The following is a 57671-nucleotide window of genomic DNA, read 5'->3' on the forward strand; positions in this document are numbered from 1 at the left end:
GATTTGCCTAGGGCTGCATTTACTCCAGATGAAATAGTTGATCTAACCATAAATTTCTATAAGAGAAATTATATAGAAGGACTATTTCTAAGCTCTGCTGTATTTAAGTCTCCTGATTATACTATGGAGATGATTTTTGAAGTAGTAAGAAAACTTAGGGAAGAAGAAAAGTTTAATGGATATATTCATACCAAGGCAATACCTGGTGCAGATAAAAGAATTGTTGAAAAAGTAGGGAAATATGTGGATAGAATGAGTGTAAATATAGAATTACCCACAGAAGAAGGTCTAAAACTTTTAGCACCTAGTAAGAATAAGGAAAGTATTTTAAAACCTATGGGGTTAATTAAAGCTGGAATTACTCAATCAACTGAAGAAATGAAGAAATTTAGATATAGCCCAAAGTTTGTACCTGCAGGACAAACTACACAGCTAATAGTAGGGGCTACAGCAGATAGTGATTTAAAGGTTCTTAGATTATCAGAGGGATTATATAATTCCTATGGGCTTAAAAGAGTATATTATTCAGCTTTTATTCCTGTATCTACTAATCCTAAGCTACCAGTAATTAAATCGCCGCCTCTCATAAGGGAAAATAGACTTTATCAAGCGGATTGGTTACTTAGGTTCTATGGATTTGAATCAAGAGAACTATTAGATGAGAATAAACCTGATTTCGATTTGACCTTAGACCCTAAATGTGATTGGGCACTTAGAAATATTAATTTATTTCCAGTTGAGATTAATAAGGCAGATTATAATATGCTTTTGAGAGTTCCGGGTATTGGAGTAAAATCTGCAATGAAAATAATCCAAGCAAGGAGATTTTCATCTATAGATTTTTATGATTTAAAGAAGCTGGGAATAGTCCTTAAAAGAGCTCAATACTTTATTACCTGTAAAGGAAAACATTATGGGGTGAAATCCATGGATGATGAAATAATCAGAAACCATTTAGTTGAAAAACCTTCAACTTTAGGTAACTATCAGCAGTTATCCTTATTTGATCAAGTATCTATTGAAGATAAATGTATTGAAATAGGGGGGCAATTTTAATGATTCATTATATTTATGACGGCAGCTTTGATGGATTATTTACAGCAGTTTATGAGGCTTATTATAGAGCAGATAATGTTGAGGATATAGTACCTGAAGACAGTATGGAAGAGAATTTCTTAGTACAAAATATATTTATTCCAACAGAAGGGGAAAAGGCTAGTAAAGTATACAAATCTATAGAAAATAAGATTTCTAGGGAAGCTTTAAGGAGAATCTTCTATGTTTATTTATCTGAATTACCTAGACATGGTATAATAATACTTAAATATATACAATTAGGATTCAAGCTTGGGGCACAAGTAGATCTAAATCTATCTAATGATATTGTTCTTATGGTGAATAATATATATGCTAAAGTATCTAGGGAACAGCACAGAATGTTAGGGCTTCTTAGGTTTCAGGAATTGGAAAATGGGATATTCTATGGTGTCATAGAACCAGATTACAATATTACAGGACTTATTGCTCCACATTTTGCATCTAGGATAAGGAATGAAAATTGGATAATCCATGATGTAAAGAGAGGTATAGGAGTATTTTACAATAAAAAAGAATGGGTTATTAGAAATATAAAATCTACAGACTCTTTAATAATCAAAGAGGAAGAAGAGGAATACCAAGAATTATGGAAGGAGTATTTTAAGTCAATTGCCATAAAAAATAAAATTAATCCAAAACTACAGAAAAGAAATATGCCTATGAAATACTGGAAGTATTTAGTGGAAAAGTTTTAGAAAGCTATTTATATTAATTGGAAATCTTCCATTAATCTATATTGGTACTATGAAAGCTGGAGGACCATGTTATATATGCACTTAGATATGGTGAAGAATATGGCAGAAGTTATGTATGATGGGATACTTAAACAATTTTCTTATAAGTTTTGTAAATAAAAATTGCTAGGATAATCTAGCAATTTCAGGTTGTCGACATTCATATGCCCACAGCCTTTCTGTATGAATCGTGTTATAATGTAGATAGCATTTGTCGGATAATATGCAAACTGGTTAAACTAATATCATATTTAAACTGTAGAAAAAAATGTTTGGTATGATATGCTAATTTTACGATGTAACGAACAAATTTTATATTATCTTGTGATGGATATTAAAGGGGAGGGTCTATGCAAATGAAAACTATGCTGAAAATTATGCGAATGCGTAAAAACGAAATTCCTGATGATATATTGCCTTTGTTTGAGCACATTGTTCAAACATATAAGGAAGGCGAATGCGATGAAAAATTTATAAAAGCGATGGAACAACAGCTCACCAAGGAGCAACGCTTCCGACTATACGAGCAAAATGGAAGTTGTAGAGGTACTGGGTACGATAAAGAACGCAAAGCCTTCGCACTTGAACACGCTGACAAGACCCTTGCCGAAAGGCTGGAACTATTTACAAATACCTTTGGTAGAACAGCTGTTTTGAATGATGATAATACAATCACAGTCACTTTTGCCTGTAACCATGGATACTACAAGCATGCGCCAAAAGGAATGTTTCGATTTCCTGCATCAATTGAAACATATTTTGAGAGATGCGCAGGTGGGCGTTTGTATGAATACCAAAAAGCATTGGGAATAAAACTGAAGATTAAGTCAGTTGATGTGTCTCCCCTTAACGAAAATATTGTAAACCCCGTTGTATTTACGTTTGAGATAGTGGATTAATAACACACTTACCGAATAAGCATAATACCGTTTAGAGCCACTAAAGGCTTTGCTTCTTGGTTATGTAGTTTTTCTACGTTTGCGTGTTATACCATAAATATTCAGCACATACATAAGAAAAAGGTATGTGCTGTTTTTATTGGAAACCGCCTGAAATTGCTAGGATAACCTAGCAATTTATTTTTTCCTTAATCCAATCTGCCAACATTAATTCCATATCAGCCTCTCCTTTTATTGGGTATTTATCAGCTAATTTGTATATTTTCTTATAATATTCCATTGCCTTATGTTTATCTTCATTGTAGAAAGCCTCATATGCCATAAGAATTCTTGTTTTGTTAATCATAAATTTTGCTATCTTTATATATTTTCTAAGATTTTTATTATATAAATTATCAATAAAATCTTTATCACAATCTCCCACAAGTTCTAAAAAGATTCTTTCACAATTTATTTCATTTCTATATACAGGAATGATTTTATCAAGATATGGTAAAAGAGTATCTAAAGATTTCTTTCCATTTTCAAAATCCATATTGTCTAAATACCAGTTAAACTCCATTAGTCTAAGAGCTGTATTTAAAGGATTGGAAAGATCAGAGCCATCCTTTACTTCAAAAGTATCTAAAGGCATATCCTTAATCCTTATACCTTGACTTTGCAGTCCATTTACCCTTAATTGAACATAAAAACCTTGTCTAGTATCTTTATCCTTCAACATAGATAATATATTATAAGCATCATTTGCAATTCCTCCAATTTTCATTGGAATACCATTAGTTAAGACACCAAATATACCACTTATACTAAAAATGAACCATATAAAATTAAATGGGAAACTTACATTTCTTGCTACTAGTATCCCAAGTATAGATGCTACTAGATTCATTATAACTCCACCAAGATTATAAAGGATAAAAGGAAATGTTTCATCCTTTAATTCTGGTGGCATCATAAGGCATTGACCTCCCGTACCTGGTATATTGAATTTCTTACGTTTAAGCTTTCCATTATCATTTATTAAAGTAAAAGAACCAACTCTAAAGGATACAAAGGAATAGCCTGATATAAGACCAAATATAAGATGACCCCCTTCATGTATAATTATCTGTATTAAATATCCTACAACAAACAATAAAAAGAAGGAAGGTAATGTAAGTAAGTTAGTTTTTTCCATATATGTATTTATGGCATCATCAAAATAGACATCTGAAATAAATCCTAGAAAAAATCCAATACACAGACAAACTATAAGAAATATTATGGCTTTAAAAAATTTCTTTTTCTTTTTCAATCTATCACCCCTAATCAATACTATTCTATAAATTCCCATTCATTATATACTAAAATTAAATAAATTGCACTTCTCTTTTTACCTAAAAAAATATATACTAAGTATTAAGCTAGTTTTATAGTAGCTTAATACTTTTATATGGAGGAGAATATGGAGTTACCTAAACTAAAAATAGGCAATCTAGTCGCAAAGATACCCATTATACAGGGTGGTATGGGAGTTGGAATTTCTTTATCAAACCTAGCAGGCAATGTGGCTTTAAATGGAGGAATTGGGGTATTATCTGGTGTAGAAATCGGATTTAATGAACCAGACTATTATAAGAACAAGAAAGAAGCAAATTTGAGAGCCTTAAAATACCATATTAAAAGGGCGAAGGAAATATCAAAAGGTGGTATTATAGGTATTAATATAATGACGGTCCTAAATAATTTTGAAGAAATAGTTGTAGAATCAGTCAGGGAAAAAATAGATATAATCTTTTCAGGAGCAGGTCTTCCGTTAACACTACCTAGCTTTACTAAAGGAACAGATACAAAGGTTGTACCTATTGTTTCATCTGACCGAGCAGCTACTTTAATATGTAAAACTTGGGATAAAAGATATAATGTTATTCCAGATGCCATTGTACTAGAAGGTCCAAAGGCAGGGGGACATCTTGGGTTTTCCCGTGAGGAATTAGAAGATTCATCTAAAGAATTAGATAGTTTACTATTGGAAGTCTTAGAAGCAGTGAAGCCATTTGAAGAAAAATATTGCAAAAAGATTCCAATTATAGCCGGAGGTGGAGTAACTACTGGGAAAGATATAGCTGAATTAATAAACCAAGGTGCATCAGGAGTACAAATAGGAAGTAGATTTGCAGCAACTATTGAATGTGATGCTTGTGACTCCTTTAAAGAGACCTATGTAAATGCGAGGGAAGAAGATATAGTCCTAATTAATAGTCCAGTAGGCTTAATAGGAAGGGCTATAAATAATAAATTTATAGAAGATGCTAAAGATGGTCTAAGGAGACCTATTAAATGTATTACAAATTGTTTAAAACCATGTAAACCTACAGAAGTAGATTATTGTATAGCCAATGCCTTAATCAATGGACAAAAAGGAAATCTTAGTTCTGGGTTTGTCTTTGCAGGTGCTAATTCCTATAAAATAAAAAATATAATATCGGTTAAAGACTTAATTAGAGAACTAGTTGATGAAGCAAAATTATATATTAATTAGAAATAAGGCTAAGTCTTTTTGACTTGGCCTTATTTCTATAGTGAATGTAAATTTACAATGTTTAGTGGAAGCTTTTTCTATTTTGGGGTAGAATAATTATATAATAATTTATTAAGGAGCAGATTAGATGAAGAAAATATTTAATAATGATTGGCAAGAGTTATTAGGTAGTGAAATGGAAAAGGAATATTATCAAAAACTTAGAGGGTTTTTAATTGAGGAATATAATACAAGAACTATATATCCTCATATGAATGATATATTCAGCGCATTACATTTGACCTCATATAAGGATACTAAAGTGGTAATTTTAGGTCAAGACCCATATCATGGACCAAATCAAGCCTATGGTTTAGCATTTTCTGTAAAAGCTGGAGTGAGAATACCACCATCTTTAGTAAATATGTATAAGGAGTTAAAAGATGATTTAGGTTGCTATATACCTAATAATGGTGTTTTAACGAAATGGGCAAAAGAGGGGGTCCTGTTATTAAATACATCTTTAACTGTTAGGGCAGGAGAGGCTAATTCTCATAGTAAAATTGGATGGCAGATTTTTACGGACCATATAATAAAGCTATTAAATGAAAGAGATGACCCTATAGTTTTCATACTTTGGGGAAATAACGCCATAAAGAAAAAAATGTTAATTACGAATCCAAAACATTATATAATAACATCAGTTCACCCAAGTCCATTATCTGCCAGCAGAGGTTTCTTTGGTTCTAAGCCATTTTCAAAGACAAATAAATTTTTAGAGTCCATAGGAAAGGAACCTATAGATTGGCAAATAGAAAATATATAAGGCTTCCGTTAAATATGATAAAAGTTTAACTTGAAATTAATTTAAAACATGGTATCATATATGAGATTATATTATTTTTAAGGAGGCCTTTATGGACAAAGTTCACACGGAAAATGTAAAAATTATTAATGCAGATCCATCAGCAATAGGTTTATTTGGACTAGCTATGGTAACATTAGTCGCATCATCACAGAAATTGGGCATTACAACAGGAGTATCATTTGTAATACCTTGGGCAATATTTTTAGGAGCCTTTGCTCAATTATTTGCTTCTATTAATGACTCACAGAGAAACAATACCTTTGGTACAACTGCCTTTGGAGCATATGCTTTCTTCTGGATGGGTGTGGCAGTATCTTGGATGATACAAATGGGAGTATTTGGTGAAAAGTTAGCAGCAAATGTAGATCCAAAACAATTAGGATTTGCATTTTTAGGTTATCTAATTTTTACAATATTTATGACCATAGGTGCTATGGAGACTCATAAGGTATTATTTTTAATTTTCTTCTTTATTGATTTACTATTTCTTGGATTAACACTTGATTCCTTTGGTATTATGGGAGAATTTCCACACAAACTGGCTGCATATTCTGAACTAATAATTTCTTTATTATCATTTTATGGTTCAGGTGCATCAGTATTAAATGAACACTTTGGAAAAGTATTCTTACCAGTGGGAAAACCATTTGGAATATTTAAATAAAATTTAAAAATAACAGGGTGCATGGTAGCATCCTGTTATTTTTAATATTCATTATATATTTATAATTTGATGAAATAAGGTAAATTTTCTTTAAACTTACATTATATTAATGTTATAAAATCTTTTACATTTATGTAGTATTACGTTCTTCAATTCATCTTGTTCTAGAATATTGCAAAAGGATATGGATTTATCTAGTGATTCGATATAGGATTTATGTCCTAATGTATATTCAGCTACTCCTTTATTATAATATAAAAGATTTAAGCCGTTAAAACTTCTTTTGTTTTTACAGTATTCAATACCCAAGTCAGCATATTTCAATGAATTTTCATAATCATCCAATAAGCTATATGCACTAGATAAATTATGACAAATCTTTGGATATAATTTGCTCGTTTGATCGACTATATCAATTAAGAATTCCATCATTTCTAAAGATACTAAATCTATTATATTCATTTTCTAATGTAGAATATTCATCTCTATCAAATTTTGATTCTGTACTATCTACTATTTCATTAGAAGCCTTAAAATCATCAATCCTATAATTTAAAATGGTTTGATTCAGATCAACTTTTAAAATATTAGATAAATCTTCAAGGATTTCATAGCTTGGGAGATACTTGCCAGTTTCAATTTTTCTAATAGAGGATACTATTTTACCAAAGTTATCTAAATTATAATACAAAGAAATCACATCCTTTATGATTACATATACCGATGAAATAAGCATTATATCAGTAAGGTATGGAGTCGTTAATAGTATTATAATGAAATTGCTTTCTCAATATTTCTTTATTATGATTATAATATATATTTGAATAAGTACGAGGGATGATATTGTGATTAAAAAGTTTATTTATGTTTTAACTATATTATAATTAAAACTTCGCAGATAAAAACCTGCCGTTGAATCTTGAAAATTCAATAGTTTTTGACAATAAAAATGCATAAAAATCTTCATTTATGGTATAACTGAATTAGCTTTTATAATAATAAAAACGGATAAACAGTTCGACAAAATTACATTCATTGTCGAAAAATGCAGGATTAAATGTGTTGATTCTACTATTACAATGTGATTAGATAGAGAAAGACTTGAACTTAGCAGATGAAAATCTACTATAAAACTATCTTTAATATTGCAAATTATTGAATTTCCAAGATATATTTAGATAAATTATATGCGAAGTTTAAGTTAATAAGTTTAAATCTTATATCAAATATTAAAATTGAGACCAAATACGTAGTCCAAGAAGATAAAACCATAGAATGGACTGTCTATAAATTAAATGAAGAAGTGTAGTAGATTAATAAGTAATTGTTAAAATATCAATGACTTTTTAACATAGTAGAACCCAAAATAAAATGTTCATATAGAATCTTTTGATAGATTATTGGAAGACAGGCGTTTATCAAGGTACGAATTTGAAAATTATGTTGAAGCTTACTAAAGAAGTCTCTTAATACATGAAACCATATAATAAAATTAGAATCTATAGTTCCCTATTTGAAGAAAAATATGGCATAGGCATAGAAGAATTCAAACAAATTTATTCGGAATTTTTAGATAGAACTGTTTTAACTAAGTATGTAAATCCACTTATACTTCTTAGTAATTTAAATGAAAGAGAGTAAAACAATGAACAGTGAAAGAATAAAAAAATTAAATAATTTTGCTTTCCCTTTACTGGTACAATCTATAATGGGTTATTTTATTGGTTTTACAGACCAAGCAATAGTTGCAAGAATTTCCACCCCAGCTTTGGCTGCTGTTGGAGTAGTATCTTCCTTTCTCCAGATGATAGCTGGACTTATGGGGGCCATTACTCTTATATTTAATATTCGTGGAAGTAAAAAAATTGGAGCAAAAGATGATGAAGGGTTGAAAAAAGAATTTTTTTCTTCACTATTACTTAGCTTGATATTAGGAGTAGCATTTATAATCTTGTTCATATTAGGTAGAGCTAGTTTGCTTAGTAGTGTCTATGCCCTATCTGGTCAAACATATAACCAAGCAATTATATATTCAGACTCAATGAGTTTATATGTTCTTATTCAACTTTTTCTATTTGCTTTTGGTACATATTTTAAGATACATAATAATACAAAATGGATTCTTATTGGTTCTACTACTTCATCAATAGTTAATTTAATTTTAGATTATATATTTGTTTTAGGAAAGTTTGGTATGCCAAAGCTAGGTGTAAATATGGCAGGGATTTCTACTGTGATAGCTATGTCAATAAATTTAATGATTTATGCAATAGTATTAAGAGAACAGTTATCAATAGAATTTCTAAATATAAGAAAGTATTTTAAAAATGCTATAATACAATTAAAAGAATCTCTACCTTTGATGGGACAAGAAATTCTTGACGGATCTATTTTTGTTGTCATTGTTAATGCAATAATATTAAGAATGGGTACATTTGAATATGCAGGATATATAATAATTAATATGCTATTAGGTTTTTTAAATATAGCAAAGTATATGTATGGATCGGCTACATTAACTTTGACTGGAATAAGTTACGGAGAAAAAAATAAAGAAGACCTCAAAGCATACCCTAAAATAAGTACTAAAATTATTACTGCAATCTATATAGTATTAGGGGTAGTGTTTATTTTAACTAGAAATTATGTTCCTGCTATTGTTAGTGATGATGTAAGTACGCAAAAAATAGTTTCTTTATTTTTGGCATATTTTATAATTGCTAACTCGGTAAGCCCATTTACAAACACCTATATGAATGCTCTTCAAGCATTAGGGTTAAATGTATTTATTCTTTATAGTACAGCAATAATTAATACATTTATTTTACTGCTAATGTTTGTTTCTACAAGTATATTCAATATGTCTTTATATGGCATAGCATTATGTGTATTATTAGATAATATATTAACAGGAATTGTTTATTATAAAAGATACAATAAAGAAATTGCTAAAGATAAAGAATTTGTATGAATAGAAGGTTTACTGTAGCCTCAAAAAGATTTCATCAATTGGTTCAGGTGCATCAGTATTAAATGAACATTTTGGAAAAGTGTTTTTACCAGTGGGAAAACCATTTGGAATATTTAAATAAAATTTAAAAACATGACAGGATTTCCTGTCATGTTTTTTATCTTATGCTGCTAAATATAATTAATTCCATTATTTTATTTACTATGATAAGTAAGGGAATTCCAATATAAAACTTCTTTTTAGATAGTTTATGTTTAAATAAAACCATAGCCATTAGAGAGCCTATGGAACCACCTAAAAAAGATATAATGAGTAAATAAAGTTCTGGTATTCTCCATTGTTTCTTTTGGGCTTTACTTTTATCTATTCCAAATATTATAAATGATAAGATATTTATACAAATTAAATAACCCAGAAAAAATATCTCTTTATTATTAAAGTTTAAAATATTTGCCATCTGATTATACTATTTTACACCAAGATATTTTGCTATATTAGCATCTTCAGTTTTTATTCCCTTTATTTTAGAAGTTTTACAGCTAATAAGACCTGTAACTCCAGGGCCATGTCCAGCTAATATACAATTACTGTGTACTATTACGCCAACAGTTGCAGAACCTTTTAAATATTGACGACCATAAGTATTATCACAATCTTTTAATAGTACTAAGTCTCCAAATTTAAGTTTATCTATACCATATTCTTTTACAGCTTCTTCATCACCAGTGGTTATATCATAGTCTCCAGATAAACTAGTGGAACTTCCTATACCTGAACCCATTAGATGAGCTGGTATTTCAGTTACTACAGGAACTTCTAGTTCTCCATTTTCGTTTTCTTTTATTCCTAATTTTTCAAATAAATTAGGGTCTAGATTCATAACTAAAACATCTTCATGACCTTCAATTTTTAGACCTTGTCCATTTGCTTTAATTAAAATAGTATCATTTATAGCCATCTTTTCCAAATCTTCCTGTGGAAAATATACTAAAACGTGTTCAATTCCACCATGGGTTCCTGTGACAAAACCTTTAGCACCTTTAGCGTCTCCAGATACTACCCTAGCTTCATTACCAACACATGACAGAACCATTAATGCTTGGTTTTCCATTTTATCTTCGTTTCTCATGCTTACCCCTGGCTCCACATGGTCTCCCACAAGGTCCATGCAGGAATCACCAATTTGGAAATTATAAGTAATTCCACCAACTCCATGCAGTATCATTGGTTTGCCCTCATGACTTATTCTATAGGGGCTTGGTCCCATGGCAGGACTATGGATTTTTCCTTGGACAGATTGAATTACTAATTTATTTCTGTTAGTTTTTAACAATATTACCACTCCTTTGTCAATATATATATAAATTATACTACATAAATGACAGAAAATGTTTCTAAAGATTTAAAAATAGCTAAATTTTTAGTATACTTAAGGATTGTTAATATAATTGCAATATTGACAAAATCCTCTGATTATTGTAGAATTAATGTGTTTATTAGATGGCATATCAGTGCAGATTCTATAATATTACAGATAGATAAATTGTAAACAAAAATTACTAGAAATTATTTAATAATTATGAGAATAGACAGCAACTTATAAATGCTGTCTATTTTCAAATAATATTTAGAGGAGGACTATTATGGAGTTTAAATTTGACTTAGAAGAAAATAAAGAGAAGATCCAAGAGTTTAGAAACTTTATTAGAGAAAACAAGGACAAGCAAGGAGCGTTAATGCCTGTACTACAAGAGGCACAAGGAAAGTTTGGATACTTACCTAACGAGATACTAGAAGTTGTATCTAGAGACTTAAATGTACCACTATCTGAAATATATGGTGTAGCAACATTCTATTCACAATTTACATTTATACCAAAGGGAGAAAATAATATTTCTGTGTGTTTAGGAACAGCTTGTTATGTTAAAGGTGCTGAAAAGGTACTTGAAGAAATTGAAAATGTGTTAGGAATAAAATGTGGCGGAACTACGCCAGACCTTAAATTTTCCATTACACCTACTAGATGTATAGGAGCTTGCGGATTAGCACCAGTTATAAATATAAATGACGATACACATGGTAGATTAAAACCAGAAGACATTAAAGCTATAATAGAAAAATACAGATAATTCGGAGGTAAGAACTATGATGACTTTAGAAAAGTTACAGGAGTTAAAAGAAAAATCTAGACCAGTCTTAGAAGAAAGATTAAAAGAAGAAGATAATACAGAAGTAAAAGATGGTAATTTTATATTAAAAGGTGACTACTATAGAAAACAAACTAGAATAGCATTGAGAAACTGTGAGATAATTAGACCAGAAAGTATTGAGGAGTATATAGCACTTGATGGTTACACGGCTTTAGGAAAAATGCTTACTGAAATGAAGCCAGAGGATGTTATTAACACTATGGTTGAATCAAACTTAAGAGGTAGAGGTGGAGCAGGTTTTCCAGCAGGTAGAAAATGGGCTGAAGCTTTTAAATATGATTCTGACAAGAAATATGTAATATGTAATGCAGATGAGGGAGATCCAGGTGCATTCATGGATAGATCTATTCTTGAAGGGGACCCACATTCAGTACTTGAAGGTATGGCAATAGCAGGATATGCAATAGGCGCTGATCAAGGATTTATCTATGTTAGAGCAGAGTACCCATTAGCAGTAAAAAGACTTAAAGAAGCCATAGAACAAGCTAAAGAATATGGATTACTAGGAAATAATATATTAGGAACAGACTTTAACTTCGATATAGAATTAAGACTTGGTGCAGGAGCTTTCGTATGTGGTGAAGGTACAGCTCTTATGGAATCCATTGAAGGCAGAAGAGGAATGCCAAGAACTAAAATTTATAGAACAGCTCAAAAAGGCTTATGGCAAAAACCAACTGTTATTAACAACGTAGAAACTTTAGCAAATGTACCAGTAATATTCCAAAGAGGAGTAGATTGGTTCAGAGGTATAGGAACTGAAAAATCTCCAGGAACTAAGGTATTTGCTTTAGTAGGAAAAGTAAAAAATGCAGGCCTTGTGGAAGTGCCAATGGGAATGCCTTTAAGAGAAATCGTTTTTGATATTGGCGGCGGAGTAGCAGATGATAAGGCTATTAAAGCTGTACAAACTGGTGGACCTTCAGGAGGATGTATTCCAGTAGAATTACTAGATACTCCAGTAGACTTTGAATCCTTAGCAAAAATAGGTTCAATAATGGGTTCAGGTGGTATGGTTGTAATGGATGAAACAGACTGTATGGTTGATATAGCTAGATTTTTCCTTGACTTTACTGTAGATGAATCTTGTGGTAAATGTGTACCATGTAGAGAAGGTACAAAGAGAATGTTAGAATTATTACAGAAGGTAACTTCAGGAGAAGGAACAATAGAAGATATTGCAAGAATGGAATCTTTAGCAGAAACTATTAGTTCAGCTTCACTTTGTGGACTAGGACAAACAGCGGCTAACCCTGTTACTAGTACATTACATTATTTTAGAGAGGAATTTGAAGCCCATGTAAAAGACAAGAAATGTCCAGCAGGTGCTTGTCAAGCCCTTCTAGAATACTATATTACAGATAAATGTATTGGATGTACGAAATGTGCTAGAAACTGTCCAGCTTCATGTATAGATGGGAAGGTAAAAGAAAGACATATAATAGATATTGATAGATGTATTAAATGTGGCAACTGTGCTTCAGTATGTCCAGTTGGAGCAGTAATTAAGAGATAGAAAGGAAGATAAGGTCATGAAAAATGTAACACTCACAATAGACGGGCAGCAGATCACAGTGCCGGAAGACTACTCTATAATTCAAGCTGCTAAAGAACTAGATATAGAGATTCCAGCACTTTGCTACGATCCAAACTTAGAAGTTGTATCAGCTTGTAGATTATGTATAGTTGAAATAGAAGGAAGCAGAAAATTAGAGACATCTTGTTCTGTAAAGGTTAGAGAAGGAATGGTTGTAAATACTGAAACTGAAAAGGTAGTAAAAGCAAGACAAGATATTTTACAACTATTATTAGACAGTCATCCAAATGATTGTTTAACTTGCCAGAAAGCAGGAGAGTGTTTATTACAAAAATATGCATATAGATATAGCGTTAAATTCAGAGAACATGATGGTGCTACTAGACCAGAACTCATAGATACTTCAAGCCCATATATATTAAAGGATGATAGTAAGTGTATTTTATGTGGTAAATGCGTTAGAACTTGTGCTCAAATAAAAGGAGAAAGGGAAGTCTTAGCCTTTGCTGAAAGAGGATATGATACTAGAATAGTTTTAGACTCAGATAAAACATTTGCTGCTTCCAAATGTGTATCCTGTAATAGATGTGTATCTGTCTGTCCAGTAGGTGCTTTAATTGATAAGAGAATAATGGGTAAAACAAGAGTATGGGATGCAGAAGTTAATACTACAAACTGTAAAGTATGCGATTATGGTTGTGAGTTTGAGGTATTATCTAAAAACAAGAAAAAAGTTGCCTTAAGAGCAAAATCTCCATCTAATGGCAGACCACTATGTTTAAAGGGAAGACTTACTACAGAATTATTAAATGTAGATGAGCCAGATACTCCTTATAGGAAAATAGGTGATAAATTTGTTGAAACAACTTGGACAAAGGCTCTAGGATTATCAAATGTAATGGATAAAATAGAAAAGATAGAAGAAGAAAAATAGTTAGGTGGGAGATGAGTACCATGATTGAGTTAACTATAGATGGTATTAAATATAATGTTGAACAGGACAAAACACTTCTTCAAGTCTGTAAAGAAATGGGTATAGAAATACCTACCCTATGTCACGACGATAGATTAGCTCCTTATGCAGCTTGTAGAATGTGTCTAGTTGAAGTAGAAGGATCTAAAAACCTTGTAACTTCATGTACTACTAAAGTAAGAGATGGAATGACTATTTACACTAAAAATCCAAAGGTAATGAATGCAAGAAAAGAAGTCCTAGATCTGCTTCTTTCAAATCATCCAATGGAATGTCTTACTTGTGATAAATCAGGGGCTTGTAAACTACAGAACTATGCCTATGAATATGGTCTTGTAGATGGAACACTTAAAGGTGAGACTAGAGATAAAAAGATAGATGATTCAAATCCATTTTACTATTACGACCCTAATAAATGTATATTATGCGGATTATGTGTTAGAGTATGTGATGAATTACAGTGTACCAATGCCATTGGATTTGAAGATAGAGGCTTTGATACTATAGTAGCTACTCCCTTTAATGAAGGCTTAGATAAATCCAAATGTGTTTCCTGTGGAAACTGTGTATCAGTATGTCCTGTAGGAGCACTTATTCCAAAAACAAAGGCTAAGTTTAGACATTGGGAGACTAAAAAAGTCAGAACTACTTGTTCATACTGTGGAGTAGGTTGTCAAATGGATTTACAAGTAAAGGGAAATCAGGTAGTAGGTGTAGAACCTGCATTTGATGGTTTAAACAAAGGATTATTATGTGTAAAGGGTAAATTCGGATATAAATTTATCAATCATCCAGATAGATTAAAAACTCCATTGATTAAAAAGAATGGAGAATTTGTAGAGGCAACTTGGGATGAAGCCTATAGATTGATAGTATCTAAGATAAAAGATACTAAAGAAGAATATGGTGCTGAAGCCTTTGCTGGACTTTCATCAGCTCGTTGTACAAATGAAGAAAACTATTTGTTCCAAAAATTATTTAGAGCTGTAATAGGAACAAATAATGTAGACCACTGTGCACGCCTCTGACACTCCTCAACAGTTGCAGGTCTTGCAACAACTTTAGGTAGTGGTGCTATGACAAATAGCATAGAGGAAATATTAAATACAGATGCCATGTTTGTAATTGGTTCAAATACTACAGAAAACCATCCAATAATTGGTGCAACTATGAAGCAAGCCAAGAAAAATGGTGCAAAATTAATAGTAGCTGACCCGAGAAGAATAGAGCTAGCAGAATATGCAGACGTATATCTTCCATTAAAGCCAGGAACAAATATTGCATTATTAAATGGAATGATGAATGTAATCATTCAAAAAGGATTACAAGATAAGAAATATATAGAAGAAAGAACAGAAAATTATGAGGAACTAGTGACATTAGTAAAAGAATATACTCCTGAAAGAGTGGCAAAAATTTGTGGAGTAGACGCAGATGATATAGTAAAAGCTGCTATGATATATGGAGAGGCAGAAAAAGCAGGAATATATTATACAATGGGTATAACCCAACATACTACAGGAACTAACGGAGTAATGACAGTATCTAACCTTGCATTGTTATGTGGTAATGTAGGTAAGGAATCAGCTGGAGTAAATCCATTAAGAGGTCAAAACAATGTACAAGGTGCCTGTGATATGGGTGCACTTCCATCAGACTTACCTGGATACCAAAAGGTATTTAAAGAAGAAGTAGCAGAAAAATTTGAAAGAGTATGGAATGCAAAACTGTCTAGAAAAGTAGGGCTTACTGTTTCAGAAATGTTACATGAGGCAGAAGAGGGAAATGTTAAGTTTATGTATATAATGGGTGAGAATCCAATGGTTTCAGACCCAGATATAAACCATGTAAGAAAATCATTAAATAGTTTAGACTTTTTAGTGGTACAGGATATATTCTTTACTGAAACTTGTGAACTAGCAGATGTAGTATTGCCGGCAGCGTCCTTTGCAGAAAAAGATGGTACTTTCTCTAATACAGAGAGAAGGATACAAAGGGTGAGGAAGGCTGTTGAGCCAGTAGGTAGTGCAAAGGCAGACTGGGAAATACTAATGAATATAATGAATTTGCTTGGCTATAATAAGAAATACTTTGAAACATCAGAAATAATGGATGAAATTGCATCTGTTACCCCTTCTTATGGTGGAATAGATTACAAAAGATTAGAAGATCGAATGGGAATTCAATGGCCTTGTCCAGATAAGAATCATCCTGGAACAAAATATCTCCATAAGGCTTCAATCGCTAGAGGTGTAGGATTATTTATGCCATCTGAACAGGTAAATAGTGCAGAAATGCCAGATGACGAATATCCATTTGTATTTACTACAGGTAGAATACTTTACCATTATCACACTAGAACCATGACAGGTAGAGTTGATGGACTTAACAAAAAAGCTTCATCAAATTATGTTGAAATCAATGAAAATACTGCAAATAAAATGGGTATAGAGGAAGGAAATTTGGTAAAGGTAACATCAAGGCGTGGAGAAGTTGTGGTGCCTGCAAAAATTACAGATATTATTGGTGAAAATGTACTATTTATGCCTTTCCATTTTGCAGAAGGAGCTGCAAACTATCTTACAAATACGGCAATAGATCCAATAGCTAAAATACCTGAATTAAAAGTGGCAGCAGTAAAATTGGAAAAGGTAGACGAATCAGGGAGGAAAGCAATTTGAAAAGTTATGAACAAATTCTAAGATATGCTATGCAAATGGAACTAAACGGTCATAATTTCTTTAGAGAAAATGCAAAAAAGTTCAATGATCCTACTTCGGAAGCATTATTTATAAAATTAGCCAAGATAGAAATGGAGCACTATAACTACCTGGAAAGACAGTTAAATAGTTATATTGAAACTAAAAGCTTTGATATAAGTGAAGAAGTTATGAATAGGGAAGAAGATATATTTGAAGCGAGGGCAGAGGCAGAAAATATTGAAGCCACCTTGCAAGAGTCAGATATACCAGACTTAACTATACTTAGAATGGCATATTTAATTGAGAAAGATTACAAGGAATTTTATACTAATGCTGCTGAAAATGCAGATGACGAAAATATAAAAGCTATATTCAAGAAACTTGCGTCTTGGGAAGAAGGACATGAGGAAATTTTCAAGACAGAATATGATAGAAGAATGAAAGAGTATATGACTCTTCCTTGGGGTGGTTAAAATGTTTACAGTAGGTATAGTCACATCTTCAGATAAGGGATTTGTCGGAGAAAGAGAGGATAAATCTGGTGAGCTTATAGCTCAAATAGTTGAAGGTAAGGGCTATAAGGTAGAAAAGAAAATCATAGTTCCTGATGAAGAAGACATTATAATGAAGGAATTAATCTATATGGCAGACGTTTTAAAAGTAGATCTGATTCTGACTACTGGAGGAACTGGATTTAGCACTAGAGATGTAACTCCAGAAGCAACTATAAAAGTTTGTGATAAAATGGCAAATGGTATAGCTGAGGCTATAAGAAGCTATAGCCTCAGTATTACTTCAAGGGCCATGTTATCTAGGGCAGTATCAGGCATAAGATATAAAACTTTGATAATAAACTTACCTGGTAGTCCTAAAGCGGTAAAAGAAGCCTTAGATTATATATTAGACAGTGTTCATCATGGGTTAGAGATTCTAACAGATAAAGCCCATGATTGTGCCAGAAAATAATAAATGATGTATCTCTCATCCAGGATATAAAAGAGGATTTAATCTTTTAAATGTATATTGTTAATCGTTAATAGAAGGCTGGTGACTAAAGATGAAGAAATTTGGTACTGCTATAATACTTGCTGGTGGGAAAAGTTCTAGAATGGGATTTGATAAACAATTTCTCAAGATTGATGAGAGAAGACTTATGGAATCCCTTGTTCACAAACTAAATAGAGAGTTTGAAGAAATAATCATTGTTACTAACAAGCCAGAGTACTATATAGGATTTAGTAATAGAATAACTAAAGATATAATAGAAAGTGAAGGTCCATTAAGTGGAATACACGCAGGACTTAATTTCTCTTCATCAGAATATGCTTATGTAGTTGCCTGTGATATGCCAAATATTAATATGGATTATGTTAGATTTATGAAAACTTCTATTGAAACCAAGAATATAGATGGATGTGTTACTAGATTTGGTAACTGGATAGAACCCTTTAGCAGCTTTTATTCTCGAGATATTATAAAAGATATAGAAGAACATTTATTATCTAATAGAAGGTCAATAAATTCTTTATTAGATAAGCTTAATATTCTATATATAGAAGAAAGTAAAGCAAGGGAGTTTAGTCCAAATTGGGATATGTTTATTAATTTAAATACTAAAGAAGATTTAAATAGTTATTTAAGTGGACTAGCAAATAGTTAGGTGATACAATGGATACTACTAAAAATATTGAAATATTAAGAGTAAAGGGCGATAGCATTACAAAGGAAGAAGATATTTTAATTATAGAACATCCCTTTACCATATTTCTAGATGATAAGGAAATAATAACTCTTTTATGTAGCCCAAAATCCCTTAAGGAGTTAACCATAGGGTTCCTTTATTCGGAGGGATTTATAGATAATATATCTAATATAAAGGATATATATATAGACGAAGAAAAGGGAATAGCACATGTTTATTTATGGGAAAGAAAGTCTTTAGCTGAAAAGCTTCAAGGTAAAAGGACTATAACATCTGGGTGTGGTAAAGGTACATTGTTTTATAATGTCCTAGATTCTTTTAAATCTGAGAAAATAAAAAAAACTTTAGATATAAAAATAGAAGAAATTAAACATTTAGTTAAAGAATTTAATTATAAATCAGAGTTGTTTTTAAATACTGGAGGAGTACATAGTTGTGCTTTATGTAATAAATCTGGTATATTAATATTCGAGGAAGATATTGGAAGACATAATGCACTTGATAAAATACTTGGTAGAGCATTTATGGATAATATGGATCTATCAGATAAACTTGTCTTAGTATCTGGAAGAATTTCCTCGGAAATGTTAATAAAAGTAGCAAAAAGAGGTATCCCAGTAATTGTTTCTCGGGCTGCTCCTACTAGCCTTTCTATTGAATTGGCTAGAGAGTTAAATATAATTATAGTAGGATTCGCAAGAGGAGAAAAAATGAACATTTATTCAAGTTTTCCGAGCTTTAACTTCTAAAGCAGATAATTGCATCTAGTTATGAAGTAAAAGCCTATGGGTAAAGAAAGAAATTTCTTTACCTCCCGTGTTTGGAAAGGAAGATGTATTAACAGCCTTTCTTTAGGCTGCTTTTTTTTCCCAAGAATTTAAAAGGAGAGTGGTATTTATGAAAAAATCTTTAGCATTATTACTTACCCTCTTGCTAATCATTACTACAGCAGCATGTGCACCAAAGACAGAAGTTCCACAGGAAACAGATGTAACACAAGAACCGTCAGAAACAATTGAAACAGATAGTCCAGTAGAACCTAATGGAAGGATTATCCTATCAACAACTACATCTACTCAGGACTCAGGACTATTAGATTATTTACTTCCAATATTCACTGAGGAAACAGGTATAGAAGTAAATACTATTGCAGTAGGTACAGGTAAGGCATTACAAATGGGTAAAGATGGAGAAGCAGACGTACTTTTAGTTCATGCTAAGGCAGATGAATTAACATTTGTAGAGGAAGGACATGGAACAGAAAGACGAGATGTAATGTATAATGACTTTATCTTAGTAGGGCCTAAATCAGGAGAAATTGAGAAAAACAAAGATATAGTGGGAGCACTGAAAAATATTAGTGAAAAGGAACTTGTATTTGTATCTAGAGGAGATGATTCTGGTACACATAAAAAAGAATTAGGTATCTGGAAAGTAGCTGGAATTGAACCAGCAGGAGAATGGTATCTAGAAGCAGGAGCAGGTATGGGAGATGTACTTAAGATAGCTAATGAAAAGCAAGGCTATACTATAGCCGATAGAGCTACTTATTTAAGTATGAAAGACAATCTTGAATTAGAGATTGTAGTAGAGGGAGATGAAAATCTACTTAACCAATATGGAGTAATACCAGTTAATCCAGAGAAAAATGAAAATATCAATGGTGAAGGTGCAGTAGAATTTATGAACTGGATAACTTCAGAAAGAGGACAAGCTTTAGTTAAAGAATATGGCATAGAAGAATATGGAGAATCTTTATTTATACCAAATGCTGAGTAATCATAATAAATAACTAATGGTAAATGGTGGATAGTTTAAGACAGTGAATAGCCAATAGTGGATAGTTTTTAAAATATAGAAGATGAAATATCTTTTCGAATTTTTAATTATTAGTTATTCACTATTAGCTGTTACTATCTTTTAACTATTCACTATTAGTTTTTAGTTGATAATTGCTTTTGATGGGGTGAAAAACTATGGATTATATATTACAGGGTTTTAAAGAAGCAATAAAACTTTTAATTACGCTTGATAAAGAAATTTTTAAAATAGTATTTCTATCTATTATTGTATCTACTTCTGCTACAATTCTTGCTTCTTTAATATCTATTCCCCTAGGAATATATTTTGGAATTAAAAAATTTAGAGGTAAGAAATTATTTTCTAGAATTACATATACAATGATGAGTATTCCCTCAGTAGTGGTTGGGCTTATAGTAGCTATAATTCTTTCGAGAAGAGGACCCTTTGGATATTTAGATCTATTATATACTAAAAATGCCATGATAATAGCTCAAACTTTATTAGTAATGCCTTTAATTTTTGGCCTTAGTTATGGACTAGCTAAAAGTAGAGGAGGAGCAATTGAAAAGGTAGCCTTTACATTAGGTGCTAACAAATGGGATACTATAATCTTAATTATTAGAGAACTAAAGATTGATATTATGGTAAATGTTGCTACAGCCTTTTCAAGGGCTATATCAGAAGTAGGAGCTGTAATGATAGTAGGTGGTAACATAAAGGGATACACAAGAGTTATAACAACTACTATTTCTATGATGAACTCTATGGGAGACTATCCTATGGCCATAGCCCTAGGAATTGTACTACTTCTTATATCATTTATAATACATAGTATAATATATTCCTATAGCCAGGAGGAATAATATGGAGATAAAAATTAAAAATTTAAAGAAATATTATGGAGAAAGACAAATATTAAATATAGAAGAGATGTTTATAGAAAGAGGAAAGATTACAGGTATCACAGGATCTAATGGATGTGGGAAGACAACTCTATTAGGTATAATATCTGGATTAGATAAGGAATATAGTGGCATTGTTACATATAATGGGATTAAACTTAATAAAGAAATTATAAATAATATGACTATAGTATTTCAAAAACCTTATTTATTTAGAAGAACAGTATATGAAAATATCGAATATCCATTAAAGGTTAGAGGTGGAGATAAAAAAGAAAATAAAAATCTAGTTATGGATATAATAAAACGTCTTGAAATAGAGGATTTAATAAATAAAAAGGCACATTTATTATCTGGAGGAGAGTCTCAAAAAGTGACACTGGCCAGAGCCTTGGTATTTAAACCTAAACTGCTTTTATTGGATGAGCCAACATCAAATATAGATCCAGCTGCTATTGAGGTTTTAGAAAGAGAAATTATAAGGTTCAATAAAGAAACGAATAGCACTATAGTTATAGTAACTCATAATATGGACCAAAGTAAAAGACTTGGTCAAAGAATAATAGAGATGTAAATGAACCACTATAATTCAATTATAGTGGTTCATTTCAATATAGCAGCAATATATCTTCTTTATTAAGCCCTATGGAAAGAGAGTCTATAGAGTTAAAATCATAATTATATAGTTCTTCTTTAGGAATATTCATATAAATATATGAACTAGGACCTTCCGTATTCTCCCTAGATAAAACTAAAGTATAGAATAATAAGCTTTCTACTCTATCTATGATTTTAAAATTAAAAGTATTTATAGATTTAGAGTTTAAAGAAGATCTAATATTCTGTTCATGTATTGCAACATATTTAATATTATTTTTTACTAGCTCATTACATTCTAGCTGAATATCCCAATCAATAGCATGAATTTTATTTATATCAACTTTTTTTGCTCTTGAGATATTTTTATATCCTGCTAGAATAGCAGAATTGAAGGTTTGTGGTCTATTGAAGAAATTCGTTTTTTCATTTACTTCTTCTATTCTTCCATTATTTAATACAGCAATTTTGTCACATATTTTATAGACTTCATCTTTATTATGAGATACATATAAAGTGCTGCCCTTATGTTCCTTCAAGATAGAAATAAGTTCACTTTCCATCTGCCATTTTAAATGTTCATCTAAAGCTGAAAATGGTTCATCTAACATCAAAAGCTCAGGTCTATTGACTAGCATTCTTGCTAAGGCTACTCTTTGCTGTTGTCCCCCAGATAATTGATGGGGATAGTTCCTCTCCAAACCTTCTAAGGAAAAACTTTTTATCTTTTCTTTTATAATTTCTTTTTTACTAATCTCATTTTTAGGTACTCCTATGGCTATGTTTTCTTCCAAGGTCATATTGGGAAAGAGTGCATAGCTTTGAAATAACAATCCAACTTTTCTATTTTGAGGTAATAGATTAATTTTCTTTTTGCTATGAAAAAGGACTCTGTTATTTAACACTATTTCTCCTTCATCAGGTTTCTCAATTCCAGCAATACATTTTAATGTCATACTTTTTCCACAGCCAGATGCTCCTAAAAGAGCTAAAGTTTCTCCCTTTGCTTCAAATTCTACATCTAATGTAAAATTTCCTAATTTCTTTTTTATTTTAGCATAAAGAATATTAATTACCTCCCTTCCCAGCCTTGTTGATTTTCATAGTTTCAAACTTATTCATAATCAATATAGAAATGAAAGATATTGTAACCATTATAATAACCCATTTGTAGGCTAAAGTTCTATTTCCAGCTTGAACAGCACTGTATACTGCCACTGCCATGGTTTGAGTTTTGCCTGGAATATTTCCTGCCAACATAATGGTAGCACCAAATTCTCCTAAAGCTCTTGCAAAAGCTAAAACTGTTCCAGCAATAATACTAGAAAAGCTATTAGGTAACATAACTTTTAGAAATATTTCATGTTCAGTTAAACCTAAAGTTCTAGCCACATAAATCATGTTTTTATCTAGCTGCTCAAAGGCACCCCTTGCAGTTCTATACATTAATGGAAAAGACACCACTGTAGATGCTATGATAGTTGCAGAGCCAGAAAATACAATAGAAACATTGTAAAGTTCTAATAGTTTACCAATCAAGCTATTTTTGCCTAGAAAAACTAAAAGAAAAAAACCAACTACAGTAGGAGGTAATACTAATGGCAGTGTTAATACCCCATCAATTAGACCTTTAAATCTTTTTAATTTTGTAGTCAAATAGGCAATATAAATACCTAAAATAAAAGTAATAATAGTAGATATAATTGCTGCTTTTAGTGATAGTAGGAGAGGAAAATAACTCATATTATCTTCCTATTTCATAGAAAAACCATATTTTTCAAATAGTTTTATAGCTTCATCAGTTGATAAAAAATCTAAGAATTTCTTTCCACTATCTACATTTTCACTAGATTTAACTACTGCCACAGGGTAGGTAACTTCTTTATGGCTATCTTCTGGTGCCTCTGTAATTATTTTTATCTTGTCCGATGTAAATGCATCGGTTGCATAAACAATACCACAGTCAACTTCTCCACTTTCAACCCAAGTAAGTACAGTTCTAACATCATTACCTAATACTAACTTTGGATTTACATCATCTAGTATATTCATATTCGTAAATATTTCTTCACTATATTGTCCCACAGGAACATTTCCAGGATCACCTATGGCAATTTTCTTAACACTATCTGCTGTTAAATCTTGAAAGGATTTTGTATCTATAGTGCTATTAGAAGGTGTAATAAGTACAACTTTATTCACTAATAATGTTTTTCTCGTATCATTTACAATCAGATCTTTTTCTTCTAAGGCTGTCATTTGTTTTTCTGCTGCTGACATGAATATATCAACGGGAGCTCCTTCTTCTATTTGAGCCTGTAATGCTCCAGAACTACCAAAGGTAAAAATAAGAGTTGTTTCAGGTTCCACAGTTTTATACACTTCACTTAATTCTTCTAAAACATCTGTTAAACTTGCAGCGGCGGAAACTAATAGCTCTACCTTTTCCTTTGGTTTTTGACTACATCCAACTAAAGATGACATAACTAATACACTTACTAATAATAAAACTACTACTTTTTTAAAACTCATTTTAACGTCCTCCTTTTATTTATATCTAAAACAAGAACAATATCTTGTTTAGTTTTATAATTAGAAAGCTAAAATCTCAAATGAGAGTAACGAAGGTATTTTTAAATCGTCCATAGGACGATTTAAAAATTAAATATCTTATTCTTCAAAATGTTTATTAAAAAGCTTTTCCGCTTCCGTATTTAGTTCATAAACAAAGGCCTGGTATCTATCCAATAAATCTGCACCTTCAGGAGAAAGCTCAGACTTCCCACCACCTTTGCCACCAACAACACTAACGAATAAAGGAAATCCCAAATCTTCTTCAGCTTTTTTAATAATTTTCCATCCCTTACTTGAAGATAATCCCATAATTTTATAGGCTTCAGATAATCTGCCTGTTTCCTTGACTAATTCCATAATCCTTGAAACTCCTGGACCGAAGTTAGGATTATCATAAAATACTCTTGTTTTTATATGATACTTTAATATATGTTTAGAATTATTAGACATACTAGCAACTCCTAATATACTTACAATCTGGTATTATATGGATATTATAGATTAAAGTTATACTATTTGCAAATAAAATATCAAATATATAGAGGAAAGCAAAGCAAGAGAATCTAGTCAAGATTGGTGGATGTTTAGTAATTTAAATACTCAAGATGATTTAAATTACTATTTAGATAAACTAGTAAAAAATTAAAGAGATAGTGAATAGGATTAAAAATATATTGAAGCAAAGCAATATTTAAGTATCGTTAGTTCACAATCATATATGGATATACTTCTGATTAAGTAGTATAATATTATTGAATCCCACTTTAATGTGGGATTTTTAAATTAGAAATTGGATTAAGGAGAGAAATAGATGAACGAATTTTCAAGGACAGAACTTCTGCTTGGAGCTGAAGGTGTAGATAAATTAAGGAATTCATTTGTTGCAGTATTTGGAGTAGGTGGAGTAGGTTCCTTTACTGTAGAAGCTCTAGTAAGAAGTGGAGTAGGTAATATTGCCATAATAGACGATGATAAGGTATGCTTAACAAATATAAATAGACAATTAATAGCTACAAGAAAGACTGTAGGAAAAAATAAAGTTGAAGTCATGAGAGATAGAATACTAGAAATAAATCCAAAGGTTAATGTAGAAATACATCAGACATTTTATACAAAAGATAATGCAGATGAATTCGATTTATCTAAATATACTTATGTGGTAGATGCAATTGACACTGTATCGTCTAAGTTGACATTAATAGAAAGGGCAAAGTCATGTAATACTCCTATTATTAGTTCCATGGGTGCAGGAAATAAGCTTGATCCAACTAAATTTCAAGTGACAGATATATATAAAACAAGTATATGTCCCTTAGCCCGTGCCATGCGTTCTGAATTAAGAAAAAGAGGAATAGAGTCTCTAAAAGTAGTATATTCACAGGAGCCAGCATTAAAGCCAATAGAAAATGAGGAAGATAATTGTAGTAATAAATGTATTTGCCCATCAGGTACACAAAGAAAATGTACAGTGAGACGACAAATTCCGGGAAGCGTAGCTTTTGTACCATCAGTGGCAGGGCTTATTATTGCAGGAGAAGTTATAAAGGATATAATTGAATTTTAACGTATAATACTAGGATTTGCAGTTGAATATTATATAATAAAGATATAGAATAAGTATGGAAGTTAAAATATTTAATGAAAAGGGGAGGAAATATGAATATAGCATTTTTCCTAACGCCGAAAAATGAAATAGTTTATGAGACAATAAATGCTACAATGCGTCAAGCCTTAGAAAAAATGGAACATCATAGGTATACAGCTATACCCCTTATTGATAAAAAAGGAAAATATGTTGGTGCTATTACTGAAGGCGATTTACTTTGGAAAATTAAAAACACAGATGATCTTACAATAGATGGCACAAGTAAAATACCAATAGAGGACGTTCAAAGACATACACAAAGTCAGACAGTTTCCATAAGTGCCAATATGGAAGACTTAGTCTTACTTGCAAGAAATCAAAACTTTGTTCCAGTTGTAGATGATCAGGGAATATTTATAGGAATAATAAAGAGAAGCGATATAATCAACTATTGTGCCGACTTGCTATTGAAACAGAAGGAAGAAAGCCTAGATTAAGTTATATAAAAAAAACTCTATCATATAATTATATGTATCATAAGTAGTAAGTACCGATGATGGAGGTATGAAATGATAGAGTTAATATTTGGCCTGATTGGAGGAACGGCTCTTCTGATGTATGGCGTTGATATGATGAGCGACGGAATTCAAAAAAGTGCAGGAAAAACCATGAAAAAAGTCCTTGGGACTTTAACTGGAAATGTATGGAGTGCTTTTTTAGTAGGAACTATATTGACTAGCATAGTGCAAAGTAGTACAGCTATTACAGTTTTAACAGTTGGATTTGTAAACTCCGGAGTACTAAATCTTTCTCAGGCAGTGGGAATCATCTATGGTGCAAATATAGGGACCACAGTATCTGCACAACTTATGGCTTTTAGCTTCAAGTTTAAACTGACAGATATGGCTTTACCTATATTAGGAATAGGATTTGCTATAAATCAATATGTGAAAAACAAAAATATAAAAAATCTAGGTCAATCTTTAATGGGTTTTGGAATGTTATTTTTAGGACTTAAGATTCTAAATGATGGGATTCCATATATGGAGAATAATGAATTTCTGAAATATTTCTTTACTGATTATGCAGCCAATCCAATAATAGGTATTCTTTTAGGAATTTTAACTACTGCCATGGTTCATAGTAGTACAGGTACAATCGGTTTAGGGATGATTCTTGGTCAAGCAGGGCTCTTAGACCTACAGACTGCTATATATATAATGCTAGGAGACAATATAGGGACTTGCATTACGGCACAAGTATCAAGCTTAACAGGAAATATAAACGCGCGAAGAACTGCTTGGGCACACACTTTATATAATATAGTTGGTGTAATAGTTGCTTTAATTATGTTACCTTTATTTATGAAGATTATAGTAGGAGTAACAGAGTATTTTCAGCCTAATGCAGATATATCTGCTTATATAGCCAATTCTCACTCTTTATTTAATATATTAAATGCCATAATATTTTTGCCTTTTACAAAATATTATGTTGAATTTTTAAATAGAATCATAAGGCCTAAGGGTAAGATATATAAAAGCAAAACCTCGTAAATTTTACGAGGCTTTTTTTATACTATTATACTTCTACGTTAAGATACTAGAAAGAATGTTATAATAGAGTTATAATATATTTAGAAAACTGGAAAGGTGGTAAGTCTTATGGACTTTTTTAAAGTAGTGTCCGTAGATGAAGGAAAAAGATTACTTATAGAAAATTTTAAGGATTATGAATTACAAATAGAAGAAGTTCACATACTTGAATCTTTAGATAGAATATTAGCAGAAGAAATAAATTCCAATATAGATGTACCAGAATTTAATCGATCCACTGTAGATGGATATGCTATAAAAGTATCTGATAGTCATGGAGCTACAGATTCTATCCCTAGTATACTAAACATATTGGGAGAAGTGAGAATGGGTGAAGAGGCAAAACTGCCTATTAAACCAGGACATACGTTATATGTTCCTACTGGAGGTATGATTCCAGAAGGGGCAGATGGAGTAATAATGATTGAGAATACAGAAAAGATGGATGATAACACCTTATTAATATATAAACCTATATCTCAAGGAGAGAATATAATCTATAAAGGTGATGATATTAGAATCGGTGAGGCCATATTAACAAAGGGAAGAAAAATTTCGCCAGAAGTTATGGGAGTATTGGCATCCTTGGGTATTTCCACAGTAAAAGTATATAAGAAACCTAGATTTTATATAATATCAACAGGTGATGAAATAATAGATATAGACGAAGAACTTAGATTAGGAAAGGTAAGAGATATAAATGCTTATACACTTTATGGATTGGTAGAAAACATTGGTGGAGAAACTGTGGGAAAAGCCATAATAAAGGATGATTATGATTTATTAAGAAATGAAGTAGAAAAGGCCCTTGATATTTCAGATATTGTATTGATTTCAGGAGGAAGTTCTGTAGGTACTAGAGATTATACTCATAAGGTAATAGATTCATTCAATGGAAGAGGTGTATTTGTTCATGGTGTATCCATAAGACCTGGGAAACCTACTATAATGGGTGAAGGAAAGGGTAAATTAATATTTGGACTTCCAGGGCACCCAGTTTCTTCAATCGTTATATTTAAAACCTTTTTAGAAACATTTATAAAGGACAAATTAGGAGTAGATAATCTTAAACCAAGGATAAATGCTATTATGGATTTTAATTTTCCATCATCACCAGGAAAAGTAACATATCAGATGGTAAAGGTAAATGAAAAAGAGGGGAAATTTTACGCTATACCTACCTTTGGTAAATCAGGAATGATAAGCTTATTATCAAATTCTCAAGGTTATATAGTAATAGATGCCCATGAGGAAGGGATTTATAAAGGTGAGGAAAGGGAAGTCTACTTATTATAATGAATAGTTCAAAATATACTATAGCTTCGATAATGCTTTGAAATTACTTAGACTTATTCGAAACTTGCTCTAACTATCAGTTAAATAAATGGAGTTGATAAAATGGATAGAAATACTTATATAGATAATATTGATATTGAATTGGCTAAGAAAATGTATTATGAGAAATTAAATATAGATTTAGATTGGGAAGAGGTGAAGGTAACAGATTCTTTAGATAGAGTCTCCTATGAAGCAATCATGGCAAAGGTATCTTCTCCCAACTATAATGCAGCTGCCATGGATGGAATTGCAGTAAGATCCTCTGATACACTAGGAGCTACAGAGATTAATCCTATGGTTCTAGAAGAAAACAAGGATTTTATATATATAAACACTGGAAATCCTATGAGTGATCTCTATGATTCAGTAATTATGATAGAAGATGTCATAGTTCTAGAAGAAGGTAAAATTCAAATATTAAAATCTGCTCATCCTTGGCAACATATAAGACAAATTGGTGAAGATATAGTGGCTACAGAAATGATAATACCATCAAGACACAAAATAAGACCTATAGACATAGGTGCTTTAATATCCGGTGGAATAGAAAAACTTAAAGTTTATAAAAAACCTAGAGTCGGAATACTTCCCACAGGAAGCGAAATAATTGAAGAACTTAAAGATTTAGAAGATGGCAAAATAATGGATTCTAACTCTAGAGTTTTCGAAGGAGAAATAATTAAATATGGAGGAATACCAAATAGATATAATCCCCATAAAGATAATTATGAGCTATTAAAAAATGCAATATTAAAGGGAGTTAAAGAAAATGATATTCTCCTAATAAATGCAGGTTCTTCTGCAGGAACTAAAGACTATACAGTAAAACTTATAAGGGAATTGGGAGAAGTTATAGTCCATGGGGTGGCCATGAAACCAGGTAAACCAACTATTCTAGGCATTATAGATAATAAGCCTGTTATAGGAATACCTGGATACCCTGTCTCTGCATATTTAGTATTTGATACTTTTGTGAAACCATTAATTAAGAGATATATGGGTATTAGAGAAGTAGAAGAGGATTTAATAGAAGCTACTATTTCCAAGAGGATAGTATCATCCCTGAAAAGCAAAGATTTAGTAAGGGTAAATCTAGGTTATGTAAATGATAGGTTAGTGGCTACACCTCTATCTAGTGGGGCAGGGGTTACTATGAGCTTAGTAAAGGCGGATGGAATAGCTATTATTCCAAGAAATATAGAAGGGGTAGAAGCAGGAGATACAGTAGATGTAGAATTACTAAAACCACTATCAATGATAAGAAATACTATAGTATCTATAGGAAGTCACGATTTAATTATGGATATATTAAGTGATATGGTAAAATTAACTTCAGGACACGTAGGTAGTATGGGTGGTATAATGTCTATGAGAAGAGGGGAATGTCATATTGCACCAATCCACTTATTAGATGAAGAAACTGGAGAATATAATATATCCTATGTGAAGAAGTATTTTCCAAATACAAAAATGGCAATTATAAAGGGAGTAAAAAGGCAACAAGGCTTCATTGTAGAAAAGGGAAATCCAAAGAATATAAAGAATTTCAATGACTTAACTAGAGAAGATGTGACCTATATAAATAGGCAAAGAGGAGCAGGAACTAGGATTTTACTTGACTATCATTTGAAAGTTGATAATATAGACTCCGAAAAAATAAAAGGATATAGTAGAGAAATGACTACACATATGGCTGTAGCTACAGGTGTAAAAACTGGTACTGCAACTACAGGTCTAGGAATATATTCAGCGGCTAAGGCACTTGATTTAGATTTTGTAGATATTACATTTGAGGACTATGATTTCTTAGTCCCCTATAATATGTTAGAACAACCAATGATGCAGGAGTTTATTGAGGTCATAAAGTCAAAGAAATTCCAAGATAGAGTAAGGATATTGGGAGGATATGATTTTATAAATACAGGGGAAATTATAGAAATCTAAAGAAAAGGTGATTATATGAAAGACTCTTTTGGAAGAGAAATAAATTATCTTAGAATTTCATTAACTGATAGATGTAATCTAAGGTGTAAATATTGTATGCCTGAAGATGGTGTTTCGAAATTTCCCCACAATGAAATATTAACTCTAGAAGAATTGTATGAAATAATAAAGGTATTTGTAGAACTGGGTATAAATAAAATAAGGTTTACAGGGGGAGAACCCCTTGCGAGAAAGGGAATAGTAGAGCTAATAGCGAAAGTATCAAAATTGGATAAGGTTAAAGATTTGGCTATGACTACTAATGGTATTCTTCTAAAAGAATACGCCATGGATTTAAAGAAGGCAGGATTAAATAGAGTTAATATTAGCTTGGACACATTAGATGAAGAAAAGTATAGAACCATAACTAGAGGTGGCAGACTTAATAAAGTTTTAGAAGGAATAGAAGAAGCTAAAAAGGTAGGTTTAACTCCCATAAAGATAAATACTGTTTTAATAGGTGGATTTAACGATGATGAAATAGAAGCCTTAGTAAATTTAACAGAGAAAGATAATATAGATGTAAGGTTTATCGAATTAATGCCCATAGGAGAAGCTGCAAACTGGGCCAAAGAAAAGTTTATTTCTAATAATAAGGTTTTAGAAAAGCTAGATAGCCTTATAGCAGTTCCAAGGGAAGATGTATCATCTCCAGCCGTTTATTATAAGCTTCCAAATGGGAGGGGAAAGGTTGGGATAATCAATCCAATATCCTGTAAGTTTTGTGAAAACTGTAATAGGGTTAGATTAACTTCACAGGGACGACTAAAGTTATGTCTTCATTCAAACAATGAAATAGATATAAAAGAGGCTTTAAATAAAGGACAAGACCTAAAAAAACTAATATTAGAATCCATAGAAAAAAAAGAAGAATCTCATCATTTAGAAGAAGGAAAATATATAAAAAGAAATATGAACCAAATAGGAGGTTAAATATGGAATTTACTCACTTTAATGAACATGGTAGAGCTCATATGGTGGAAGTAGGAGAAAAGGAAGATACCAAGAGAACTGCCATAGCCAGGGGAAGAATTAAGATGAAAATAGAAACCATCCAAAAAATAAGAGAAGGTCTTATAAAAAAAGGTGATGTTTTATCTGTGGCTCAAATTGGAGGAATAATGGGGGCTAAGAAAACCAGTGATTTAATTCCTATGTGCCACAATATATTTTTAACTGGAGCAGATATTAGATTTAATATAATGGATGATTATATAGAAGTAGAGGCGGAGACAAAAACCACAGGAAAAACTGGGGTGGAAATGGAAGCCTTAACAGCAGTGTCTATTACATGTTTAACTATTTATGATATGTGTAAAGCCATAGATAAAGATATGATAATTAGTGATATAAGATTAGTTAAAAAAACTGGAGGAAAGTCAGGGATTTATATGTCAAATGAACTAAAAGGAAAAGTATTATCTATAAATATTTCAGATAAAAAGGGAGTAGTTAAAACTCCAATTAAGGAAGGATTATTTGTTGAGAATTTTGGATTAGAAAATGATGCTCATGGTGGAGATTGGCATAGGCAAGTAAGCTTATTAGGTATAGAAAGCTTTGAAAAAATGACAAAACAAGGTATAGATGGATTAGTACCTGGAATATTTGCAGAAAATATAACTACTGAAGGTATAACTCTTTATGAATTACCAGTAGGGACGAAGTTAGCCATAGGAGAGACAATCCAAGAGGTCACACAAATAGGTAAAGAATGTCATACAGGATGTGAAATTGCACAAAAAGTAGGAAAATGTGTAATGCCAAAGGAAGGAATATTTACTAAGATAATAAAAGGTGGAATTATAAAAGAAGGAGATAATATAGAGGTGATATAAATGGAAGTTATATCTCTTTATAAGAAAGAAGAAAAAAATAGCAAAGCAATACAAATAGACCAAGGATTTTTTATGGAAAATAAGGGGCTATTTGGAGATATAAATGGAAAAGGTGGAGACAGGCAAGTGTCGATTTTGACTGTAAACCATAGAGATGCTATAGAAAAGGAAGATAAAGGTCTTTGTACAGAAAGGTTTTATGAAAATATTACTATTGAGGGTCTAGATGTAGACAAACTTCATATTGGACAAAAAATAATTATTGGTGAGACTATTCAAGTGATTACAGCCATAGGGAAAAAATGTTTTAAGGAATGTAATTTAGTAAAATTAAATAAACAATGTTTATTATCCACGAATGTAATATTTACTAAGGTAGTAAGGTCTGGAAATATAAAGATTGGTGATAAGATAAATAGGCTCCCTTAGGAGCCTATTAAACTTTCCACTACTTCTTCCATGGCCAATGCCCTAGAAGCCTTTGTTAAAATTAAAGAATTTGGTTTCATAACTTCTTTAATCTTTCTTATTAACTTATCCTTATGATCAAGAGATTTAAAGGAATATACTCTATCTTTACCAAAGTTTAAAACTGCTGATTCTGCAATATTTTGAGAAAGTGGGCCATAGGTAAATACATAATCAATTTCATTTGAGTCAATTTTTAATCCAATTTCCTTATGCATATTGATTTCCCCATGACCTAAGCCCTGCATATCTCCAAGAACAACAATTTTTTGATCATAGTCTTTCATAAAATACATAGTATTTAGTGCCACTAAAACAGATGAAGGATTTGATTTGTAAGAATCATTTAAAATAGTAAAATCTTTTCCATGTACCAGTTCATTTCTCATACCAGTCTTTTCTATATTTAGTAGTCCCTGTCGAATATTTTCATAGGAAATACCAAAATATCTTGCGATGGCTATGGCAGCAGTTGCATTAAGTACTTGATGTTCTCCTAACATTGGAATAAAGAATTCAGGAGATTCTGGTTCTTTTAAGTAGAATGTATCTCCAGTTTCATTTACAAATAATATTTCAGGCTGATAATCATTAGATGAATCCTTACCAAAGGTTTTTACATTGTAATCTATGGAAATAGTATTCATTTCTTTTTTAAGTAAAGACTCATCTCCATAGTATAGAAAGAAATCATTAGGTTTTAATCCCTTTAAGATTTCAAGCTTTGCCTTAGCAATATTTTCCCTAGTCTTTAAATCCTCTAAATGAGCTTCACCAATATTAGTAATTACTGCTGCATCAGGTCTAGCAATGGAAGTTAAAAGCTCAATTTGTCCAAAGTTGTCCATACCCATTTCAAGTACTGCCATTTCTGTGTCTTCATCCATAGACAAAATAGTTAAAGGTAATCCAATATAGTTATTAAAATTGCCTAAGGTCTTATGGGTTTTATATTGAGTTTTCAAAAGACTAGCTAATATATCTTTAGTGGAAGTCTTACCATTGCTTCCGGTAATTCCTACGACCTTTGTATTTAGCTGACTACGATAAGACTTTGCCAATTCTTGAAGAGCCTTTGTAGTATCATCAACTAATATAAAAGGAAAGTCTAAATCAGGCATAATCTCGTTTTTATTCCATAGACAAGCAGCGGCACCTTTTCCTATAGCCATAGTAATGAAATCATGACCGTTAAAATTTTCCCCTATTAAGGGAATAAATAGTTGGTCATGGGTTATATTTCTTGAATCAGTGCAAACTCCCTTAATTACAATATCATTATATTTATCTTTTAATTCTGTTCCATTACACATACTTTCTATTTCTTTTAAGTTTCTTGTTATCACAGTATTCACCTCTTATTTACTATGGCTTTTCTTTCATTATATCTTTCAAGACCTAGCTGAATTAATCTTTCTACTAATTCTCCATAAGTAGTACCATCCGTTGCTTTCCATAAGACAGGAGTCATACTTACAGCTGTAAAACCGGGCATAGTATTTATTTCATTTACAAAGATTTTATTATTATCTGTAACAAATATATCTACACGAGCTAAGCCACTACAATTTAAGACCTTGAAAGTTTTTTCTGCAGTTCTGCAAACTAAGTCTGTTATCTCTGGCTCTAGTCTAGCAGGTACTACAGGTATAAGTTTGCCATCTATATATTTAGCATTATAGTCAAAAAATGATCTTTCCATAATAAATTCACCAGGAACGGATGCCTTAGGATTATGGTTGCCTACTACAGAGATTTGCATTTCTCTCGCGATGATTTCTTCTTCAATGATTATCTTAGAGTCGTAAAGGAAAGCTTCTTTAAATGAATTTACAAGTTCTTCACGGTTTCCTGCCATAGTAATTCCTACGCTAGAGCCACCGTTAGATGGTTTTATATAACAAGGATAGCCAATCTCCTTTTCAACCTCCTCATAAGATTTTTCCTCATCTATTTTCCAGTTATGTAGTGTAACAGAAGCATATTTTACTTGAGGAATATTATATTTCGCCAATAAATCCTTTGCTACTACTTTATCCATAGCAACTGAAGAGGATAAAACTCCGTTTCCTACATATGGAATACTTAATAATTCTAAAAATCCTTGAATAGTACCATCTTCTCCATTGGGTCCATGAAGGGCTGGAAAAACTAAATTGTCTTCATTCTCTTTCAATATATTAGTTAAAAATTCTCCCATGGATAGGGCTACTGTAGAGGAACTAGCACTTCTTAGTTCATCTGGATTTTCTATTTTATTCTCCCATAGTCCTAGATTACACCATACCCCTTCATTGGTAATGTAGATTGGATAAACATTATATTTTACTCTATCTATAGCATTAATTATAGCTGATGCAGATCTTAAAGATATATCGTGTTCAACGGATTTTCCACCACATAATACATAAATATTTATTTTCATAAGTTTCCTCCTAAATTATACATAAGTTTACTATATAGATTATATCATAAGCATAACCTAAATAAGTAAAATTAATATTACAATTACCATAAAAATATATTTTAATTATATTTAGACTATTTAGATTTAGTATAGTATAGTTATTGTTAGAACCACAACATGGAAGATGGTGATACAAATGATGATATATGATGTACTAAAATTAGATTTAAAAAATGGAGAAACAATTTCAGTTGTAGGAGGTGGAGGTAAGACTACAACAATATTTCAATTGGCAAAGGAGTTAAAGGCATTGAATAAAAAGATACTTATTACAACAACTACTGCCATTTATATGCCAGATGAAAAAGAATATGATTATTTATTCATAAATGATATTAAAGATTTTTCTCCAAATAATGGTACTATATCTGTTTGGGGACAGGAAGTCAAAGAAGAAAAGTTAATGGGAGTATCTTTAAAGAAGCTAGATGAAATAATAGGAAAGAGAATATTTGATTTTATATTAGTAGAGGCAGATGGTGCAAAGAAAAAACCTATTAAGGCTCCAGCAGAACATGAGCCAGTGGTTACAGAAAATACTACAAAGACTATAGGGGTTGTAGGATTAGATTCTCTAGGAAAAACCATAGATGAAGAAACTGTTCATAGACCTGAAATCCTTATAAAAATTACAAATACGAACCTATTAGATATAATCAAGTCAGATGTTGTAGTAAAATTAGTCTTAGAGGAAGAAGGGTTATTTAAATCCTCTAAGGGTGAAAAGATCCTTTTGTTAAATAAGGCTAATGACCATGATTTAATAAAAGAAGGAATGAAAATAAGGGAAAGTTTATTAAATAAAGGAATAAAAAATGTAGTGATTTCAGATATACAAAGGAAGATGTTTTATTAGTGAGGGGGAGTCTTGTGGATTCATTATTAGAACAAATTAAAGAAGATGTGCGAAAATATGCAGAGATAATATCTAATACAATAAAAGTAGACGTGGAAATTGTAGATGAAAATATGAAAAGAGTTGCTGGAACAGGTATATTAAAAGATCAAATAGGCGTACTAAATGAGGGTTCGGTATATAAGAAGGTAATAGAAACAGGAAAACCTCAAATAATAGAAAACCCTCGAGAAAATGAAATATGTATAGATTGTGTTCAAAAAGATACTTGTATAGAAAAGCTGGAAATCTCAACTCCACTTATCTATGAAGATAATATAATAGGAGTAATTGGCTTAGTATGTTCCACTGATGACCAGAGAGCGCGTATTTTAGAGGACTTAGATACTCAGATGAAATTTTTATATCAGATAGGTGATTTTATATCTTCTAAGGTATACCAGCATAACGAATCTCTAATGCAGACAGAAAGAACGATAGTTTTAGATAAAGTTCTAAATAATGTAGATAAGGGTGTAATTGTATTAGATGACCAAAATAGAATAACTATGTTAAATAATAGTGCCATGAGAGAATTAGGATTTTCTCCAAAGGATTTAGGAAAACAAATTAGTATAATGGATAAATATGAATACATAATGGGTGGAGAGCTGCATGAGTTAAAAATAGATAAAGAAAGCTTTTTCTTAGTAGGTAATATTATACCTATCCACTCCATATCAAAGGAATATGCAAAGGTATTCATATTCAACAATATGGAAAAAATCAGCTCAGATATTAATAAAATAACTACTAGTGAGAAAAGAATAGATTTAAACTCTATAATTGGGGAATCTCCAGCTATGAAAATTCTTAAGGAGAAGATAAAAAGGATAGCACCTTCCCAATCCACAGTGCTAATAAGCGGAGAAAGTGGAACTGGAAAAGAATTAGTGGCAAGAGCTATTCACTATCTAAGTGATAGGAGACATAAACCTTTTGTGGCTGTAAATTGCAGTGCTATGCCTGAAGCTCTAATGGAATCGGAGCTATTTGGATATGTGAAGGGAGCCTTTACTGGTGCAAACCCTAATGGTAAAATAGGAAAGTTTGAATTGGCCAATGGAGGTGTAATACTTTTAGATGAAATAGGAGATATGCCTTTATATATGCAGGTCAAGCTTCTGAGGGTACTTCAAGAAAGAACAGTCACTAGAATAGGATCAAATCAAACTATTGATTTAGATATACGAGTTATTGCAGCTACTAATCTTAATTTGGAGGAAAGAATTAAGGAGAATAAATTTAGGGAAGATTTATTTTATAGATTAAATGTTATTCCTATAGAAGTACCACCTTTGAGAGAAAGAGAAGGAGATGTAGAATTAATATTAGATAAACTGGTAGATAAATATAATATTTTATTTGATAAGTATATCCATGATATAGATGAAGGATGTAAAGAGATATTGCTAAACTATTCTTGGCCTGGGAATGTAAGAGAACTTCAAAATACAATTGAATATATGGTAAATATAGCCAGTGGCATTGGAACTCTAACTAAGGAATTGCTGCCAGAGAATATTTTAAATAATGAATCCTTACTCCATGTAAACGAAGAAAATATAAAAACACTTAAGGAAATAGAGAAGGATTATATAGAAAAAGCATTGAAAATATATGGAGAAACTACAGAAGGAAAGAAGCTGGTAGCAAAAAAACTAGGTATAGGAATAGCAACTCTTTATAGAAAGTTAGACTCATAATTATCAATATGATAATTATGGAAGAAATCTTTGTGAAATATGTAATTAAACATGGATACAGCAATTATCATAATGATAATTCTAATTATCATTATGATAATTAGAAGGATTGTAGAGTGATTCTTCTAAAGAAGGGGAAAAGAAGTTACCAAGTTATAACCGTTGATAATACTTGGTTTTACAGGAGATAGGCTAATTTGAAATAAATTGTTATAAATAAATTTTAAATAAAAAAGCTACTGATTGTATTCAGCAGCTTTTTTGTTTAAAATATTTTCTTTTTAAAAGATATTAAAACCTCATGTTATAGCTACCTTAGATTAAAAGCAAACTTTCAATTTGATACAAAAAGTAAATATGGCATAGGATTTGCAAATATATAGGGCGACAATATAATAATTTTGAAAGGAGCAACAGAATGATAGATGCTATATTAATCAAAGAAGAAGTAGAGGTAGTGGATCACTTTATAAAGTGGAAGGAAAATCAATTACCTAAAACAGATATAGAATGTTGTATTGAAATTTTAAAAGAAGAGGAAATAAAAAAAGCTAGGACTTTTCATGAAAGTTTTGAACAATATTCAAAAACACCTTTACAAAATTTACAAGAATTAGCAAAAGAAATAGGGGTTGGCGGAGTTTATTTAAAGGATGAGTCATATAGATTTGGCTTAAATGCCTTTAAGGTTCTTGGTGGATCCTTTGCAATTGCTAAACATATGGCTGAAAAACTAGGAAAAGACATATCAGAACTAGGATATGAGACATTAATATCAGATGAAACAAGGAAACAACTGGGAGATATGTTGTTCGTAACAGCAACTGATGGTAACCACGGTAGGGGAATAGCATGGACTGCTAATCAGTTGAAACAAAAATCAGTAGTGTATATGCCAAAAGGATCAGCAGAAACAAGAGTGGAAAATATTAGAAAAGAAGGTGCTACAGTAAGTGTAGAAGATATGAACTACGATGATGCTGTAAGGCTGGCGGCAAAATATGCTGAAGAAAATAATGGTTTAGTAGTTCAAGATACAGCATGGGATGGATATGAAGATATACCGACTTGGATTATGCAAGGATATGGAACTATGGCATTGGAAGCTGTAGAGCAGCTAAAAGAATTAGGAATAGATAGGCCAACTCATATATTTTTACAGGCAGGTGTAGGTTCACTGGCGGCAGGAGTGCAAGGAGTCTTTGCTAATGTTTATAGTGGTAATTGCCCTACTACTACCATAGTAGAATCAAATTTGGCAGATTGTCTATATAGATCAGCAGTAGCTGGAGATGGAGAAGCTAGGGCAGTTGGGGGCGATATGCAGACAATAATGGCAGGATTAGCTTGTGGAGAAGCTAATACCATAGGCTGGGAAATATTAAAAAATCATAGCAGTATGTTTGTATCCTGTCCTGATTGGGTGGCAGCCAATGGTATGAGAGTCTTAGGAAATCCGTTAAAAAACGATCCTCATGTAATATCAGGAGAATCAGGAGCAGTAACTGCTGGATTATTAGTGGAAATCATGAAAAATGATGAATATAAAGAGTTAAGAGAAAAATTAAATCTTAATAAAGATTCTAAAGTTTTATTATTTAGTACAGAAGGAGATACAGATCCAGATAAATATAGAAGCATTGTGTGGAATGGAGAATGTACAAAGTAATAGAATTAAAATAAATTAAGGAGGATTATAATGCTAAACGAAGTAAGAAAAGAACAATTAATCAAGCTATGCCAAGAACTAATAAGATGCCCTAGTGTTTCTGGTCAAGAAGATAAGGTAGTAGAAGCAATAAAAAAGAATTTTCAAGCTTTAGGATATGATGACTGTTATGTTGATTGCTATGGAAATGTAATAGGCCATATTAAAGGTACAGGAAAAGGAAAGGCTATTTTATTTGATGGTCATATAGATACTGTTCCTGTAACAGATGAATTAAAATGGAAATTTGGACCTTTCTGTGGAGAAATCTCAGAAGGAAAGATATATGGTCGCGGAGCATCTGATATGAAGGGTCAACTTAGTGCTATGATTGCGGCAGCTGCTTATTTTGCAGAGGATACAAACAAGGAATTTGATGGAGATGTATATGTTGCAGGAGTAGTTCATGAGGAAATATTTGAAGGAGTAGCCGCTAGAAAGATAAGTGATGCCATAAATCCTGACTATGTTGTAATAGGAGAATCCTCAGAGTTAAACTTAAAGATTGGGCAAAGAGGTAGAGCAGAAATTGTAGTAGAAGTCTTTGGAAAACCAGCTCACTCAGCTAATCCAGAAAAGGGAATTAACTCAGTTTACAAAATGGCTAAGATAATAGACAGAATTCAAGGACTAAAACCAACTACTCATGAGGAGTTAGGAGATGGAATCTTAGTTCTTACAGACATTAAATCATCACCATATCCTGGAGCCTCTGTGGTACCAGAGTATTGCAGAGCTACCTTCGATAGAAGATTATTAGTTGGTGAGACAAAGGAATCGGTATTAGCACCAATAAAAGAATTTCTTGATGAAATGATGAAGGAAGATGATGAATTAAATGCGAAGGTAAGCTATGCCATAGGTTCTGAAATATGCTATACAGGTGAAACTATTACGGGAGAAAGATTTTTCCCAGGTTGGTTATTTGATAAAGAAGATGAATTTATTCAGGCAGCATATAAGGGACTTAAAGAAGCAGGACTTAACCCAGAAATAACTAATTATTCCTTCTGTACTAATGGAAGCCACTATGCAGGAGAAAAAGGAATAAAGACCATAGGATTTGGTCCATCTCAAGAGAATTTAGCTCATACAATCAATGAATATATTGAGATAGAGCAATTAGAAAAAGGTGCAAAAGGATATTACGGAATATTAAAATCTGTATATAGTAAGTAGAAGTCAAACTAAAGTGTGTATACGGTAAGTAGATAAAACCAAAGTGTGTCATAAAGAAAATCTAAGGAGGAAATAAGATGATGGACATATTGATAAAAAACGCTACTATTGTAACAGTGAATAAGAAAAGAGAGGTCTTCTTTGATGGTGCCTTAGCCATAAAAGATGATAGAATCGTAGGAGTTGGACCTACAGAAGAAGTTTTAAAAGAATATGGAGATGCTAAAAAGATAATAGATGCAGAAGGTAAAGTTATTTTCCCAGGATTCATAAATACTCACAATCACTTATTCCAAACTTTACTTAAAGGTTTAGGAGATGACATGGTACTAAAGGATTGGTTAGCTACAATGACATTCCCAGCAGCAAAGTTCATCACAAGGGAAGATACATATTATGCAGCAATGCAAGGATGTATCGAAGGACTTCGTAGTGGAATCACCACAATGGTAGATTATATGTATCCTCATAATAGAGAAAATCTTTCTGATGGAATAATAGATGCCTTTAGAGAACTTGGTATAAGAGGAATTTTAGGCAGAGGATGTATGAATACTGGTACTCAATTTGGTGTTCCTACAGAAATAATGCAGGATGTAGAAACAGTGGAAAAAGACGTAAGAAGACTATTTGAAGAACACCATAACTCAGAAAATGGAAGAATTAAAATATGGGTAGCACCTGCTGCCATGTGGTCAAATACAAAAGAAATGCTTCAAATGTTATGGAAGGTAACTAATGAGTACAATTCACATTTTACAGTTCATATTTCAGAAACACCTTTTGATAGAGAAGCAACAGAAGAGTTACATGGAAAAGTAGATATTGAACTATTGGAGGAATTAGGAATTGTTGGTCCAAATGTAGTAATGGTACACTGTGTATATCTGACTGAAGAAGATATGGAGCTTACTAAAAAGTATGATATGAAGGTTTCACATAATACTGCAAGTAATATGTATTTATCATCAGGAGTAGCACCTGTGCCTCAAATGTTAAAGAAAGGCATAACTGTAAGTTTAGGAGTAGATGGAGCAGCAAGTAACAACTCTCAAGATATGATCGAGCTTATGAAACTTACAGCACTTCAGCATAAGGTAGCTAACTTAGATCCACTGGCAATATCAGCAGAGAAAGTATTGGAATTAGCAACTATAGATGGTGCAAGAGCTGTAGGAATGGAGGATGAAATAGGTTCCTTAGAAGTAGGTAAGAAAGCAGATTTAGTAATATTTAATCCATTATTAAATCCAAAGGCAATACCTCTTCACAACCCAGTATCCACATTAGTATATTCCTCATCAATGCAAAATATTGAAGGAGTAATAGTAGATGGAAATATAATTATGGAAGACAGTAAGATATTAACTGTAGAAGATGAAAAGTCAGTTCTTAAAAAAGTACAAGAGATAGCAGACAACCTATGCGAAAGAGGAGAAATCACAAATAAAGGACCTGGACACAAGTGGAATAGCCTGTATTAATATAAAGAATTAATAGAAGTTTACTTAAACGTTTCATAAGCTGACAGGATATTAAGGGAAAGTTATCTTTCCCTGTCCTACCCTAAGATTTACTAAAGTAATTGGAGTTTTAATTGTAAAACCTGAAAATTAAGAGGGGGAATATTTTATGAGAGACAGAAGTAATACATCAAAATTTGATATTGATGGCATTCCGCCGTTGAAGGAATCGGTACCATTGGGATTGCAGCATCTTTTAGCGATGATAGTTGGTAATATGGTTCCAGCCATATTAATAGCAGGAATTGTAGGACTTTCAGGTTCCATGTCAACTATGTTGATTCAAGGATCAATGTTAGTAGCAGGTATAGCCACGCTTATCCAGTTATATCCAGTTCCTCTATTTGGAGGATTTAAAACAGGTTCTAAATTACCTGTGATCATGGGAGCTAACTATGTGTTTTTAGGAGCCTGTTTATCTGTTGTAGGGCAACATGGAATAGGTACTCTTGTAGGGGCACAAATCGTAGGTGCCGTAGCAATGATATTTTTTGGGATGCTTTCAAAGAAGTTTAGAAAGTTCTTTACACCAGTTGTATCAGGAACTGTAGTTACTTGTATGGGTCTTGGTCTATTTCCAGCAGCAGTCAACAACTTAGCTGGAGGTCAAGGTTCTCCAACTTTTGGAGATCCTATTAACTTTTTAGTAGGAATTATTGTAGCAACTATAATAATGATGTTAATGAAGTTTGGAAAAGGACTGCTAAAGGATACAGCAATTCTAGTAGGAATTTTAGTAGGATATATGATTGCATTAGGTTTTAAAATGGTAGATTTTACAGCAGTTGGCGGTGCTGCTTGGTTTGCATTGCCGCAGCCACTGGCTTTTGGTATAGAGTTTAAATTAGATGTCATTATAACTTTCATACTAATTTATATTATTGCCATAGCAGATATTATGGGAGCATATACAGTAGCAACCATAGGAGGATTAGGCAGAGAAGTAACAGATGAGGAACTTTCATCTGGAGTAATAGGAATTGGTATAGGTTCTATTATATCATCCTTATTTGGTTCTATTCCTTCAGGAGCATTTAGTCAAAATGCAGCTATAGTAGCTATGAATAAAGTTATAAGCAGATTTGTTGTAGCAATTGCAGCAGTTATTTTATTAGTATTAGGAGTTTCTCCAAAATTAGGAGCATTGGTTACAACTATACCTTCACCAGTAATTGGGGGAGCTACTTTAGTAATATTTTCTCAAATAGCAATGGCAGGTATAGGAATATTATCTATGGATCTTACAAATGACAATAGAATAATAGCAGGTGTTGCCATAGCAGCTGGTGTGGGATTGACTTCTGTGCCCGGAATTCTTAGTGGTTTTCCACCTATGGTTCAGACATTAATTGGAGATTCATCTGTAGTACTAGGAGCTATAATAGCATTCATATTGCAAATAGTTTTTAACATGAAATCTGAAGATAAATGCGGAGGTACTGGCAACGCTGTAGAACCACAGTCTTAAAAGGAATAACATCAAGCTATGTGTTGTCATTATTAAGGGTCAGGGCATATTTGGAACAGTATCCATTAATAGATTAATATACAAAGAGGCCATATAAGATTGTGGTCTCTAAAGAAACCTACTCAAGGAGGTTAAATGTGTGTTAGTAAAATTAGATATAAATAATTTTCTATATGAAGTAGAAGTAGAGCCAAGGGAAACTTTAATAAATGTATTAAGGGAGAAACTAGATTTAACAGGGGCAAAAAGAGGATGTAATTCTAGTAACTGTGGTGCTTGTAAAGTTTTAATTGATGGAGAAGCTGTGAAATCTTGTGGTATCTTAGCAAAAAATGTGGAAAGCAAAAAGATATATACTATAGAAGGATTTGCAACATCAGAAGGAAAGCTGCATCCTATACAAGAATCTTTTGTGGAAGCTGGAGCTGTACAATGTGGATATTGTACTCCGGGAATGATTATAACAACCCAAGCCTTATTAAATAAAAATAGTTCTCCTACAGAAGAGGAAATAAGAGAGGCTTTTAAAGAGAATCTTTGTCGTTGTACAGGATATGTAAAGATTATTGAAGCTGTAAAATTATCCGCTAAGAAATTAGGGGTGAACAAAAATGAGTAAAGAAAAAATAATAGGAAACTCCTATCCAGTTAAAGATGCTAATCTCAAGGTAACAGGTCAACTTAAATATGTTGGAGATATGAAACTCCCTAATATGTTATATGCAAAAATGCTCTTTAGCTCAGTGGCTCATGCCAATATAAAAAATATAGATATATCTGAGGCGCTGAAAGTACCGGGAGTAAGAGCAATAGCTACTTGTTTTAATACTCCCCAGACTAAATATAACAGTGCCTTGAGATTTTTCGAACATGATATTCCAAAAACAGAAGCAGTATTTCCACGAACAGTAAGATATGTAGGAGACAGAGTTGCCGCAGTTGCAGCAGAAACTGAAAAAGCAGCAAAGGAAGCCATAAAACTAATAAAAGTTGAATATGAAGAATTACCAGTAATCCTTGATGTGGAAGAAGCTATAAAAGAAGAAGCCATTCATATTCATCCAGGTGGAAATAAGGTAATAGAAATGACTGCCAATGCAGGAGATGTAGATAAGGCATTTGAAGAATGTTATAGAATATTTGAAGACAAGTATGAAGTACCTCCAATACACCATGGAGCCATAGAAACTCATGTAGCCATAGCTCAGTATGATTATACAGATAAACTTACACTATGGACACCAACACAAAATACCTTCGCTTTTAGAATATTATTATCTCAAATAATGGATATGCCATTACATAAGATAAGAGTAATAAGACCAACAATAGGTGGAGCTTTTGGCGGTAAGCTTGAAATGACTATAGAGCCTGTTGCAGCAATATTGTCAAGAATGACAAAGCGACCTGTAAAACTTGTGTTAGATAGAACAGAAACCATTTTAACTACAAGAGTTCGTCATGGTGCAGTAGTCTATATGAAAACTGGAGTAAAAGATGATGGAACTATTTTAGCTCAAGATATTAAGATGTATACCAATACTGGAGCCTATGCTTCCAGTGCATTAAATGTTATGGGGGCTCTTAGTCATAAAATATATAAAGTATATAAGATACCTAATATGAGATTTAGTGGAATACCAGTATATACAAATACTATTACTGCTGGAGCCATGAGAGGATATGGTTCTCCCCAAGTATTTATGGCACAGCAAACTCAACTAGGAAAAATAGCAAGGGAATTAAACTTGGATTTAATAGAAATACAAAAGAAAAACTCAGTTGAGCCTAATGGAGTAGACCAAAGGTTTAACTCACCTTTAGGTAATCCAAGATTATTAGATTGTATTGAAAAAGGAAGAGAATTATTTAAATGGGATGAAAAGAAAAATTCAAAGACTGAAGAAGGAAGCTGGGTCAAAGGTATAGGAATGGCAATAGGAGCTCATGGAAATGGAGTATTTGGAGCCCATAGAGATGTAATAACTTTAATTCTAAAGCTAAATGAAGATGGAACCTTAACTCTTATTACAGGAACTCATGATATGGGAAATGGAACTGTCACTATGCAAACTCAGATGATAGCAGAAGTATTAGGAGTTACTCCAGATAAAGTAGAAACTTTTGAAACTGATACAGATGCCTGTGCTTGGAATTTAGGAGACTATGCTAGTAGAGGTGTATTTGTGGAGGGGGCTGCTGCTAAAAAGACTGCCGAGAAACTTAAAGAATTAATAATATCTGATGCTAAGGAATTGTTAGAGGTTGAAGATGAACTGGAGTTAGTAGAAGGATTTGTTGTAAGTAAGTCTAATTCAGAAAAGAGAGTATCTCTATCGGATATAGCAGTAAATAGCCAAAAAGTAAAAAACAGAGAACTTACAGTAATAGAAGATTATGCGTCACCTGCTGGACTTACATCCTATGGTGCTCACTTTGCAGAAGTTTTAGTAAATAAAGAGACAGGAGAAATAAAAGTTATAGATTTTGTAGCAGTACATGATGTAGGCAGAATGATTAATCCTATATCTTTAGAGGGGCAGCTTGAAGGTGGAATACAAATGGGATTAGGATATGCTTTAAGTGAAGGTTATGTATTTGATGAAAAAGGAAAGCCAATAAATAATAGTTTCACAACTTATAAGATGTTTAGGACAGTAGATATGCCAAAGATTACAACATTCTTTATAGAAGAATTAGAGGAAAAAGGTCCTTATGGTGCAAAGAGTATTGGAGAATGTGCAGTAGTTCCTGTAGCACCTGCAGTATGTAATGCAGTGGCTGATGCACTTAATATTGATGTAAATGAATTACCTATAAAAATAAAAAGAGGTGTGTAATTTATGGTTAAAATATTAGGAATTAGTGGAAGTCCTAGACATGGAGCAACTGAATATGCAGTACAAGAAGCATTGAAATCAGTTCAAGAAACAGTACCGGGAATTGAAATAGAATATTGGAGTGTAAGAGGTAAAAAAATAGGACCTTGTGTTCACTGTGATGCTTGTATTAGAAATAAAACCATGTGTATTATAAAAGACGATTTACAAGAACTAGAGCCTAAGATACTAGAAGCTGATGCCCTTATTATTGGCTCGCCAGTATATGATATGAATATAACGGCTCAACTTACAGCAATATTCAATAGACTACGTCCAATTTATTTGGTACACGCCGGAAAATTACAAAATAAGGTAGGGGCTGCTATTACTACAGGTGGAACTAGATACGGTGGTCAAGAACTGGCTAAACTTCCTATAATAAACTTCTATTTAATGCACGAAATGCTTGTTTCTGGAGGTTTAGGAGGTTGTTATATAGGAGGAACTATTTGGAGTAAAGATGCAAAGGCAAAAGGAGCAGAGGAAGACACTGTAGGAATGGATACTATAAAAAGATTAGGTAAGGGAGTAGCCGAGGCGGTAATGGTTTCCAAATATGGACTAGATGCTTGGAATCAGCAAAAAGAGACTCTAGGTCTTATAGCTACCGATAAATCACCACTAAGAGACCACTAAAAAATTTTCCAATATATAAACTATCTCAGTTAGACTTGAGTTAGTAGAATTTAGATGCTTTAATGTAAGAAAGTCAATGTGTAAATATAATATTTTAAAATACTAAGGAGAAAAACAAGCAGGTAATAAAATAAAATCTATGGAGGGACATTGAATGTTGAAAAAGAAAGAGTATAGTACTTCACCTTTCGATATTAATGGAGTACCACCTATTGCAAAAGCATTACCTTTATCATTGCAACATATTTTAGCAATGATAGTAGGAACAGTAACTGTACCTATAATTATTGCTGGAGTAACAGGTGCAAGTCCTCAAGAAAAAACGTTACTTGTTCAGGCTGCTTTAATAGTTGCCGGATTAGCAACATTATTACAGCTTTATCCTATTGGTAATTTAGGATCTAAGCTGCCAATTATATTTGGCGTAGGATTTACTTATGTACCTACATTAACAGCTATAGGATCAGAATATGGATTATCGGGTATATTTGGAGCACAATTATTAGGTGGTATTTTCACCATATTAATAGGTGTGACAATTAAAAAGTATATAAAATACTTTCCGCCTCTTGTAACGGGAACAGTAGTTACTACAATTGGATTATCACTATATCCTATAGCCATAAACTATATGGCTGGTGGGATCAATGCACCAGACTATGGTTCGCCTTCTAATTGGGGCATAGCACTATTAACATTAGTAGTAGTAATTATTTGCAGTCAATTTGCAAAAGGATATTTAAAATCAGCTTCAATGATAGTAGGAATTGCAGTAGGATATATTGCAGCTTTAGCCATTAATAAAGTAGATTTCGGACCCATTGCTGAAGCAACTTTGATTTCAATACCTAAAATAAACAATTTTTCAATGTCCTTTCATGCTCCAGCCATAGTTAGTATGTTAGTATTAGCTTTGGTAAATGCACTACAAAGCATAGGTGATTTGTCTGCAACTACTATGGGTGGTATGAATAGAAGAATTACTGAAGAAGAATTATCAAGAGGAATTGTAGGTAGTGGAATAATTACGGCGGCAGGTGTATTAATTGGAGGTTTGCCACCATCTTCTTATAGTCAAAATGTTGGGTTATTATCAATGAATAAAGTTATTAGCAGATTTGTATTTGGCATAGCAGGAGGATTTATGTTATTGGCAGGATTTGTACCAAAGTTTGGTGCATTAATGACAACTATTCCTACATCTGTACTTGGTGGGGCAACAGTAAGTATTTTCGGAATGATAACTATGACTGGATTTAAATTAATAATTCAAGAAGAGCTTACTGCAAGAAATGTTACTATAGTTGGTCTTGCTTTAGCCATGGGTATGGGAGTGACTACAGTACCTGAATGCTTAGACCAGTTTCCAGAGATTGTATCAATGATATTTGGTAAATCACCTATAGTAATAGCTACAATAGTTGCATTTACATTAAATATTATATTACCAAATAAAACATTACAGGATGAAGAAAATGAGAGAATACAGATGGATGCTAATTAACTATGCTAGAAGTGTACTAAATACAGAGATTAGGATAAATGAATATAACAATAACAGCAAATGCAAAAGGTTGGCATTAGATGTTAAGGAGTATTAGATACATTTAAAGTTTTACTTAAATCGTTTCATAAAATTTAATATAATTTAGATTTCCAAAATGAGTTATAAACTAATAAACGGAGGAGGAAATTTTATGAGAGACAGGAGTAATACATCAAAATTTCACTTAGATGGTATTCCACCATTAAGGGAAGCATTTCCTTTAGGACTACAGCATGTTATAGCAATGTTTGTTCCAAATCTAGTACCTATGATGCTTGTTTCACAGGCAGCAGGTTTAGATCACTATCATACAACATTATTAATCCAATGTGCCATGATAGGTGCAGCAATAGGAACACTATTGCAAGAATATCCTATTTCATTGGGGAAGGAATATAGAATAGGCTCAAAGTTACCAGTTATGCTAGGATTAACTTATGTATTTATGCCAACTTGTATTGCTGTAGCTGGGCAATATGGTATGGCAACAATATTTGGTGCTCAAATGGCGGCAGGATTAATATCAATTATTTTTGGCGTGGTTTTTAAGAAGGTTAGAAAATATTTTCCACCGGTGGTAACAGGAACAGTGGTATTATCTCTAGGACTTTCTGTGTTTAGTTTAGCAATAAACAATATAGCAGGTGGAGCTAATTCAGCTACTTATGGATCATATCAAAATTGGATAGTAGGTATGACTGTTGTAGTTATTGTATTGTTTTTACAACAATGGGGAAAGGGACTACTTAAGGATTCTGCCATATTGGTAGGTATGCTAGTGGGATACATTGTTGCATTTGGATTTAAAATGATAGACTTTTCACCAATAGCAGAGGCAGCTTGGTTTGCACTACCAAAGCCATTAGCCTTTGGATTGGATTTTAGGTTAGATATAATTGTAATGTTTGTATTACTGTATTTTATTGTATCAGTCCAAATAGTTGGAGATTTTTCTGTTTCAGCAATGGGTGGTCTTGGAAGAGAAGCAACAGACGAGGAACTTACTGGCGGAATAATAGGAAATAGTTTCTCAAGTATCATAACAGCTTTATTAAATAATTTCCCAACAGCTACATATAGCCAAAATTCTGGATTAGTTGCATTGAATAAGGTGGTAAGTAGATATGTTTTGGGTGTGGGAGCAATAATATTACTTATTGCTGGTCTTTGTCCTAAGATTGGAGCAGCATTTTCGACTATCCCTAATTCAGTAGTTGGAGGAGGAACTCTTGTAGTATTCTCAATGATAGCTATGTCAGGAGTAAGTCTTGTAAATATGCAGGAATTTGGTGCTAGATCTAAATTGATAGTGGGAATATCATTGGCATTTGGACTTGGCATAGTTAATGCTAAAGAATCTATAGCAATGTTTCCTGATACATTTAAATTGTTATTTGGTCAATCCAGTGTAGTACTAGCCACGACTGTTGCAGTTATACTAAATCTCATATTCCCTAAAGAAAAGGAAGAGATAAATGAAGCAGTGGATAAAAATAGTGGTAAGATGAACCAAAGCAGTGTAGAGGTTTTATCTTAGAATAGTTGTATATTTAATAGAGAGGTGAGAATATGAATATGACATTAACTATAAATAATAAAAAAGTCACATTAGATATAAAGCCAGATGAAGTTCTACTTGACACATTAAGAGCAAATGGATATTTAAGCGTACAAAGAGGATGTGATACTAGCTCTTGTGGATTATGCGCAATATGGGTCAATGATGAGGTAGTACTATCTTGTACTTATCTTACTGTAAGGGCAGCAAATAAAAATGTAACTACACTGGAAGGAGTACAAAAAGAAGCTAAAGAATTTGCAGATTTTCTTGCAGATGAAGGTGCAGATCAATGTGGATATTGTGCACCAGGATTTATAATGACAGTTTTGGCTATGGCAAAAGAACTAAATAATCCTAGTGAAGAGGAAATATATCATTACTTAAACGGAAACCTTTGTAGATGTACAGGCTATAAAGGACAGATTAGGGCTATAAAGAAATATTTAGAATTCAAAAATAATTAAATAGGGAAAGGGGGAAAGAAAATGATTACCATAAAAGAATATGTTGCACCTGAAAGTTTAGAAGAAGCATATGAAATACTAATGTCTGGAAAAACCAACTTAATTTTAGGTGGTTTTGGATTTATTAAAATGGGTTCAAGAGCAGTAAATAAGGCAATAGACTTATGTAATTTATCCTTAGATTATATTACTGAAACTGAAGATGAAATACTAATAGGAGCAGAAACATCTTTAAGAGCTTTAGAAATCAATGATATAATTAGAAATTACTGTGGTGGAGTAATTAGTCAAGGTGTTTCAAATATTGTAGGAGTACAGTTTAGAAATATGGCTAAGGTTGGGGCAAGTGTATTTTCTAGATATGGATTTTCCGATTTATTACCATCCCTATTGGTTTTAGATGCAAAGGTAAGACTTTATAAAGGTGGACTAATGAACTTAGATGATTTCTTAGAAAGAGACTTTGAAAAAGATATATTAGTAGAAGTTATATTACCTAAGAAAAAAGGTATGGCAGTATATGATTGCATTAGAAAATCAACTGGAGATTTCCCGATTATAAATGGAGCAATCTTTAAAGGAGAAAATGGACAATACAGAATAGCCATTGGCTCAAGACCTCAAAGAGCTAAGTTAGCCATAAAAGCAGCAAAGGCATTGGAAAATGGTGATGATATAGAAGCAGTTGTAGAAATCATACCAGAAGAATTACATTTTGGTACCAATATTCGTGGAAGCAAAGAATATAGAGAAGATATGAGTAAGGCTCTGTTAAGCAGAATGTACGGCAAGGTAGGTGTTTAATTTGGTAAATAAAAGTGTAAGGAAAAAAGACAGTGAATCTTTATTAAGTGGTAAGCCTGTATATATGGAAGATATGATTTTTCATAAAGATGTTTTGACATTAAAGGCTTTGAGAAGCCCCTATGCTTTTGCCAAAATAAGAAATATAGATATAGAAACGGCAAAAAAAGTACCTGGAGTAGTAGATATATATACTTATAAAGATGTTCCTTACAATAGATTTACAGAATGCTGTGAATCCTATACTGAAGCATCACCTTATGATAGATGTTTATTAGAGCCATTACTAAGATATGTGGGAGATGAAGTTGCAATAATTGCGGCTGAAACTGAAGACGCTGCTGAGAAAGCCTTGAAACTAATAAAAGTTGATTATGAAGTTTTAGAACCTATATTAGACCCAAGAATTGCAGAAGGACATAGTTCCATAATACATCCAGAAGAAGATATTTTCTGTTCATTTCCTTACGGACACAATCAGCTCAAAAATATAGTTTCTGAATTTAACTATGGCAAAGGTGACGTAGATGAAGAGTTTAAAAACTGTGACGTAATTATAGAAAGAACATACAAAACTCAAGCCCAATCCCACTGTATGCTAGAAACTCATAGGGCTTATACCTATATAGATGCCAATGGAAGAATAGTAATTATTTCCCCTACCCAAACTCCTTATCACATGAGAAGACAGGTTTGCAGAGCCATAGGAATTCCCGCATCAAAGGTAAGACTTATAAAACCTAGAGTTGGTGGAGGATTTGGAGGAAAGAAAATAGCATTAGTAGAACCTTTCGCAGCTTTTGTTACTTGGAAAACAGGAAGACCTTGTAAATTTATATATACAAGAAATGAAACATTTGTTGCAACAAACACAAGACATCCTATAATATTTGATGTAAAAATTGGGGCAGACAAGGAAGGTAATATTAAAGCTATTGAGGTAAACTCTTTGAACAATGCAGGGGCTCATGGTGGAGATTCGGTTATAATCACCATGGAAGCAGCACAAAACTCATTACCCACCTATAACAAGGTTCCTGCCATAAAATATACTGGGAAAACTGTATATACAAATTTACAGCCAGGAGGTGCCCTTAGAGGATATGGTGCAACTCAAGGAACTTTTGCTTTAGATTCAGCAATAAATGAGTTATCTGTTGTCCTTAATATGGACCCTGTAGAAGTTAAACTGAAAAATACAATTCGTGCAGGAGAAGTAGGAGGAGTTGTTCATAATACCATTAGAAGCTTCAATATAGAAAGATGTATAGAAAGAGGAAAAGAATTAATAGGATGGGATGAAAAATTTCCAAGAAAAGAAGTAGGAGATAACAAAGTTAGGGGTATAGGAATGGCTCTAGGTACTCATGTGTCTGGAGTTGCAGGTATAGATAAATCAGGAGTCAGCATTAGATTAGTTGAAGATGGAACTTATATGATGCTAACCAGTTCAGGGGATACGGGAACAGGGTCAGATACAATCTTATCTCAGATTGCAGCAGAAGCCCTAAACACAAGTGTAGATAATATTCAAATATATGCAGGAGATACAGATGCCTGTCCTTATGATACAGGAGCATTTGCTGCCTCCACAACTTATGTTTCTGGAAACGCAGTTATAAGAGCAGCCAAGGAAATGGAAACTTTAGTTTTAAAGGCAGCGGAGAAGAAATTAAATATTCCTGCTGCTACACTGGAACTAAAGGAAGATAGAGTTTGTTTAAAGGGAAATCAAGATGTGTTTGTAACATTACAAACATTGGCTGAGGATTCTCAAGCAGGGCCAGATTATCCAATTTTAATAGCCAGTGCAAGTTCAGGAATAACTGAAAGTCCTAGACCAATAATGGCTGGATTTGCTGAAGTAGAAGTTGATAAAATCACAGGAGAAGTAAAACTTGTGGGCTATGTGGCAGTTATTGATTGCGGAACTGTTATAAATCCTGCTTTGGCAAAGATTCAGGCTGAAGGTGGATTGACTCAAGGTATAGGTATGGCAATGTTTGAGGAGGTAATTCATTCAGATACTGGAAAACTTATTACCAATAATTTTATGAACTATAATGTTCCAAATAGAAAAGATATAGGAAATATAACAGTAGAATTCCAACCTCAATATGAACCAACAGGGCCATTTGGTGCTAAATCCCTTGGAGAAATAGTAACTCATACTCCATCGCCAGCAATAGCAAGTGCTATTTATAATGCTGTAGGAGTACAAATAAGAGATTTGCCAATGACACCAGAGAAGGTTTATAAAGCAATGAAGGAAAAAAATCTAAATGATGTTGTTAATAAAGCTATTTAATTTTTAAAAATAGGTCTATAGCCATTTTCTGATGGCTTAGAAAATGGTTATAGAATATATTGATAATATTAAATAAAAACTATTGAGCTTTATTAGATGATAGTCTGGGGGTTCTTTGGATTTTAAAGGACTCGTAGGTTTAGAATGTGTATAGAAAGACTATACCATAAAACTGAAAGGGGATATCATTATGAAAAGTAAGGATAATTATTTAGGGAATGAGAGAAATTTCTTATTTAAAGAATATATTTTAAAACCAACTGACTTTTGTACATGAAATTATACTTTGATATAAAAATTAACTATTTATAATCCTAAACACTTATAAATAGAATTTATAATAAGATAGGTGATTATTATGATAGGTAAAGGAATAAGAAAAACTGATAGCGAGGCACTTTTAGGCGGAAAACCTGTATATACAGATGACTTAGTCTTTCATAGAGATGTTTTAATAGTAAAAATCTTAAGAAGTCCCCATGCATTTGCTAGGATAAAAAATATAAATGTAGATATTGCAAAAAAAGTACCTGGAGTAGTAGATATATATACCTATAAAGATGTTCCGCAGACAAGATATTCAGAATGTGGAGAATCTTTACCAGAGGCTTCTCCCTATGATAGATTAATTTTAGAAGAGATTGTAAGATACGTAGGAGATGAAGTTGCAATAATTGTAGCAGAAGATGAAAAAACAGCGGAAAAGGCAAAGAAGCTAATAAAAGTAGAATATGAAGTATTTGAGCCAATATTAGACCCAGAGAAAGCTGAAAATAGTACAATCAGAATCCATGAAGATGATAGTATCATTTCCCCCTTTGACTTTGGATATAACAATAAGAAAAACATAGTATCTGAGTTTAATTATGGTCACGGAGATGTAGAAGAAGAATTCAAAAATTGTGAAGTTATAATAGAAAGAACTTATCAAACACAGGCTCAAGCTCATTGTATGATGGAAACTCTTAGGGCTTATTCTTATCTTGATGAAAGAGGAAGAATGAATATAATATCAGCAAATCAATCTGTTTACCATATGAGAAGACAAACGGCTAAAGCTATAGGGCTTCCCATATCAAAGGTTAGAGTTATAAAACCAAGAATAGGCGGAGGTTTTGGCGGAAAGAATGTGGCAATTACAGAACCCTTTGTAGCCTTTGCAACATTAAAAACTGGAAGACCTTGTAAACTAATATTAAGCAGAAAAGAAACTTTTAGTGCAACCAGTGTTCGTCATCCTATAAAAGTAAGTGTAAAAATAGCTTCAGATAAGGAAGGAAATATAAAAGCTATTTATATGAAAGCCCTAAACAATACAGGTGCATATGGGTCAAATGGTCCAGCTGTAACTATGGAAGTAGGACAAAATTCATTGCCTCTATATGCTAAAGTACCTGCCATAAAATTTGAGGGAAAAACCGTTTATACAAATATGGTGCCCTCAGGCCCCCTAAGAGGATATGGTGCAACTCAAGGTAGTTTTGCTATGGATTCAGCCATAAATGAGTTGGCTATTGAATTGGGAATGGACCCTATAGAACTTAAATTAAAGAACACCATAAGAAAAGGTGCTGTAGGAGGAATTATTCCTCAATCCATTAAGAGTTTCAATATAGAAAAATGTATAGAAAGAGGTAAAGAATTAATAGACTGGGATGAAAAATATCCTAGAAAAGAAATATCACCTAACAAGGTTAGGGGAATAGGTATGGCTACTGCTATTCATAGTTCAGGAATCTCAGGAATAGATGCTGCTTCTGTATTGATGAGATTAGAAGAAGATGGAACATATAGACTATTCACCGCTTCTTCAGATTTAGGCACAGGCTCAGACACCATACTTTGTCAAATAGCAGCTCATGCCTTAAATACCGATATGGATGGAGTAAATATTCATGTGGGAGATACAGATGCTTGTCCTTATGATACGGGAGCATATGCTTCATCTACAACTTATGTAACTGGAAATGCAGTAGTTAGAGCAGCAGAAAAATTAAAATTAAAAATAATAGATAAAGCATCTAAAAAACTTAATATGCCTAGTATAGACTTAGTTCTTGAAAAGGACAGAGTAAGACATAAAGAGGATGAAAGTATGTTTATACTTCTAAGGACAATAGGTGAAGAAGCTGTAGTAGGTCAAGATGCAGAAGTTTTAATGGCAGATGCTACCTATGGAACTGATTATACTCCAAGACCTTTTTTAGCAGGATTTGCAGAGGTAGAAGTCGATACATTTACTGGGCAAGTAGAACTTGTTAATTATGTAGTAGCAGCAGACTGTGGAACAGTGATCAATCCAACTTTAGCAAAGATTCAATTGGAAGGCGGATTAACTCAAGGTATAGGTTTAGCAATGTTTGAGGATGTTAAATACACTAAAGAAGGAAAATTGATTACAGACAGTTTCCTTCAATATAATGTTCCCACTAAGAAAGACATAGGCAATATAACTGTAGAATTCCAATCTGATTATGAGCCAACAGGACCTTTTGGAGCAAAGTCTATTGCTGAATCGGCAGTTCATACGCCACCACCAGCTATAGCCAATGCTATTTATAATGCTGTAGGTGTATATATAAGAGATTTGCCCATAACTTCAGAGAAAGTTTATAAAGGTATGAAAGAATTAAGAGGCCAAAAAAGTTAGGAGGTTTTCAATGTTAATTATTAAAGGTAAGTACTTAGTAGCTTCAGCAGAAGATATTTATATAGATTATTCCTTAGTAGTAGAAGGAGAAAATATAGTAGAATTATTACCAAATAGTGAAGCAGAAAACAAATATCCCAATGTAGAAGTCATAGATAAATCTGACTCTATTATTATGCCAGGATTTATCAATGGTCATATGCATCAGTATGGTGTTCTTTCAAGAGGAATACCTGCAAATGTGGAATTCAAGGATTTTGAAGGTTTTCTATGGGATTATTGGTGGCCTTTCATAGAGAATAGAATCGGACTAAAGGAAGTAAAGGCAACGAC

At 32.4% G+C, this 57671-nt stretch carries 55 protein-coding genes, 1 pseudogene and 1 riboswitch (2 of these 57 only partly in view); of the genes and pseudogenes, 45 read left to right on the forward strand and 11 right to left on the reverse strand.

The window, feature by feature from the left end; all coding sequences use genetic code 11:
* The 3 genes from RBU61_RS19030 to RBU61_RS19040 all read left to right on the forward strand — a co-directional run.
* A protein-coding gene (locus RBU61_RS19030) for a putative DNA modification/repair radical SAM protein (RefSeq protein ID WP_308877257.1) crosses the window boundary here: on the forward strand, positions 1-1056 show its 3' portion. The gene continues 231 nt to the left of window position 1, outside the view; only the last 1056 of its 1287 coding nucleotides appear in the window; its start codon lies off the left edge, out of view; the stop codon is at positions 1054-1056.
* Positions 1056-1793, forward strand: coding sequence for a TIGR03915 family putative DNA repair protein (locus RBU61_RS19035; protein WP_308877258.1), 738 nt, complete (start codon positions 1056-1058; stop codon positions 1791-1793). Before RBU61_RS19030 ends, RBU61_RS19035 begins: the two co-directional genes overlap by 1 nt.
* A 395-nt stretch (positions 1794-2188) precedes the next feature.
* A complete protein-coding gene (locus tag RBU61_RS19040) occupies positions 2189-2731 on the forward strand; it encodes a hypothetical protein (RefSeq protein WP_308877259.1) in 543 nt (180 codons plus the stop codon).
* A gap of 169 nt (positions 2732-2900) precedes the next feature.
* Here the strand turns inward: RBU61_RS19040 and RBU61_RS19045 are convergent, their stop codons facing one another.
* Positions 2901-4025 carry a hypothetical protein gene (locus tag RBU61_RS19045; protein ID WP_308877260.1) on the reverse strand — a complete coding sequence of 375 codons (1125 nt, stop codon included), beginning with the start codon at positions 4023-4025 and terminating at the stop codon, positions 2901-2903.
* Between the two features lie 150 nt (positions 4026-4175).
* On the opposite strand from RBU61_RS19045, the gene RBU61_RS19050 reads away from it, so the two are divergent.
* From RBU61_RS19050 to RBU61_RS19060, 3 genes are all read left to right on the forward strand, one after another.
* Positions 4176-5252, forward strand: coding sequence for a nitronate monooxygenase family protein (locus RBU61_RS19050; protein ID WP_308877261.1), 1077 nt, complete (start codon positions 4176-4178; stop codon positions 5250-5252).
* 127 nt (positions 5253-5379) lie between these two features.
* Positions 5380-6057 (forward strand): uracil-DNA glycosylase, encoded by a 678-nt coding sequence (locus tag RBU61_RS19055; protein WP_308877262.1) that lies wholly within the window; start codon positions 5380-5382, stop codon positions 6055-6057.
* Positions 6058-6148: 91 nt separating this feature from the next.
* Positions 6149-6763 carry an acetate uptake transporter gene (locus RBU61_RS19060; protein WP_308877263.1) on the forward strand — a complete coding sequence of 205 codons (615 nt, stop codon included), beginning with the start codon at positions 6149-6151 and terminating at the stop codon, positions 6761-6763.
* Between the two features lie 96 nt (positions 6764-6859).
* Here RBU61_RS19060 and RBU61_RS19065 read toward each other — a convergent pair whose 3' ends face one another.
* The gene (locus RBU61_RS19065; RefSeq protein ID WP_308877264.1) at positions 6860-7225 is read right to left on the reverse strand and encodes a hypothetical protein; all 366 of its coding nucleotides are present in this window, start codon (positions 7223-7225) and stop codon (positions 6860-6862) included.
* Positions 7176-7454, reverse strand: coding sequence for a helix-turn-helix transcriptional regulator (locus RBU61_RS19070; RefSeq protein WP_308877265.1), 279 nt, complete (start codon positions 7452-7454; stop codon positions 7176-7178). The genes RBU61_RS19065 and RBU61_RS19070 overlap by 50 nt, the downstream gene beginning before the upstream one ends.
* Before the next feature lie 782 nt (positions 7455-8236).
* Between RBU61_RS19070 and RBU61_RS19075 the strand changes: the two genes are divergently transcribed.
* Both RBU61_RS19075 and RBU61_RS19080 read left to right on the forward strand, forming a co-directional pair.
* Complete coding sequence (locus tag RBU61_RS19075) at positions 8237-8404, forward strand: hypothetical protein (protein ID WP_308877266.1); 168 nt, start codon at positions 8237-8239, stop codon at positions 8402-8404.
* Between the two features lie 4 nt (positions 8405-8408).
* Positions 8409-9734, forward strand: coding sequence for an MATE family efflux transporter (locus RBU61_RS19080; RefSeq protein ID WP_308877267.1), 1326 nt, complete (start codon positions 8409-8411; stop codon positions 9732-9734).
* A gap of 157 nt (positions 9735-9891) precedes the next feature.
* On the opposite strand, the gene RBU61_RS19085 is transcribed toward RBU61_RS19080, so the two are convergent.
* Complete coding sequence (locus RBU61_RS19085) at positions 9892-10191, reverse strand: DUF1294 domain-containing protein (protein WP_308877268.1); 300 nt, start codon at positions 10189-10191, stop codon at positions 9892-9894.
* 9 nt (positions 10192-10200) lie between these two features.
* Entirely contained in the window at positions 10201-11067 is an 867-nt protein-coding gene (locus RBU61_RS19090) for a DUF4438 domain-containing protein (RefSeq protein WP_308877269.1), read from the reverse strand.
* Between the two features lie 310 nt (positions 11068-11377).
* Between RBU61_RS19090 and nuoE the strand changes: the two genes are divergently transcribed.
* The 11 genes from nuoE (at position 11378) to RBU61_RS19145 (ending at position 22137) form a co-directional block, all read left to right on the forward strand.
* Positions 11378-11863 (forward strand): NADH-quinone oxidoreductase subunit NuoE, encoded by a 486-nt coding sequence (gene nuoE, locus RBU61_RS19095; RefSeq protein WP_308877270.1) that lies wholly within the window; start codon positions 11378-11380, stop codon positions 11861-11863.
* Positions 11864-11882: 19 nt separating this feature from the next.
* Positions 11883-13460: an NADH-ubiquinone oxidoreductase-F iron-sulfur binding region domain-containing protein gene (locus tag RBU61_RS19100; protein WP_308879847.1), complete on the forward strand. Its 1578-nt coding sequence runs from the start codon at positions 11883-11885 to the stop codon at positions 13458-13460.
* Positions 13461-13476: 16 nt separating this feature from the next.
* Entirely contained in the window at positions 13477-14415 is a 939-nt protein-coding gene (locus RBU61_RS19105) for a 2Fe-2S iron-sulfur cluster-binding protein (protein WP_308877271.1), read from the forward strand.
* A 20-nt stretch (positions 14416-14435) separates the two neighbouring features.
* Positions 14436-17135 carry a formate dehydrogenase subunit alpha gene (gene fdhF, locus RBU61_RS19110; protein WP_308877272.1) on the forward strand — a complete coding sequence of 900 codons (2700 nt, stop codon included), beginning with the start codon at positions 14436-14438 and terminating at the stop codon, positions 17133-17135.
* Positions 17132-17629 carry a ferritin family protein gene (locus RBU61_RS19115; protein WP_308877273.1) on the forward strand — a complete coding sequence of 166 codons (498 nt, stop codon included), beginning with the start codon at positions 17132-17134 and terminating at the stop codon, positions 17627-17629. The genes fdhF and RBU61_RS19115 overlap by 4 nt, the downstream gene beginning before the upstream one ends.
* 1 nt (position 17630) lies before the next feature.
* On the forward strand, positions 17631-18122 hold the full coding sequence (locus RBU61_RS19120) for a MogA/MoaB family molybdenum cofactor biosynthesis protein (RefSeq protein WP_308877274.1): 492 nt from the start codon (positions 17631-17633) through the stop codon (positions 18120-18122).
* A gap of 91 nt (positions 18123-18213) precedes the next feature.
* Positions 18214-18816, forward strand: a complete 603-nt coding sequence (locus RBU61_RS19125; protein WP_308877275.1) for a molybdenum cofactor guanylyltransferase — start codon at positions 18214-18216, stop codon at positions 18814-18816.
* A gap of 8 nt (positions 18817-18824) precedes the next feature.
* A complete protein-coding gene (gene fdhD / locus RBU61_RS19130; RefSeq protein WP_308877276.1) occupies positions 18825-19607 on the forward strand; it encodes a formate dehydrogenase accessory sulfurtransferase FdhD in 783 nt (260 codons plus the stop codon).
* Positions 19576-19705, forward strand: a riboswitch (molybdenum cofactor riboswitch). Its footprint overlaps the gene before it by 32 nt.
* Positions 19706-19755: 50 nt before the next feature.
* Positions 19756-20637: a substrate-binding domain-containing protein gene (locus tag RBU61_RS19135; RefSeq protein WP_308877277.1), complete on the forward strand. Its 882-nt coding sequence runs from the start codon at positions 19756-19758 to the stop codon at positions 20635-20637.
* A 197-nt stretch (positions 20638-20834) separates the two neighbouring features.
* Positions 20835-21524, forward strand: coding sequence for an ABC transporter permease (locus tag RBU61_RS19140; RefSeq protein ID WP_308877278.1), 690 nt, complete (start codon positions 20835-20837; stop codon positions 21522-21524).
* A gap of 1 nt (position 21525) precedes the next feature.
* Entirely contained in the window at positions 21526-22137 is a 612-nt protein-coding gene (locus RBU61_RS19145; protein WP_308877279.1) for an ATP-binding cassette domain-containing protein, read from the forward strand.
* A 34-nt stretch (positions 22138-22171) separates the two neighbouring features.
* On the opposite strand, the gene RBU61_RS19150 is transcribed toward RBU61_RS19145, so the two are convergent.
* The 4 genes from RBU61_RS19150 to RBU61_RS19165 form a co-directional block, all read right to left on the reverse strand.
* Positions 22172-23248, reverse strand: a complete 1077-nt coding sequence (locus RBU61_RS19150; protein ID WP_308879848.1) for an ATP-binding cassette domain-containing protein — start codon at positions 23246-23248, stop codon at positions 22172-22174.
* Positions 23229-23903, reverse strand: coding sequence for a molybdate ABC transporter permease subunit (gene modB, locus RBU61_RS19155; RefSeq protein ID WP_308877280.1), 675 nt, complete (start codon positions 23901-23903; stop codon positions 23229-23231). The genes RBU61_RS19150 and modB overlap by 20 nt, the downstream gene beginning before the upstream one ends.
* 9 nt (positions 23904-23912) lie before the next feature.
* Positions 23913-24692 carry a molybdate ABC transporter substrate-binding protein gene (gene modA, locus RBU61_RS19160; protein ID WP_308877281.1) on the reverse strand — a complete coding sequence of 260 codons (780 nt, stop codon included), beginning with the start codon at positions 24690-24692 and terminating at the stop codon, positions 23913-23915.
* Between the two features lie 138 nt (positions 24693-24830).
* Positions 24831-25184 (reverse strand): molybdenum-binding protein, encoded by a 354-nt coding sequence (locus RBU61_RS19165; protein WP_308877282.1) that lies wholly within the window; start codon positions 25182-25184, stop codon positions 24831-24833.
* Between the two features lie 361 nt (positions 25185-25545).
* Between RBU61_RS19165 and RBU61_RS19170 the strand changes: the two genes are divergently transcribed.
* The 9 genes and pseudogenes from RBU61_RS19170 to RBU61_RS19205 all read left to right on the forward strand — a co-directional run bounded on the left by RBU61_RS19170 (position 25546) and on the right by RBU61_RS19205 (position 33502).
* A complete protein-coding gene (locus RBU61_RS19170; RefSeq protein ID WP_308877283.1) occupies positions 25546-26298 on the forward strand; it encodes a tRNA threonylcarbamoyladenosine dehydratase in 753 nt (250 codons plus the stop codon).
* Positions 26299-26390: 92 nt separating this feature from the next.
* The gene (locus tag RBU61_RS19175) at positions 26391-26816 is read left to right on the forward strand and encodes a CBS domain-containing protein (RefSeq protein ID WP_308877284.1); all 426 of its coding nucleotides are present in this window, start codon (positions 26391-26393) and stop codon (positions 26814-26816) included.
* Between the two features lie 72 nt (positions 26817-26888).
* Positions 26889-27875 (forward strand): Na/Pi symporter, encoded by a 987-nt coding sequence (locus RBU61_RS19180; protein ID WP_308877285.1) that lies wholly within the window; start codon positions 26889-26891, stop codon positions 27873-27875.
* Positions 27876-27983: 108 nt separating this feature from the next.
* Positions 27984-29210, forward strand: coding sequence for a gephyrin-like molybdotransferase Glp (glp, locus tag RBU61_RS19185; RefSeq protein ID WP_308877286.1), 1227 nt, complete (start codon positions 27984-27986; stop codon positions 29208-29210).
* Between the two features lie 102 nt (positions 29211-29312).
* The gene (locus tag RBU61_RS19190; RefSeq protein ID WP_308877287.1) at positions 29313-31196 is read left to right on the forward strand and encodes a molybdopterin biosynthesis protein; all 1884 of its coding nucleotides are present in this window, start codon (positions 29313-29315) and stop codon (positions 31194-31196) included.
* Positions 31197-31211: 15 nt separating this feature from the next.
* Positions 31212-32168: a GTP 3',8-cyclase MoaA gene (gene moaA / locus RBU61_RS19195; RefSeq protein ID WP_308877288.1), complete on the forward strand. Its 957-nt coding sequence runs from the start codon at positions 31212-31214 to the stop codon at positions 32166-32168.
* 2 nt (positions 32169-32170) lie between these two features.
* Positions 32171-32620 (forward strand): annotated as a pseudogene (moaC, locus tag RBU61_RS19655) (cyclic pyranopterin monophosphate synthase MoaC); the annotation flags it as partial.
* Positions 32621-32626: 6 nt separating this feature from the next.
* Positions 32627-33073 (forward strand): MOSC domain-containing protein, encoded by a 447-nt coding sequence (locus RBU61_RS19660; protein ID WP_374212534.1) that lies wholly within the window; start codon positions 32627-32629, stop codon positions 33071-33073.
* Positions 33074-33502: an MOSC domain-containing protein gene (locus tag RBU61_RS19205; RefSeq protein WP_308877291.1), complete on the forward strand. Its 429-nt coding sequence runs from the start codon at positions 33074-33076 to the stop codon at positions 33500-33502.
* On the opposite strand, the gene murF is transcribed toward RBU61_RS19205, so the two are convergent.
* Positions 33499-34887, reverse strand: a complete 1389-nt coding sequence (gene murF / locus RBU61_RS19210) for a UDP-N-acetylmuramoyl-tripeptide--D-alanyl-D-alanine ligase (protein WP_308877292.1) — start codon at positions 34885-34887, stop codon at positions 33499-33501. The two genes, RBU61_RS19205 and murF, sit on opposite strands and share 4 nt — an antisense overlap.
* Before the next feature lie 5 nt (positions 34888-34892).
* Complete coding sequence (locus RBU61_RS19215; protein WP_308877293.1) at positions 34893-35966, reverse strand: D-alanine--D-alanine ligase family protein; 1074 nt, start codon at positions 35964-35966, stop codon at positions 34893-34895.
* A gap of 178 nt (positions 35967-36144) precedes the next feature.
* On the opposite strand from RBU61_RS19215, the gene yqeC reads away from it, so the two are divergent.
* The 17 genes from yqeC to RBU61_RS19300 form a co-directional block, all read left to right on the forward strand.
* Positions 36145-36864, forward strand: coding sequence for a selenium cofactor biosynthesis protein YqeC (yqeC, locus tag RBU61_RS19220; protein ID WP_308877294.1), 720 nt, complete (start codon positions 36145-36147; stop codon positions 36862-36864).
* A 14-nt stretch (positions 36865-36878) separates the two neighbouring features.
* A complete protein-coding gene (locus tag RBU61_RS19225) occupies positions 36879-38609 on the forward strand; it encodes a sigma 54-interacting transcriptional regulator (protein ID WP_308877295.1) in 1731 nt (576 codons plus the stop codon).
* 457 nt (positions 38610-39066) lie between these two features.
* On the forward strand, positions 39067-40278 hold the full coding sequence (dpaL, locus tag RBU61_RS19230; protein ID WP_374212535.1) for a diaminopropionate ammonia-lyase: 1212 nt from the start codon (positions 39067-39069) through the stop codon (positions 40276-40278).
* Between the two features lie 30 nt (positions 40279-40308).
* Entirely contained in the window at positions 40309-41496 is a 1188-nt protein-coding gene (locus tag RBU61_RS19235) for a YgeY family selenium metabolism-linked hydrolase (RefSeq protein ID WP_308877298.1), read from the forward strand.
* Positions 41497-41573: 77 nt separating this feature from the next.
* Positions 41574-42980, forward strand: coding sequence for an amidohydrolase (locus RBU61_RS19240; RefSeq protein WP_308877299.1), 1407 nt, complete (start codon positions 41574-41576; stop codon positions 42978-42980).
* Positions 42981-43128: 148 nt separating this feature from the next.
* Positions 43129-44487 carry a solute carrier family 23 protein gene (locus RBU61_RS19245; protein WP_308877300.1) on the forward strand — a complete coding sequence of 453 codons (1359 nt, stop codon included), beginning with the start codon at positions 43129-43131 and terminating at the stop codon, positions 44485-44487.
* Positions 44488-44626: 139 nt separating this feature from the next.
* Entirely contained in the window at positions 44627-45106 is a 480-nt protein-coding gene (locus RBU61_RS19250) for a 2Fe-2S iron-sulfur cluster-binding protein (RefSeq protein WP_308877302.1), read from the forward strand.
* Positions 45099-47327 carry a molybdopterin cofactor-binding domain-containing protein gene (locus RBU61_RS19255; RefSeq protein WP_308877304.1) on the forward strand — a complete coding sequence of 743 codons (2229 nt, stop codon included), beginning with the start codon at positions 45099-45101 and terminating at the stop codon, positions 47325-47327. Before RBU61_RS19250 ends, RBU61_RS19255 begins: the two co-directional genes overlap by 8 nt.
* 3 nt (positions 47328-47330) lie before the next feature.
* A complete protein-coding gene (locus RBU61_RS19260; RefSeq protein ID WP_308877305.1) occupies positions 47331-48005 on the forward strand; it encodes a flavodoxin family protein in 675 nt (224 codons plus the stop codon).
* Positions 48006-48159: 154 nt separating this feature from the next.
* Positions 48160-49509 (forward strand): nucleobase:cation symporter-2 family protein, encoded by a 1350-nt coding sequence (locus tag RBU61_RS19265; RefSeq protein ID WP_308877308.1) that lies wholly within the window; start codon positions 48160-48162, stop codon positions 49507-49509.
* On the forward strand, positions 49481-49606 hold the full coding sequence (locus RBU61_RS19270; RefSeq protein ID WP_308877309.1) for a hypothetical protein: 126 nt from the start codon (positions 49481-49483) through the stop codon (positions 49604-49606). Before RBU61_RS19265 ends, RBU61_RS19270 begins: the two co-directional genes overlap by 29 nt.
* A gap of 96 nt (positions 49607-49702) precedes the next feature.
* Positions 49703-51088 (forward strand): nucleobase:cation symporter-2 family protein, encoded by a 1386-nt coding sequence (locus RBU61_RS19275; protein WP_308877310.1) that lies wholly within the window; start codon positions 49703-49705, stop codon positions 51086-51088.
* A gap of 32 nt (positions 51089-51120) precedes the next feature.
* A complete protein-coding gene (locus RBU61_RS19280) occupies positions 51121-51576 on the forward strand; it encodes a 2Fe-2S iron-sulfur cluster-binding protein (RefSeq protein WP_308877311.1) in 456 nt (151 codons plus the stop codon).
* Positions 51577-51597: 21 nt separating this feature from the next.
* Complete coding sequence (locus RBU61_RS19285; RefSeq protein WP_308877312.1) at positions 51598-52380, forward strand: FAD binding domain-containing protein; 783 nt, start codon at positions 51598-51600, stop codon at positions 52378-52380.
* 1 nt (position 52381) lies between these two features.
* The gene (locus tag RBU61_RS19290; RefSeq protein ID WP_308877313.1) at positions 52382-54688 is read left to right on the forward strand and encodes a molybdopterin cofactor-binding domain-containing protein; all 2307 of its coding nucleotides are present in this window, start codon (positions 52382-52384) and stop codon (positions 54686-54688) included.
* A 358-nt stretch (positions 54689-55046) separates the two neighbouring features.
* Entirely contained in the window at positions 55047-57338 is a 2292-nt protein-coding gene (locus RBU61_RS19295) for a molybdopterin cofactor-binding domain-containing protein (protein WP_308877314.1), read from the forward strand.
* 10 nt (positions 57339-57348) lie between these two features.
* Positions 57349-57671 carry the start of an amidohydrolase family protein gene (locus RBU61_RS19300; RefSeq protein ID WP_308877315.1) on the forward strand. Its footprint extends 988 nt past the window's final position, so only the first 323 of its 1311 coding nucleotides appear in the window; it begins with the start codon at positions 57349-57351; the stop codon falls past the right edge of the window.

Origin of the sequence: Tissierella sp. MB52-C2 (assembly GCF_030931715.1) — a bacterium.
Lineage (GTDB): Bacteria > Bacillota > Clostridia > Tissierellales > Tissierellaceae > Tissierella.

Excerpts from the sequence above, each read along its gene's own strand:
- RBU61_RS19105 (WP_308877271.1), top strand. The coding sequence starts at position 13,477 with ATGAAAAATGTAACACTCACAATAGACGGGCAGCAGATCACAGTGCCG.
- RBU61_RS19240 (WP_308877299.1), top strand. The coding sequence starts at position 41,574 with ATGATGGACATATTGATAAAAAACGCTACTATTGTAACAGTGAATAAG.
- RBU61_RS19170 (WP_308877283.1), top strand. The coding sequence starts at position 25,546 with ATGAACGAATTTTCAAGGACAGAACTTCTGCTTGGAGCTGAAGGTGTA.
- RBU61_RS19040 (WP_308877259.1), top strand. The coding sequence starts at position 2,189 with ATGAAAACTATGCTGAAAATTATGCGAATGCGTAAAAACGAAATTCCT.
- RBU61_RS19165 (WP_308877282.1), bottom strand. The coding sequence starts at position 25,184 with ATGTCTAATAATTCTAAACATATATTAAAGTATCATATAAAAACAAGA.
- RBU61_RS19245 (WP_308877300.1), top strand. The coding sequence starts at position 43,129 with ATGAGAGACAGAAGTAATACATCAAAATTTGATATTGATGGCATTCCG.
- RBU61_RS19035 (WP_308877258.1), top strand. The coding sequence starts at position 1,056 with ATGATTCATTATATTTATGACGGCAGCTTTGATGGATTATTTACAGCA.
- RBU61_RS19255 (WP_308877304.1), top strand. The coding sequence starts at position 45,099 with ATGAGTAAAGAAAAAATAATAGGAAACTCCTATCCAGTTAAAGATGCT.
- RBU61_RS19260 (WP_308877305.1), top strand. The coding sequence starts at position 47,331 with ATGGTTAAAATATTAGGAATTAGTGGAAGTCCTAGACATGGAGCAACT.
- RBU61_RS19050 (WP_308877261.1), top strand. The coding sequence starts at position 4,176 with ATGGAGTTACCTAAACTAAAAATAGGCAATCTAGTCGCAAAGATACCC.
- RBU61_RS19145 (WP_308877279.1), top strand. The coding sequence starts at position 21,526 with ATGGAGATAAAAATTAAAAATTTAAAGAAATATTATGGAGAAAGACAA.
- RBU61_RS19120 (WP_308877274.1), top strand. The coding sequence starts at position 17,631 with ATGTTTACAGTAGGTATAGTCACATCTTCAGATAAGGGATTTGTCGGA.
- moaA (WP_308877288.1), top strand. The coding sequence starts at position 31,212 with ATGAAAGACTCTTTTGGAAGAGAAATAAATTATCTTAGAATTTCATTA.
- RBU61_RS19280 (WP_308877311.1), top strand. The coding sequence starts at position 51,121 with ATGAATATGACATTAACTATAAATAATAAAAAAGTCACATTAGATATA.
- RBU61_RS19175 (WP_308877284.1), top strand. The coding sequence starts at position 26,391 with ATGAATATAGCATTTTTCCTAACGCCGAAAAATGAAATAGTTTATGAG.
- RBU61_RS19080 (WP_308877267.1), top strand. The coding sequence starts at position 8,409 with ATGAACAGTGAAAGAATAAAAAAATTAAATAATTTTGCTTTCCCTTTA.
- RBU61_RS19055 (WP_308877262.1), top strand. The coding sequence starts at position 5,380 with ATGAAGAAAATATTTAATAATGATTGGCAAGAGTTATTAGGTAGTGAA.
- RBU61_RS19125 (WP_308877275.1), top strand. The coding sequence starts at position 18,214 with ATGAAGAAATTTGGTACTGCTATAATACTTGCTGGTGGGAAAAGTTCT.
- RBU61_RS19285 (WP_308877312.1), top strand. The coding sequence starts at position 51,598 with ATGATTACCATAAAAGAATATGTTGCACCTGAAAGTTTAGAAGAAGCA.
- RBU61_RS19135 (WP_308877277.1), top strand. The coding sequence starts at position 19,756 with ATGAAAAAATCTTTAGCATTATTACTTACCCTCTTGCTAATCATTACT.
- RBU61_RS19180 (WP_308877285.1), top strand. The coding sequence starts at position 26,889 with ATGATAGAGTTAATATTTGGCCTGATTGGAGGAACGGCTCTTCTGATG.
- RBU61_RS19140 (WP_308877278.1), top strand. The coding sequence starts at position 20,835 with ATGGATTATATATTACAGGGTTTTAAAGAAGCAATAAAACTTTTAATT.
- RBU61_RS19065 (WP_308877264.1), bottom strand. The coding sequence starts at position 7,225 with ATGAATATAATAGATTTAGTATCTTTAGAAATGATGGAATTCTTAATT.
- RBU61_RS19085 (WP_308877268.1), bottom strand. The coding sequence starts at position 10,191 with ATGGCAAATATTTTAAACTTTAATAATAAAGAGATATTTTTTCTGGGT.
- RBU61_RS19215 (WP_308877293.1), bottom strand. The coding sequence starts at position 35,966 with ATGAAAATAAATATTTATGTATTATGTGGTGGAAAATCCGTTGAACAC.
- modB (WP_308877280.1), bottom strand. The coding sequence starts at position 23,903 with ATGAGTTATTTTCCTCTCCTACTATCACTAAAAGCAGCAATTATATCT.
- RBU61_RS19075 (WP_308877266.1), top strand. The coding sequence starts at position 8,237 with ATGAAACCATATAATAAAATTAGAATCTATAGTTCCCTATTTGAAGAA.
- RBU61_RS19235 (WP_308877298.1), top strand. The coding sequence starts at position 40,309 with ATGCTAAACGAAGTAAGAAAAGAACAATTAATCAAGCTATGCCAAGAA.
- RBU61_RS19205 (WP_308877291.1), top strand. The coding sequence starts at position 33,074 with ATGGAAGTTATATCTCTTTATAAGAAAGAAGAAAAAAATAGCAAAGCA.
- RBU61_RS19265 (WP_308877308.1), top strand. The coding sequence starts at position 48,160 with ATGTTGAAAAAGAAAGAGTATAGTACTTCACCTTTCGATATTAATGGA.
- nuoE (WP_308877270.1), top strand. The coding sequence starts at position 11,378 with ATGGAGTTTAAATTTGACTTAGAAGAAAATAAAGAGAAGATCCAAGAG.
- RBU61_RS19100 (WP_308879847.1), top strand. The coding sequence starts at position 11,883 with ATGACTTTAGAAAAGTTACAGGAGTTAAAAGAAAAATCTAGACCAGTC.
- RBU61_RS19060 (WP_308877263.1), top strand. The coding sequence starts at position 6,149 with ATGGACAAAGTTCACACGGAAAATGTAAAAATTATTAATGCAGATCCA.
- RBU61_RS19660 (WP_374212534.1), top strand. The coding sequence starts at position 32,627 with ATGTCAAATGAACTAAAAGGAAAAGTATTATCTATAAATATTTCAGAT.
- RBU61_RS19295 (WP_308877314.1), top strand. The coding sequence starts at position 55,047 with ATGATAGGTAAAGGAATAAGAAAAACTGATAGCGAGGCACTTTTAGGC.
- modA (WP_308877281.1), bottom strand. The coding sequence starts at position 24,692 with ATGAGTTTTAAAAAAGTAGTAGTTTTATTATTAGTAAGTGTATTAGTT.
- yqeC (WP_308877294.1), top strand. The coding sequence starts at position 36,145 with ATGATGATATATGATGTACTAAAATTAGATTTAAAAAATGGAGAAACA.
- RBU61_RS19275 (WP_308877310.1), top strand. The coding sequence starts at position 49,703 with ATGAGAGACAGGAGTAATACATCAAAATTTCACTTAGATGGTATTCCA.
- RBU61_RS19190 (WP_308877287.1), top strand. The coding sequence starts at position 29,313 with ATGGATAGAAATACTTATATAGATAATATTGATATTGAATTGGCTAAG.
- fdhD (WP_308877276.1), top strand. The coding sequence starts at position 18,825 with ATGGATACTACTAAAAATATTGAAATATTAAGAGTAAAGGGCGATAGC.
- glp (WP_308877286.1), top strand. The coding sequence starts at position 27,984 with ATGGACTTTTTTAAAGTAGTGTCCGTAGATGAAGGAAAAAGATTACTT.
- RBU61_RS19270 (WP_308877309.1), top strand. The coding sequence starts at position 49,481 with ATGAGAGAATACAGATGGATGCTAATTAACTATGCTAGAAGTGTACTA.